This is a genomic window from uncultured Bradyrhizobium sp. (assembly GCF_964252615.1).
GTDB lineage: Bacteria > Pseudomonadota > Alphaproteobacteria > Rhizobiales > Xanthobacteraceae > Bradyrhizobium.
Genome location: NZ_CAXUNQ010000005.1, coordinates 127,702 through 185,372, shown reverse-complemented (window position 1 = coordinate 185,372; position 57,671 = coordinate 127,702). Strand labels below are relative to the sequence as shown.

The following is a 57,671-nucleotide window of genomic DNA, read 5'->3' as shown; positions in this document are numbered from 1 at the left end:
GTAGCGACGACACGTTGTATCTCGCGCGCACATCATCGGGCAGTTTCATCAGCCGGATAAACATGGTCGGCACCATGAAGACGGTGTCGATCTTTTCGTCCTGGACGATGCGCAAAAATTGTTCCGGATCGAACCGCGGCATCAGTACCAGCGCGCCGCCGAGCCGGCCCGAGCGCAGCCCGAACGAATTCGGCGCCGAATGATACAGCGGTCCCGGCAGCAGCGCGCGCACGCCTGGCCGCGTGCCATAGATCATCGCACGCATCCGTTCGGATGAAGCGGCCTGCTCCGGAGTCGGCGCGTGTCGCCGGACGCCCTTGGGATGGCCTGTGGTGCCCGACGTGTAAATCATGTTCATCGGCGCCGGCAGCGTCGGACCATCGTAGGGTTCTTGCCAAGCCAGCCAGTTCTCGAAATCGTGCGCGCCATCGGGCAAGGCAAGGTGATCGGGATCAATCTTGTAATTCGCCAGGATTTCCGGCGGCGTTGAAACACTGAGCAGGGTGACAGCAGGGGATATCCCGCCGCGCAATTGGTGGAGCATATCGGCATGACCGATCAACGCCCGCGTGCCGGAATCCTGAAGGACATAGAGTATTTCTTCCCGCTTGAAATGCCAGTTCACCGGTACCGCATAGGCCCCCAGCAGTGCTGCCGCATAGGCCGCCTCGATAAAGGCGATATCGTTGCGCATCAGGATGCAGACGCTGTCGCCCTGAGCGACGCCGAGTTGCTGCAAGCCACCGGCGATCCGGCGCGCGCGATCGGCGACTTCGGCGTGGGTGCGGCGTCGGTCGCCGGAGATGATGCCGAGGAAAAGAGGCTGAGAGTCGGTCATAGGGTTCTTCGTTGTTTGACGAGCAATATCCCCGTCATCACCAGGCGTGTCCTGAGGATCCACGTCTTACTTTTTTGTATTTGCAGCCAAAGACGTGGATGACCGGGACAAGCCCGGCCATGACGGAGCATGACCTTTCACACATCCGCAAACCTTGGTGCGCGCTTTTCCATGTTGGCGCGCACCGCCTCGGTTTGATTAGGCGCGCCAATCAACTGCTGTTGCTCCACCGATTCCGCCATCAGCGCGGGCCCGGGATCGACCGACAGGTTGTTCAGCATGCGTTTTGCCGCGCGGATTGCGTGCGGACTCTTGTCGGCGATCTCGCGCGCAGTCTGCATCGCCACGGCGTGCGGGTCGTCGACGATCCGGGTCGCCAAGCCATAGCTCAGCGCTTCCTGGGCCGAAAAAATCCGGCCGGTATAAGTCAGTTCGCGCAGAATATCGTCGCGGACCAGCGTGGCGAGAATAGGCGTACCCGCCATGTCCGGGATCAAGCCCCATTTGATTTCCATAATCGACATCCGCGCATCCGGGGTGAGAAAGCGCATGTCGGCGCCCAGCGCGAGTTGAAAGCCACCGCCGAACGCGACGCCCTGGATGGCGGCAATCACCGGCACCGGCAATTGGCGCCAGCCCCACACCGCCTGCTGCGGAAAGTTGGCAAGACCGTGGGTGCGCGCGGTGAGGTCGCGGCTTTCGCCGCCGGCGACCCCGTTGCCGCCGTCGGCCTTCATCGCGGCGAAACGGCCCATGTCGAGGCCGGCACAAAAGGCGCGGCCTTCGCCGGACAATACTACGGCACGCAGGCCCTTCTGGCGGGCGAGCCTATCAACGGTGGCGACCAGCGCCTCGAACATCGCGGCGTCCAATGCATTCATCTTATCCGCCCGCACCAGCCGGACGTCGGCGACACCGTCTGACATCGAAACCGAGACGCGATCATCCATGGGGTTCTCTCTGCTCTTATTCCTTGTTTGCCGGCTTTACAGAAAGGCGTTGGCCGGATTTAGTCAATCAACAATAACCGACGATGCTCAAGGGCGGAAACCTTCATGTTTACTCAGCAGCTTCTCGCGGGCCGGCGCATCCTCGTTACCGGGGGCGGCACCGGTCTCGGCAAATCCATGGCGTCGCGTTTCCTCGAACTCGGCGCCGAGGTGCATATCTGCGGGCGCCGTAAGAGCGTCTGCGACGAAACCGCGACCGAATTGATGGACGCCTATGGCGGGCGTGTCGTGAGCCATGGCGTCGACATCAGGAACGCGCTCGCGGTCGACGAAATGATCGAGGCGATCTTCACCGAAGGTCCGCTCACCGATCTGATCAACAACGCGGCGGGCAATTTCATCTCGCGCAGCGAGGACCTGACGCCGCGCGGCTTCGATGCGGTGGCCAATATCGTGATGCACGGTACCTTTTATGTGACCCACGCCGTCGGACGGCGCTGGATCGCCGCCAGGCAGCGCGGCAACGTGGTGTCGATCACCGTGACATGGGTACGCAACGGCTCGCCTTATGTCGTGCCTTCGGCGATGAGCAAGTCCGCCATTCATGCCATGACCATGTCGCTTGCCACCGAATGGGGCCATTACGGCATCCGTCTCAACACCATCGCGCCGGGTGAGATCCCGACCGAAGGCATGAGCAAGCGCATCAAGCCGGGCGACGAGGCCGGCGCACGGACCAAGGCGCAAAACCCCATGGGACGGGTCGGCCGCATGGAGGAACTGCAGAATCTCGCGGTGTTCCTGATCTCCGGCGGCTGCGACTGGATTAACGGCGAAACCATCGCCATGGACGGCGGCCAGGCGCTGGCAATGGGCGGCAACTTCTATCAACTGCGCGACTGGTCCGATGCCGACTGGATCCAGGCCCGCGATTCCATCAAGGCGCAGAACGAAAAGGACCGCGCTGCAAGGGGGTGACACGCCGTCCCCGCGAAGGCGTCGACCCATACGCCCGGGATCATCAACGAGAATGAGACGAGCCGAGCATGGTGGTTATGGGCTCCCGCCTTCGCGGGGGACGGCGTAGGATAGGCGCCGTCTTGCCATAACCGCGCAACACCGCCAAACTCCACAAAAACAAATCACTTAACGGGAGAAACATGTCCGATATCGCAGGCGCGCAAAACCTCGCCGACGTGATCCGCGCGCAGGCGCGGCTGCGCGGCTACACCACCGCCTTTGAATTCGAGGGCCGCCATACCGGCTTTGCTGGCCTCGACATTCATACCAACCGCGTCGCCAACGGGCTCAAGTCGCTAGGCGTCAGGCCAGGGGAGCGCGTCGCCTATCTCGGCAAGAACAGCGACATTTATTTCGAGCTGCTGCTTGGCGCGATGAAGGCCAATGTGGTGATGGCACCGGTCAACTGGCGGCTTGCCGGTCCCGAGATCGCTTTCATTGTCGAGGACTGCCGGGCGGCGGTCCTGTTCGTCGGTCCGGAATTTGTCGAGCAGGTGCGCGGCATCCGACAGCAGCTACCCAGCGTGCGCACCTTCATGACCACCGAAGGCGGTGCGGCGGACTGGCCAGATTTTACCGCCTGGCGCGACGCGCAGTCGAGCGGCGATCCGAAACTGCCGATCGTCGAAAAGGACATCGCGATCCAGCTTTACACCTCGGGCACCACCGGCAAGCCGAAAGGTGCGATGCTTTCGCATGCGAATTTTCTCTCGCTGGTGCGGGCCGGCGGCGGTGAGCGGCCGGATTGGAATACGTGGTCGGAGGACGACGTTTCGCTGGTGGCCATGCCGGTATTCCATATCGGCGGTTCCGGCTGGGGCATGCTCGGCCTCTATCACGGCGCCAAAGGGGTGATCGCGCGCGAATTCGACCCGACCAAAGTGCTGGATTTCTTGGAGCACTCCAAAATCACCAAACTGTTCATGGTGCCCGCGGCCATGCAGTTCGTGGTTCGGCAGCCGCGCGCACGCGAGGTGGATTTTTCGCGGTTGAAATACATGCTCTACGGTGCCTCGCCCATCCCCGCGGCGCTGCTGAAGGAGTGCATCGAGGTGTTCAAATGCGGTTTTGTGCAGATGTACGGCATGACCGAAACCACCGGCACCATCGTCGCTCTGCCGCCGGAGGACCACGTCGAGGGGCTGGACCGTATGCGGTCGGCCGGCAAGGCTTTGCCGGGCGTCGAACTGGCGATCCTCGATGCAAACGGCAACAAATTGCCGCCCGGCGAAGTCGGTGAAATCGCCACGCGCTCCGGCTCGAACATGGCCGGCTATTGGAATCTGCCGGAGGCTACCGCCAGGACGATCGATGCGGACAACTGGCTGCGCACCGGCGACGCCGGCTACCTGGACAAGGACGGCTATCTTTACATCCACGACCGCATCAAGGACATGATCATCTCCGGCGGCGAGAATATTTATCCGGCCGAAGTCGAAAGCGCGATCTGCGATCATCCGGATGTCGCGGAAGTCGCGGTGGTCGGCGTGCCCGACGACCAGTGGGGCGAAGCGGTCAAGGCGATTGTGGTGATGCGGCCGGGGAAACAGGCGACGCCTGCCGACATTATCGGCTTCACCCGGCAACGCATCGCCGGCTTCAAGACGCCGAAGTCGGTGGATTTCATCGAAGCCCTGCCGCGCAACGCCTCGGGGAAGATCCTGCGCCGCCATCTGCGCGACCCGTATTGGGCCGGCAAGGATAGACAGGTGAATTGAACTCCTTGCTGTCCCCGGCGCGATGCAGTGCGTAGCGCTGCTTTGCAGAACCGGGACCCCGGTTGGCAAGCAACTGGGCCGCGCCCTGCGTTGCGTCCGGGGAACGAGCGAGACGTCTTGCCGCGTTCGGGGGATATTCCGCTTATCGCCTCCCCGCCCCCATATAGCCGAACAGAAACCCCGCCACCTTGCGCTTCTGGATTTCCTCGCTGCCTTCGGTGATGCGATAGCGGCGGTGGTGGCGGTAGATGTGTTCGAACGGCTTGTGGCGCGAATAGCCCATGCCGCCATGCACCTGCATGGCGCGGTCGGCGGCTTCGCAGCACAGCCGGTTGGCCCAGAAATTACACATTGATACCTTGTCGGACAGCGTGTGCTCGACCTCGACCTGCGTCAGCCGGTCCATTTCCCACGCGGTCTTGCGGATCAACAGCCGCAGCATTTCCGTCTGCGTTGCAAGCTCCACCAGCGGCCACTGGATCGCCTGGTTTTCCGCCAGCGCCTTGCCGAACGGCTTTCGCTCCCGCGCATATTTTACGCTTTCTTCGATGCAGTACACGGCAGCACCGAGCGAACTCGCAGCCTGCCGTATCCGGTTCTCATGCACAAAGCACTGCGCCAGCGACAATCCGCGGCCGACCTCGCCGAACAGCGCATTGTCGGGCACGAAAACATCGGCAAAGGACACGCGGGGATGGTCGGTCGGCATATTGAAGGTCCACATATATTCTTCGACCTTCACGCCTGGGCTTTTCGCCGGCACCAGGAAACAGGTGATGCCGCGTGCGTCGCCGTCATTGCCCGAGGTGCGCGCGAACAGCGCGCAATGCGTCGCGGCATGCATGCCCGTGGTCCACATTTTCTGGCCGTTGATCGCCCAGCCCTTGACGTTGTCCCGCGTCGCGGGCACCGCGCGCGTCTCCATATGCGTCGCGTCCGAACCGTGCTCGGGTTCGGTCAAGCCGAAGGTGATGCGGTACTTGCCGGTGATCGAGCCTTCGATCATCGTCTTCTGATCGTCGGTTCCGTAACGATCCAGCATGGTTACCAACGGCAGATTGCCGACGATGGAATGCTCGTTCTGCAGATCGTTGTGCAGGCCGAGCCCCTTTGCGGCAAAATGCTCGCGGATCACCGACATCCACAGATTGGAGCCATCCTTGCCGCCGTAACGTTTCGGAATCGCGAAACGCAGATGCCCGGCGCCGTCGGCGAGATTCTTCGCGCGGCGCAGCAACGCTTCCCACTCGTGCCGCGGCAGTCCGCCATTGTCGAAATCGGTGCGCGCCCATTCGCGGCGATGGTCGAAAAAGCGGATGTTGTCGTCGTCCTGCTCGATCGGCTTGATTTCCTTGGCGATGAAATGGTCGAGCTCGGCGAGATAGCCGACGAGATCGGCGGGCAGCGAAAAATCCAAGGCGGTTCTCCCGGAGGTCGCGTTCTTGTCATTGCGAGGCAATCGATTAAGGTGACAAGCACAAATCGAGTCAAGCGTTGCCTGAACAACGCCACACGGGAGCGAACATGGATCTGAAATTTTCGACGGTGACGCACAAGGGTCCGATCACCATCGTGACGCTGTCGCGGCCGGAAGTGTACAACGCGCTGCATACCGACGCGCATTTCGAACTCAACAAGGTGTTCGACGAATTCTGCGCCGATCCGGAGCAATGGGTCGCGATCGTCACCGGCGCCGGCGACAAGGCGTTCTGCGCCGGCAACGACCTGAAATGGCAGGCGGCGGGAGGAAAACGCGGCTGGGACAAAGGCGGTTTCGCGGGCCTCACCTCGCGGTTCGATTGCGACAAGCCGATCATCGCCGCGGTCAACGGCGTCGCCATGGGCGGCGGGTTCGAGATCGCTCTGGCCTGCGACCTCATCATCGCCTCGGAGAACGCGCGGTTCGCGCTGCCGGAGCCGCATGTCGGCCTCGCGGCACTCGCCGGCGGATTGCAGCGATTGCCGCGCCAGATCGGGTTGAAGCGCGCGATGGGCATGATTCTCACCGCGCGCCATGTCAGCGCGGCGGAAGGCAAGGAACTCGGCTTTGTCAACGAAGTGGTGCCGCAGGGCGAGGCGCTGGCGGCGGCGGAGCGCTGGGCGGAGGCCATCTGCAAGAACTCGCCGATGTCGATCCGCGCCTCCAAGCAGGCGATCCAGATGGGCATGGCGGTATCGCTCGAACAGGCTATCACCGGGCAGCGAGAATATCCCGCGGTTAAGGCGATGGCGGCGTCGCAGGATTACATCGAGGGGCCGAAGGCGTTTTCGGAGAAGCGCCCGCCGAAATGGGTGGGGAGGTAGGTTCCGCAGGATGGGTCGAGCGAAACGAAACCCATCGGCACCGCGTGACGGATTTCGTTTCGCTCAACCCATCCTGCGATCTTTCTCTCGCCGATACGCCGCATAATTCGGCTGATCGATCGCGAGCTTGGCAAGCGTGGTCTGCCACAGATGCTCGGCCAAGCCCGGCGTCTGCAAGTCCGCCTCGCCGTTGCCGATCCGATCCGCAAGCTCGCGGTTGAGTTCGCCCAAGGATCCCTGCAGGCCCAGCAATTGCGTCAATCGCGTTAACTCCGTCGCATCGCTGCACCTCTCCAGCGTCAGTTGCCGCGTCACGAGGTCAAGCGCGTTGATCGCTACCCGCAGCTTGAACGCGCTATGCCCGCCGATAAGCGGCGTGAGTTCGTTCCGCAGAAAATCCGCAGCTGCCTTGATCAGTTCGGTGGGGGTTGGCTCGTCCTGCATCTTACTTGCCTCCTGGCGCCAGCAGCCGCAACAGATCAATCTCGGTTTCGGAGGAGCGGCGGCCGATCATCGCGCGCTCGATGGAGTGTTCGGGGCCTGAGCGAAACCGCTGCATCATGCCGCAGCACATCACGCCCCAGCGCAGCGTGCCCATCACTTCCCAGAACGTTACGCGCGATGCATCGACGCGGTGGCCCGCCGCTTCGTAACCGGCAAACAGCTCCTCGCGTGAGCCAAATCCGCCGACCGGTTTGTCGATTTCGCCAAACCGCCAGGAGTTGACGCAGATCCAGCCGAGATCCTCCATCGGATCGCCGGTGTGCGCGAGTTCCCAATCCAGCACCGCACGCAGGCCATCAGGACCGATGATGAGGTTGCCGTGGCGGAAATCGCCGTGCACCAGCGTCACGTCTTCGGACGGGCCGGGATCATGTTTGCGCAGCCAGCGCAGCGCCAGTTCGAACACCGGGCGCGGCCCGGCGAAACTGCGATAGTCGCGCTCAATCTCGGAAATTTCCGTTGCGGCAGTCATGCGGCGAAGTTCAGGCAATTGTGGCAGCGGCAATCCGTGGATGGCTGCAAGAATCCCGCCGAGCCGGCGCGCCAGTTTTGGCCGCGCGGCCGCGAATGTGTCGTCGCGGAGAATTTTTCGCGGGATGGTTTCGCCGGCGACACGCTCCATGATGAAGCCGGTTCCCAGTCGGTCGTTGGGTTGAAGCACATAGAGCATCTTCGGCGACGGCACGCCGGCGGCGTGCGCAAGCTGCATCAAGGCGGCCTCGGCGTTCAACCCCGCTGCCCGGGCGGGCGCCGCGCCATAGCCCTGCGGCGCCCGGCGCAGGATGGCGCCGATGTCGCCACCGGGATGCAGGATATCGAACGACCAGGTCTCCTGGCTGGCGCCGCCGGAGAGCCGCGTTGCCCCGGCAACGCCGGTCGCGCCGGGGCACCACGCCGCGACGCAACGCGCTAGCTGCGCCTCCATCATTTGCCCTTGAATTTGGCCGGGCGCTTTTCGAGAAATGCGGTAACCCCCTCCTTGAAATCCTCCGCCGAACCTGCAACCCGCTGCAACTGCTGTTCGAGGTCGAGCTGTTCTTCGAAGGAATTGTCCGGGCTTTCCCAATACAGCCGCCGGATCAGTGACAGCGCGACGGTCGGGCCATTCGCCAGTTCGTGCGCGAGCTTCATGGTCTCGTCCATCAGCACGGCGTCGTCGCAGACGCGATTGACGAGGCCCCATTCCAGCGCCTTTTCGGCGGGAAGTCTTTCACCCATCAGCGACAATTCGACCGAACGCGCCTTGCCGATCAGCCGCGGCAGCAGCCAGGTCGACCCGCAGTCCGGCACCAGGCCGATGCGGCGGAACGCCTGAAGAAAATAGGCCGATCGTGCGCAAAGAATCATGTCACCCATCAGCGCGATGCTCATGCCGGCGCCGGCCGCGGGTCCATTGACCGACGTCACGATCGGGCAATGCAGGTTTCGCAAACGGCGCAGAAAGGGATGATATGCCGTTTCCAGCGCGGCGCCGGCGTTGCTTCGGCCTCCCGGTTTCGGATTGCCGCGCCCCTGCAGGTTGGCGCCGGTGCAGAACGCGCGACCCGCACCGGTGATGACAAGGCATCGCACTTCGCCTTTGCGATCATCGAGGGCGTCCAGCGCTTCGCCGAGGCCGCCGAGCATGTCCATCGACACCGCGTTCATCACCTCCGGATGGTCGAGCTTGAGGATGGCGGCCGGCCCGTCGAAATCGAGCGTGACGTGTTTGAATTGCATTGGTTTCCTCGGGTTTGATCCCGCGGTTGTTCCGCGGCAGTAAATGAGATGTCGAGCCATATTTGATTTTTAAGATGCACTTGTCCATGGTTGGAATTCTCTCGACCGGGATGGAAGCGCCTCATGGAAACGCATACCAGCATTTTCGATCTGAGCGGCCGCGTCGCCGTCATCACCGGCGGCAATGGCGGCATCGGCCTCGGCATCGCGCAGGCTCTGGCCGCAGCCGGTTGCAGCGTCTCGATCTGGGGCCGAAATGCCGAGAAGAACAGGTCCGCCGCGGCGACGATGGCGGGCGCTCCGGGCGAGGTCGATGCCCGGGTCTGCGACGTCACCGATGTCGGTTCGGTGAAATCAGCAATGGCCGCAACGCTGGAAAGGTTCGGCAGGGTCGACGGCTGTTTTGCCAATGCCGGCATCGGCGGCGGCGGACGGCATGCCTTCATCGACCGCACCGAGGAACAGTGGCGCACGATGTTCGCCACCAATCTCGACGGCGTATTTCATGTATTCCAGGTCGCCGCCCGCCACATGACCGAACGCGCCGCGGCCGGCGACCCGTTTGGCCGGCTGGTCGCGACCTCCAGCCTCGCCTCGCTGTTCGGCACCGCGCGCAACGAACATTACGCCGCGACCAAGGCCGCGATCAACGCACTATGCCGCGCGCTGGCCGTGGAATTGGCACGCCAGGGCATTACTTCAAACGCGATCCTGCCGGGCTGGATCAAGAGCGACATGACCGCGGGCATCTTGGCCAACGAAAAGTTCGTCGGCAACGTCATGCCGCGAATTCCGGTGCGGCGCTTCGGCGAACCGTCGGATTTTGGCGGCATCGCCGTCTATCTGATGAGCAAGGCTTCGTCGTATCACACCGCGGATTGCTTCGTGATCGACGGGGGATATACGGCGTTTTGAATTCCGGCTCGCTTCGGCCGCTGCGCCGTCGTCATTGCAAATCCCTCATATCCCTTTGCCGCGACGTCGTTGCAGATCTGCCGGTAGGCGCCGACGCCACCGATATAAGGCATGAATATCTGCGGCTTGCCCGGGATGTTGGCGCCCATGTACCACGAATTGGCCTGCGGATAGAGCGTAGTGGCGGCGACTTCGTTGACATGCGCGACCCACTTGTCCTCGGCGTCCTTCGTGGCCTCGATGACGTCAAGCTCGCACTCGCGGAGATAGCCGATGCAGTCGGCGATCCAGTCGACGTGCTGCTCGATCGACACGATCATGTTGCTCAGCACCGACGGACTGCCGGGGCCGGTGACGATGAACAAATTGGGAAAGCCCGCGCTCATCAATCCGAGATATGTCCGCGGGCCTTCCGCCCATTTTTGATTGAGCGTCCGTCCGTTTCGGCCGCGGAGTTCGATCTTTGCCACCGACCCGGTCATGGCGTCGAAGCCGGTGGCGAGCACCAGCGTGTCAAGCTCATAGTCTTTGCCGCCTGTGCGCACGCCGTCCGGAAGGATTTCCTCGATCGGATCGGATTTGATATCGACCAGCGTCACATTCGGACGATTGAAGGCGGCGAAATAGTCGCTGTCTATGCAGATGCGTTTGGTGCCGATCGGGTGGCTGTCCGGCTGCAGCAGTCTGGCCGTCGCGGGATCCTCGACAATCTCCGCGATCTTTTCGCGGACGAAATCGGCGGCGGTATCGTTGGCGGCCTTGTCGAGCGCCAGGTTGTTATAGACCGACATGAAGGTGAGGCCGCCGCGGCTCCAGCGCTGCTCATATCTGGCGCGGCGCTCATTGTCGCCGTCGTCGAGCGCGCCGCGGTCCGGCATGTCGGTGTAGATGCCGTTGCGCGCTTCCTCCCGGGCAAAGCGCCGGATTTCCGGATAGTCCGCGCGCCAGGCTTGCCGCTCCTGCGCCGTCAGCGCGGCATTGCGGGCCGGAATGCTGAAATTTGCGGTGCGCTGAAAAACCGTGAGATGGCTTGCCTGCTCAGCGATTACGGGCACCGACTGGATTCCCGACGAGCCGGTACCGATGATGCCGACGCGCTGACCGGTGAAATCCACCGGCTCATGCGGCCAGTGGCCGGTGTGATAGACTTGGCCCTTGAAGTCGGCGAGGCCCTTGATATCGGGCATGCGTGCATTCGACAGGCAGCCGGTGGCGAGCACGACGAATTGCGCCGCCACTGTCCTGCCATCGGAGGTCGTTACCGACCACCGGCTGGCGTTTTCGTCGAACAGCGCGGAGTCGACGCGGGTGCCGAACCGGATGTCGCGCCGCAGATCGAAGCGGTCGGCGACATGGTTCGCGTAGTTGAGGATCTCGGGCTGCGGCGCATAGCGCTCGCTCCAGTCCCATTCCTGCTGCAGCTCGTCCGAGAACGAATATGAGTACTGCATGCTCTCGACGTCGCAGCGCGCGCCGGGATAGCGGTTCCAGTACCAGGTGCCGCCGACGCCGTCACCCTGCTCGTAGACCCGCGCGGACAGGCCCAATCCGCGCAGGCGATGGAGCATGTACATTCCGGCAAACCCTGCCCCGACGATGACGACATCGAACGTGTCGGCGTCGGGGCTGTTGGCTTTACTGGAATCGGGCTGCAAGGCAGGCATCCGTTCGCGCTCCCTGATTTTGATTTGTGGCGGATACCATTCTACCCGATGCGCCAAAGTGCAAGAGACAAATCCGTTTTCCCGGCCTGCATACCAGTCAAGCGGGCCGACAGGTGAAATCAGGGCATCGCCATTGGTTCGTCATGCCCGGCCTCGCGCCGGGCATCCGCGCCTTAAAGGCGCTGAAGCAACAAAGGCGTGGATGGCCGGGACGAAGCCCGGCCATGATGAAAGTGAACCATTTTTCAATCCGACGGCGAGAGCAGGAAAATACTGACTGCTTTTTCGGCCAGGCTCTCAGGATGACGGCGGAGCTTGCTGCGCTTGGCACAGGCGGCCATGATGCGCTAGCGTGCCAATAGCCGGTCCAGCAAAACGGACCGTTGCAAAGGGCCGCAGGGAGTAAACCAGAAGATGAAATCGCCGCTTTGCGACATGCTGGGAATCGAATTTCCGCTGTTCGCCTTCAGCCATTGCCGCGACGTGGTCGCGGCCGTCAGCCGCGCCGGCGGTTTCGGCGTGCTCGGCGCCACAGCCCACACGCCGGAAACCGTCGAGCAGGAGCTGAAATGGATCGACAGCCACGTCGACGGCAAGCCCTATGGCCTCGACGTGCTGATCCCCGAGAACATTTCCACCGCGGGCGAAAAGGATGTCACCTGGAAAAGCCTCGAAGCGCGGGTGACGCCGGAGCATCGAACCTTCACCCGCAACCTCCTGAAAAAATACGGCATCGAACTGACCACGACGAACGTTGCCGACAACCAGCCGCAGCCGTTCGATGCGCAATGCGCGATGGAAGTGCTCGATGTCGCGTTTCGGCATCCGATCCGGCTGATTGCCAATGCGCTGGGCGTGCCGCCGAAGGCGATGATCGAGATGGGCAAGAAACATGGCGTGCCCGTGGCGGCGCTGGTCGGCGCCAAGGAACACGCGATTCGCCAGGTCGCCGCCGGGGTCGACATCCTGGTGGCGCAGGGCACCGAGGCCGGAGGCCACTGCGGCGAGGTGTCGACCATGGTACTGGTGCCGGAGGTGATCAAGGCGGTCAAACCTGTCCGCGACGTGCCGGTGCTGGCCGCAGGCGGCATCATGACCGGGCGGCAGATGGCGGCGTGCATGGCGATGGGCGCGGCGGGAGTCTGGACCGGATCGGTATGGCTGGCCACCGTTGAATCGGAGACGTCCGAAATCTTTCGGGAAAAGATGATCGCGGCTTCCTCGCGCGATGCCATCCGGTCGAAAGGGCGCACCGGCAAACCGGCGCGGCAATTGCGCTCGGTCTGGACCGACGCCTGGGATCGCGGTCCCGACAGCCCCGGCGCGCTGCCAATGCCGCTGCAGAGCATCATCAGCCGCAACGCGTTCAACTCGATCGACCGCTCAGCGGCCGCCGGCAACGCGCAGGCGCGCAACCTCGTCAGCTATTTCGTCGGCCAGGGCGTCGGATTAATCGACAGCGTGAAATCGGCCACCGCCGTGGTGCAGGAATTCAAGGAGGGTTTTGCCGAAGCGATCGAGCATATGAACGCACTGGTGGCGGAATGAAAAGCGCCGCGTCGGTCATTGCGAGGAACGCAGCGGCGGAACAATCCGGTCTTCCCTTGCAGCACGGGATTGCTTCGCCTCGCTCGCAAACGACGTCAAACTGCTGACCGGGGAAAACATGAACAGTGCAATATCGCCGGACCGCATCCCCGTCATCGTCGGCGTCGGCGAAATCGCCGATCACCCGCTCGAATTGACCGCGGGCCTTGAGCCGCTGGTGCTGCTTGAAGCGGCTGTGAAACGTGCAGGCGATGACGCAGGCGCACCGTTGCTCGGTGAGATCGACTCGCTCGACGTCGTGAACTTCCTGAGCTGGCGCTATCGCGATCCCGAACGGCAACTCGCAGCAAGACTCGGCATCAAGCCATCGCATTGCTATTACGGTCCGGTCGGCGGCGAGAGCCCGATCCGTTATCTGCACGAAGCCGCGCAACGCATCGCGCTCGGCGAAACCAAAGTTGCCATGGTCTGCGGCGCGGAAGCGCAGTCGACCGCGACCAAGGCGGAGCGGGCCAAAGTCACGTTGCCGTGGACGCCGTTCGCCCATGACGTGCCCGAACCGAAGCGGGGCGCGGCGTTTCAGAAGCCGATGGCGGTGGCGCTCGGCGTGTTCAGGCCGATCACGGTCTACCCGCTTTACGAGGCGGCAACGACCGCGCACTGGGGTCAGACGCCGCGCGAGGCGTTGGCCGAATCCGGCGAGCTATGGTCGCGTTTTTCGGCGGTCGCCGCCGACAATCCGCAATCGTGGATGAAGCGCGCGGTTTCGGCCGACACCATCCTGACGGCCTCACCCGACAACCGGCTGATCGCCTGGCCCTACACCAAGCTCATGGTCGCAAATCCGGCCGTCAACATGGGTGGCGCCGTACTGATGACGTCGCTGGCCCGCGCGCGTGCCGCTGGCATTGCCGAAGACCGGTTGGTATACGTCCATGGCGGCGCTTGCGCAGAAGAGCCGCGGGATTATCTGATCCGCGACCAGTTCTACGAAAGCCACGCGCAAAATGCGGTGCTCGGCGCGGTGCTCGGCATGGTCGGCGGCGATGGCCGGGCGTTCGACGCCGTCGAACTCTACAGTTGCTTTCCGGTCGTGCCAAAGATGGCGCGGCGGACGCTCGGTCTCGGCGCCGATGTGCAGCCGACGGTCACCGGCGGCCTGACCTTCCATGGCGCGCCGCTCAACACCTACATGACGCATGCGGCCTGCGCGATGGTGCGCAAGTTGCGCGGCGGCGCGAAACTCGGCCTGCTGTATGGACAAGGCGGCTTCGTCACAAAACATCACGCGCTGGTGCTGTCGCGGCAGGCGCCGCAGCAGATACTGGCGCAGGATACCAGCGTGCAGGCCGAGGCGGATCGCCGCCGCGGCGAAGTGCCTGAGTTTGTGACCGAAGCCGACGGCAAAGGCACCGTCGAAAGCTTTACCGTGATCTACGGCCGACACGGCGACGTCGAGCACGGCGTAGTGATGCTGCGCACCGCGGACAACGCGCGCGCCCTGGCACGGGTGCCCGCGCGCGACGCCGCGACGCTGGCGCATTTGACGAATATGGACCGCACGCCGGTAGGATCGTCAGGCGATATCATCAGCGCGGATGACGAGATACTGGAGTGGCGGATCGGCTAACGGTCCTGGACGCAGTGCGGCATTCTTCATGCTGCTTCCGCAGAGCCCGAGACCGTATCAAACACCACCGTCATTGCCGGGCTTGACCCTACTGGATGCACACATCTCGCCGTCATGCCCGGTACAAGGCCGGGCAGCGGTTCTACGTCATGGCCGGGCTCGTCCCGGCCATCCACGTCTTTGCCCCACATCAGAAAGAAAGACGTGGATGCCCGGCACAAGGCCGGGCATGACGGCGAGATGTGTGCATCCAGTAGGGCTTGACCCGGCAATCCATCCCCTTCGAAAGCTTCTTGCGAAGATGATGGATGCGCGGGTCAAGTCCGCGCATGACGAAGGGAAGGCGTTCGTTATGGCCCCGGCTCTGCAGCGCACCGCTTAGCGAGAGCTACTTCTCCGATACTTTCTTCGGCTCGCTGCCCTTGCCGGCGACCCGCACCTGGTCGCCATCGGCGATGCCGTCAGGCGGGGCGACGATGACGCGGTCGTCGGGGGAGACGCCCGAGGCAAGCTCGATGTCGCGGCCAAGATCGCGGGCGATGGTCACCGTCTTGAACAGCACCTTCTCGTCCGGGCCGACGGTCGCGACGCGCAGACCGTTCTGGTTGAAGATCAGCGCGCTGGCCGGAATATGCAGCGGCACCGCATCGCGCTGCAGGCTCATTTTGACGTTGGCATAGCCCCCCGGCATCAATTCGCCTTTTGAATTATCCAGGCCAAGCTGCATCCGCGTGGTACCGGAGGCGACATCGACCGATTGCGACGAAGCCTCGACGGTCGCGGCAAACATCCGTCCCGGATATTCCGGCATCGAGATGACGGCCTTGGCGCCGATCCTGATCGCGGGCACATAGCTTTGCGGGACATTGACATAGACCCGCAGCTTGCTGATATCGGAGATCACGAACATCGCAGGACCCGTGCCGCCGCCGGCATTGATCAGGGCGCCGACGTCGGTATCGCGCGCCGTGACGACGCCATCGAACGGCACCGTGATCTTCTTGTAGCCCGCCAGCGCTTCCAGCCGCTCCACATTGGCCTGGCCGGAATTGACCGCGGCCCTCTTGTTGGAAAGATCGGCGGTGCGCTCGTCGATTTCCTGCATCGAGACGAAATTGGAAGCGATCAGCGAGCGGCGGCGGGTCAGCGTTGCTTCCGATAGTTTGGCGCTGGCCTGCTGACTGGTGAGATCGGCCCTCGCCTGCAGCAATTGCTGGTCGAGGTCGGGCGCTTCGATTTCGGCGATCACCTGCCCCGCCTTCACCTGCGTGCCGATGTCGGCGCTCCAGGCCTTCAGGTAGCCGCTGACGCGCGCGTAGATCGGCGCTCGCTGATAGGCCTCGAGCCGGCCCGGCAGGTCGAGCGTCGCATTAAGCACTTTTGCATCCGGTAAAATCACCGCAACGGTCGGAACAGCCTGGGCGCCGGTCCACTCGCGCAGTTTTGTGCTGGAATCCTCGCGCGCACGGATTCCCGTAATCACCACCAGCACGGCGGCGACGCCGGCGATCACGCCGAAAATGCCCAACTTCCGGCGAGAAACCGCCGGGCCGTGTTCAGGGGGCATGCGACATCTCCGGTGAGGCGGCGGCTTTGGCGCCCTGCTTCTTATGTACCATACTAAACACCACGGGGACGAACATCAGTGTCGCAATCGTGGCAAAAATCAATCCGCCGATCACGGCCCGGCCAAGCGGCGCGTTCTGCTCGCCGCCCTCCCCGAGACCCAACGCCATCGGCGTCATGCCGATGATCATCGCCAGCGCCGTCATCAGCACCGGCCGGAACCTGACGAAGCCGGCTTCCAGAGCGGCTGCGACCGGGTCGCCCAGTTCTTCATAGCGCTCGCGGGCAAAGCTGATGACCAACACGCTGTTTGCAGTGGCGACGCCCATGCACATGATTGCGCCGGTCAGCGCGGGCACCGACAACGTGGTCTGGGTTGTGAACAGCATCCAGACGATGCCGGCGAGCGCCGCCGGCAGCGCCGAGATGATCACAAACGGATCGGACCACGACTGGAAGTTCACTACGATCAGCAGATAGATCAGGACGACGGCGGCAAGCAGCCCGAACAGCAGGCCGGAAAACGCGCTGTTCATGGTCTGCACCTGACCGAGCAGAACGACCGTGGAGCCCTTTGGTACGTCTTTCGCGGTGTCTTCGATGGCCTTCCTGACGTCCACGGCGACCGCGCCGAGGTCGCGGCCTTGTGGCGTCGCGTAAATCTGCACCATGGACTGGATGTCGTACTGCGACACGACCGCGCTGGATGTCGATCGCCTGATGTCGGCTATGCCGCCCAGAATCGGCGACTGCGGAACGCCGGCGGCGGTGACCGGCAAGGTTTGCAGCGCGCCGAGCGAATCAACCTGATATTGCGGCGTCTGCATCACGATCGAATAAGACACGCCGTTGTCGGGGTTTAAGTAATAGGTAGGCGCGACCTGCGAACTGCCGGCCAGGTTGACAACCAGGCTGTTGGTGACGTCGCGTTCCGTCAGTCCGACATATTGCGCGCGGGTGCGATCGACATCGATGTTGAACGTCGGATTGTTGGGCGATTGCTGGATACGCGCGTCAGCAATGCCGGGAATCCGGCGGATCCGGTTCAGTAACTTGTTGGCGTAGGTGAAATTCGCGGCAAGGTCCGCACCGCGGATCTGCAGGTCGATCGGCGCCGGCGCGCCGAAATTCAGGATCTGGCTGACGATGTCGGCAGGCAGGAACGCGAACTGCATGCCCGGAAACAGCCGCGGCAGTTGTTCGCGCAGCGCCCGGACATGTTCGTCCGTCGGCCGGTGGCCTTCTTTCAGCTTGATCTGGATGTCGCCGTCCTGCGGGCCGATCACGCCGGTATTGTTGTAGGTCATGTTGATGCCGCTGATCGGCATGCCGATATTGTCAGCCAGCGTCTCGATCTCGTTCGGAGGAATGATGTTGCGGATCGCCTTCTGGATGTCGGCGAACTGGTTGGCGGTTTCCTCGACCCGGGTGCCGACCTGGGTACGCACATGCATCAGGATGCCGCCGGCGTCGACCGATGGAAAGAAGTTGCGGCCGAGATAAGGCACCAGCAGGAACGACACGCCGACGAGACTCAGGAATCCGATCACGAAGACCGGCCGCCGGGTCAGCGCGAGGCCGAGGAGATCGCGATAGCCGGCGCGGAAGCGCTCAAAGCGCGCCTCAAAACCGCGCTGGAAGCGGACCAGCGGATTGCGCGACGGCGGCGGTCCCTCGCCTTCGGCATGATGGACGTGCGGCTGCAGCAGGTATTTGGCCATGGTCGGCACCAGCGTGCGCGACAGGATGAACGACCAGATCATCGCGAACATCACCGCTTCCGCCATCGGCACGAACAAAAAGCGCGCGACGCCCTGCAGGAAGAACATCGGCACGAACACGATGCAGATGCAGAGCAGCGAAACGAAGGCCGGCGTCACGATCTGCCGCGCTCCGTCCATGATCGCGGGCTCGACCGCCTTGCCCTGTTCCAGATGGTAATTGATGTTCTCGATCGTCACCGTGGCATCGTCGACCAGGATGCCGACCGCGAGCGCCAGGCCGCCCAGCGTCATGATGTTGAGCGTCTCGCCGATCGCCGAAAGCATCACGATGGCGCCGAGCACGGAAAGCGGGATCGAGACTGCGATGATCACGGTCGAACGCCAGCTTCCGAGAAACAGCAGGATCATCACGCTGGTGAGCAGCGCCGCGATGACGCCTTCGTTGGCGACGCCCTCGATCGCGCCGCGCACGAACAGCGACTGGTCGGCAATAAATCCGATCTTCAGCGCATCCGGCAGCGAGTCCTTGACGTCGATCACCTTCTGCTTGATGCCGGCGATGATATCCAGCGTCGAGGTCGACCCCGCCTTCAGCACCATCATCAGCACCGAACGGTTGCCGTCGACGTGGACGATATTGGTCTGCGGCGGGTTGCCGTCGCGCACGCTGGCGACGTCGCGCACATATACCATGGCGCCATTGACGGTCTTGATCGGCAGGTTGCCTAGCTCCTCCATCTTGAGCGGCGAGTTGTTCAGTTGAATGACGTATTCAAAGCCGCCGATCTTCTGCGTCCCCACCGGCGTGATCAGGTTCTGGGCGGCAAGCGCGTTGGCGACGTCCTGGCCCGACAGCCCGCGCGCCTGAAGTGCTACCGAATTGAGATCGATCTGTACCTGGCGCTGCTTGCCGCCGAACGGATACGGAATCGCGGCGCCTGGCACCGTGACCAGCGGCGTGCGCAACTGGTTGATGCCGATGTCGGCGAGGTTCTGCTCGGTGAGGCCTTCGCCGGACAGCGCTACCTGGATGATCGGCACCGTGGAGGCGCTGTAGTTGAGGATCAGCGGCGGCGTCGCGCCCGGCGGCATCTGCTTGAGCAGCGTCTGCGAAATCGCGGTGACCTGGGCGTTGGCGGTCTGGATATTGACATTGGGCTGGAAGAAAATCTTGATGATGCCGATGCCGTTGTACGAATTGGCGACGATATGCTCGATGTCGTTCACCGTCGTCGTCAGCGCGCGCTGGAACGGCGCGGTGATGCGCCCGGACATCTGGTCCGGCGGCAGGCCGGTATAGTTCCAGACCACGCCGATCACCGGAATCCGGATGTCGGGAAAGATGTCGGTCGGCGTTCGCAGCGCGGCCAGCGGCCCTATGATCAGGAGCAGCAGCGCCAGCACGACAAAGGTATACGGCCGGCTCAGGGCGATGCGGACCAGCGCGATCATGAAACGGGCATTCCTAAGGGCTCGGGCGAACGGCTATCCGGACTCGCGGGCGTCTGCCACTTCGCCCGCGCTGATGTACCCGAACTCGGTGGAAAATACCAATATCTGGCATTTATGAGTCCATGCAATCGGACGGTATCTTTAACGCCAGGAGCCTTTCAGGGGAACTCTCACGACAGTTTGATGCAGTTGCGTGTCCCGGGCGCGATGCAGCGCGTAGCTTTTGCGAAGCGCCGCTTCGCAGAACCGGGACCACGGTTTCTTCTTAAGTAACCAGGGCCCCGGCTCTGCAGCGCACCACGCCGTGAAGAACGGCGCGCTGCGCTGCGTCCGGGGCACGTCCCTAAACTTCCAGCTTGTCGCCGCCTTTCAGGTCCAGAATCTCGCGCGCTTCGTCGGAGGTGGCGACCTCAAGGCCGAGGCCCTCGATGATCTTGCGCGCCAGCGTCACCTGCTCGGCGTTGGAGGCGGCCATCCGTCCCGGCGCCGCCCACAGCGAATCCTCCAGGCCGACGCGAATGTTGCCGCCCATCGCTGCCGCCATCGCCGCGATCGGCAGCTGGTTTCGCCCGGCGCCGAGCACCGACCAGACGAACTTGTCGCCGAACAGTCGGTCCGCGGTGCGCTTCATGTGCAGCACGTCTTCGGGATGCGCGCCGGTGCCGCCCTGCAGGCCGAACACCGTCTGCACGAACAGCGGCGGCTTCACCATGCCCTGCTCGAGAAAGTAGTTCAGGTTATAGAGATGCGCGGTGTCGTAGCATTCGAACTCGAAGCGGGTGCCGGTCTCCGACAGCGTCTTCAACACGTATTCGATGTCCTGAAAGGTGTTGCGGAACACGATGTCCTTGTTTTGCAGATGCTTGAGTTCCCAATCGTGCTCGAATTTCTTGAAGCGGTTGAGCATGCCGAAGAACGCGAAATTCATCGAGCCCATGTTGAGCGAGGCGACTTCGGGCTTGTAGACCGCGGCCGGACGCACCCGCTCGTCCACCGTCATGGTCGGCGCCCCGCCGGTGGTGAGATTGACCACGCAGTTGGAGCGCTGCTTGATGATTTTCAGAAACGGCGCGAACGCCTCGGGACTTTGGTCGGGCTGACCTGTTTTCGGATTGCGGGCATGCAGATGCACGATGGCCGCACCTGCCTCGGCGGCGTCGACCGCGGCATCGGCGATTTCCTGCGGCGTTACCGGCAGCGCTTTCGACATTGACGGCGTGTGAATCGCGCCGGTCACGGCACAGGTGATGATGACTTTGCGGGCCATGGTCGCTCCCTTTCTCGTTTCCATCTCAGGACTTGTCGGGTTGGGCAGCCTTATGCGCGGCCAGCGCCGCGAGGCGCTCGTTGCGTCGCTGCGTCAACGCGGCGATCCGTTCGGGCGAAGGCTGCTCGGGCCAGGCGGCGATCACCCGGTCCACGTTCGGGCTTTGATAAACCTCGGGCCCGGCGGACGCCGACGCCAGCTCTTTATAGAAACCCGTATACCGCGCGCAATAATCCGGGATGCCGCCGGGGGCGTTGAGCTCGATCGTCTCGAACGGGCCGAGGAACGACCAGCGCAGGCCCAGGCCGTCCTTTACGGTATGGTCGAGGTCTTCCGCCGAAATATACCCCTCGCCAACCAGCCGGAAGGCTTCGGCCAGCAGCGCGCCCTGCAGCCGATTGAGGACAAATCCGTTGATCTCGCGGTTGACCGTGACCGGCACCTGTCCGATCTCGCGATAGATTTTCCGCGCGCGCGCGACACTTTCCGGCGCCGTCCATGGCGCCCCGCACAATTCGACCAGCGGCACCAGATGCGGCGGATTGACGGGATGACCGACCAGGCATCGGGCCCGGCCCGGCAGCATTTCGGTGAAGCGGGATGCTATGATCGCGGAGGTCGATGAGACCAGCAGCGCATCCGGCGGCGCCAGCCGGTCGAGCTCGGCAAATATCCTGATCTTCTGATCGACGTTTTCGGGCCCGTTTTCCTGGACGAATTCGACGCCCCTAACGGCATCCGCGACACTGGCGGCAATCGAAACCCGCGCCGCCGCGCCATCCGGATCGGCAGCGAGACCATGCCGCGCCAGCGCGTGCAGTTCGTCGCGGATCAGGCTGGGTGCCGCGGCGAGCGTCGGCTCATGTGTTTCGGTGAGCCGCACGTTCCAGCCGGCGCGGGCGAAGATCGCGGCCCAGGCGCGGCCGATCAGGCCGACCCCGACGATGGCGACATGCCGTTCCATTTCTTCATTCCCTTTGTTCACAGCCAGAGCACCTTGCGGCGCAAATCGAGATCGTCGCGCAGGGCCTTGGAAGGCCCTTGATGAATTACCTTACCCCGCTCCAGCGCGACCGTGGCGTCGGACAATGCCAACGCCAGGTCGAGATTGTGGTCGACGATGATAATGGCGATTTCCTTGCGCAGGCGATCGAAAGTCTCAAACAGCTGCTCGACCACGGTCGGCGCAAGGCCTTCGAACGGTTCGTCCAGCAATAGTACCCGCACGTCGCCGGAGAGCGCGCGCGCCACCGCGACCATCTGCTGTTCGCCGCCCGAGAGATAATCCGCCGGACTGTCGAGCCGCTCGCGAATCCGCGGGAAGTACTCGTAGATGCGCTCCCGCGTCCAGTGCACCCCATGGCCGGTCTGCCGCTTCAGGCCGCCGAGTTCGAGATTCTGCTCGACGCTCATGCCCGCGAACAGCCCGCGGCCCTGCGGCACATAGCCGATGCCAAGCCGCGCATTCTGTGCCGACGAGAGCCCGATCAACTCATTGCCCGCAAGCTTGATCGAACCGTTCGATGCCGGCGCGATGCCGATCAGAGTTTTCAGCAGCGTCGACTTGCCGGCGCCATTGCGTCCCAGCAGCGCGATGATCTCGTTGTCATGCAGCGTGAAATTCACGTCGTTGAGGATGTGGCTCTTGCCGTAGAAAGTATCGACATTGGCCACCGTCAGCAGGGCATTGACCCGGGCGGCGGTCTCGCGCGGACGCGCGGCGACTGCGCTCGCGCCCGAACCGATATAGACCTCCTGCACCTTGGGGCTGGCGCGGGCGTCCTCGACGGAACCGTCGAGCAGCACCCGGCCTTCATTCATGACCGTGACATGATCGGCCAACTGAAATACCCGGTCGATGTCGTGCTCTACCAGCAGTACCGGCAGATCGGCCGAGATGCGCTTGATGACGGCGCCGATACGCTCGCGCTCGGCGGCGGCAAGGCCGGCGAGCGGCTCGTCGAGCAGCAATATGCGCGGCGCGGTTGCCAGCGCCACACCCATGTCGAGCAGCCGCTGGCCGCCATAGGACAGCGTCCCAGCCTCGGCCTTTTCGATGCCGGCAAGCCCGAGATAGCGGATGGTGGCGTCGGTTTCCGCATTGACGACGTCGATCGACAGCGCGTTGACGACCGGATCGAAGCGGCGCGGATGCCGCGCCTGCGCCGCAAGGCGGATGTTTTCGCCGACGCTGAGCGCGGGAAACAGGTTGGTGATCTGGAACGAGCGGCCGATGCCGGCGGTTGCGATCTCTTCCGGCGTTTCGCCTGCAATCGGCTGGCCCATCAGCGAAACCGCGCCTTCGTCCGGCGGATACATGCCGGACAACAGATTGAAGGCGGTGGTCTTGCCGGCGCCGTTGGGACCGATCAGCGCGTGCAGCGTGCGGTCGGCGATGGAGATGTCGATGCCTTGCACCGCCTTGATGCCGCCAAAGCTCTTGACGATATGGCGGGCGGAAAGCACCGGGCCGTCGACGTGCGATTTCGGCCTAAGGAATTCGGGCAGCGGCAAGACCTCGATCCTGCGCGCCGACATCGCGGCGTCCTCGACCACCTTCTTGCGGAACGGCGCAAGCAGGCGCTCGGCCACGCCGACGAGGCCGGTCGGCGAAAACACAATAAAACCGACGAAGATCAGGCCGAACCAGAACAGCCAGTTCTCAGTGTAGATGCTGAGGAACTCGCGAAACAGGATGAAAAACAGCGCACCCAGCGCCGGACCCAAAAAGCTGCGCATGCCGCCGATCACGACCATGGCGAGGAGATCGCCGGAGAACGCCACCGAAATCGGATCGGCCGAGGTCATGCGGTTCTGGAACAGCAGCAGGATGCCGGCAAGGCCGGTGATGGAAGCGGACAGCACGAACGCTAGGAGCTTGTAGCGGTTGGTCGGATAGCCGAGGAAACGCGCACGCTGCTCGTTCTCCCGGACTGCAACGAGCACGCTGCCGACCGGCGAATTGTGAAACTGCCACAACAGGATCAGCACAAGATAAGCGATCAGCGCCACGAACCAGTAATAATAGGTCGAGGATTCCAGATTGAACCCGAGCAGCGTCGGCCGCGTGATGCCGCCGAGACCGTTCTCGCCGCCGGTGACCTCGGTCCAGCGGAACGAGATCGAATAAAGCATTGCCGCCAGTGCCAGTGTCAGCAGCGAGAAATACACGCCACGCCGGCGCAAGATCAAAAAGCCGAACGCGGTGGCGACGATTGCCACGATCAAAACGCCGGCGATGGTCGGGCCAAAAAACGAGTCGGGCGTCAGATTGCGCTGGATCAGCGCGGCGGCATAGGCGGCAAGCCCGAACCAGGCCCCATGGCCGAACGAGACGAGCCCGGTATGTCCAACCAGGATATTGAGCGCCATGCAGGCCAGCGCGAACACCACGACCTCGGTCGCCGAGGTCATGGTGAGGCCGAGCGCCAGCAGTATCGGCGGCAGCACCAGAAGGGCGAGGGCGGCGACGAACAGCGGAATCGGCAGGCGCTTCGTCATCGCGCTTACTCGAATCGCGTGATGCGCTCGCCGAACAGGCCGCGCGGCCGGAACAGCAGCACCAGAAGCATCAGCAGGTAGATCGCGGCCGTGGACGCCGCGGAATAGCCGATGCCGACCATCACGCCTTTGACAAGGCCGACCAGCAACGCGGCGGCGACCACGCCCCAGAACGAGCCGAGGCCGCCGATCACCACCACGACGAAGGCCGGGGTGATGATCTCCTGCCCCATCGCGGGGTGTACCGCATAGATCGGCGCCAACAGCACGCCGGCCAATCCGGCAAGGCCGATCCCGAGGGCTGCGACCGCCGACATGTAAGGCTGCAGCGAAATGCCGAGCGCGCCCACCATGTCCGGATTTTGCACGCCGGCCCGCACCACACGGCCGAACGAGGTCTTTTGCAGCAGCAGCCACAGCCCGGCGATGCAGGCTGCGGCGACGCCGAGCAGCACCATGCGATAGAATGAATAGATGAAACTGCCGAGGGCGACCTGGCCGCGCAACGCCGGCGGAATCGAATAAGACAGCGGCGGCGCGCCAAAGATCATTCGCAACGCCTGCTCGGCCACCATTGCCAATCCGAACGTCATCAATAGCGACAGGATCGGATCGGATCGATAGAACCTGCGGAATAGTAGCCGCTCGATCGCTACGCCGAGCAGCGCCACCGTGACGGGCGCCACGACAAACGCGCCGCCGAAGCCGAGATAGGGCGACACCACCAGCGTCAGGTAAGCGCCGATCGCAAAGAACGCGCCGTGGGCAAGGTTGACGATGCCGCCGAGCGAAAAGATCAGCGACAGCCCAAGCGCGATCAACAGGTAGTAGACCCCGTCAAGCAGCCCGTTGAGGATTTGCTGCGCCAGCAACATGGCGGACATGGTTTGGCCCCGCTGGATCGAGCGAATAACCCACACCGTCATTCCGGGATGCGCCCTCGGGCGCAGGCCCGGAATCCATACTCACGACGGTGGTTATGGATTCCGGGCTCGCGACTTCGTCACGCCCCGGAATGACGGTTGGTATTTCTCAGCTCGGGAACGTGCAGCTGTTCTCTTCCTTGGTCGCGGCAATCACTTCGAGATCCTCGTCCGGGCCGGGCACCGCCGGGCTCGAGGCGAAGATGTCCCACTGATTCTTGATCTTGTCGGCCGGCAGCGCGGTCACCGCGTACATTTCATGCATGAGCTGGTGATCCGAGCCGCGGAAATAGCCTTGCCGGGTCTTCAGCACGTCGAACTTGGCGCCCTTCTCGAAATGTTCGATGATCTTCGGCGATTCCGCGGATTTCAGTTCGTTGACGGTCTGCGCCACGATCTTGGTCGCGATATAATCGCCCCAGGCCTGGTTCTCCGGCGGCTTGCTGTATTTCTTGGTGAAGGCGGCGACAAACGACTTGGTGCCCGGCGTGTCGATGAGGTGATGCCAGACTACCGGCCAGGTACCGACGAAGTTGCCCTTGCCGGCCGCCCAGGCCAGCGCGGTATCGAAACCAAAACCGCCGACCGGGAAGGTCAGGCCGAACTCGGCATATTGCTTGAGGAAGTTGGTGATCTGGTTGCCGGCGAGATTGATGACGACCAGGTCGGGTTTTGCTTCCCGGATTTTCAGCAAGTAGGCCGAAAAATCGGTGGCGTCGGTCGGCACCAGATCGTCGCCGGCAAAATTGCCGCCATTGGCTTCCATGAAGCGTTTTGAGACTTTGAGCAGATCGTGGCCGAAAGCGTAGTCCGCGGTCAGGGAATACCACTTCTTGCCCTTGACCAGTCCATCGCGCAGGAACGAGCGGCCGACGGTTTTCACATACATCGAGTTCTGCGATTCGACGTGGAACATGTAGCGCTGGCAGTCCTTGCCGCGCAGCGCGTCGGAATTACCGCCGGTGTTGATGAACAGCGTCTTGTTGCGCGAGGCGACCTGCGCGATGGTCAGGCACGAGGCGGACGAAATCTCGCCGATGATGCAGGCGACCTTGTCGCGCTCGATCATGCGCTCGGCCTTGGTCGAGGCGGTCTGCGGATTGACCGAGTCCTCCTTCAGCAGTTCGACCTTGCGTCCCATCATGCCGCCGGAAGCGTTGATCTCTTCCACCGCGAGATCAATCGCCATCACCGCGTATTCCCCTAATGGCCCGAGGAACCCCGTGCGCGGCGTCAGATGGCCGATCCTGATCACGTCTGCGGTCTGTGCGCGCAACACCGCCGGCGCGGAAATTCCAGACACCAGTGCAAGTCCGCCCGCGGTTTTCAACAAGCCACGGCGCGTGAATCGATTGTCGTTCGACATGGTTTTTTCTCTCCCTGATGCGTTCGCCCGGCGGCGCCGCTTTTTTTGTCCGGCGACGCGGCGCCTTGCGTTGTGCGCTGGTGTCGCTTGCCGTGATGCTGGATCGCAGCTAGGGTCGCAAAAGATCAGGTCTTTGTCGAGTCCGCATGGATTTAGAACTCAAGGGTTTGCGGGTGTTGGTGACGGCGGGCGCCAACGGCATCGGGCTTGCGATCGCGCGCGCCTTCGCCGGAGAAGGCGCCAAGGTCCATACCTGCGACGTCGATGAAATGGCACTGAACGCCCTCGCCCGCAGCGATCCAGGCATCACGCGAACGGCTTGTGATGTATCCGACCGCGCCGCGGTCAAGAACCTGTTCGCGGAGGCAACGGCGAAACTCGGCGGCCTCGACGTGCTGGTCAACAACGCTGGAATTGCGGGGCCGACATCGAAGGTCGAGGAGATGAATCCCGAAGACTGGGACCGCTGTCTTGAGATTTGCCTGACCGGACAGTTCAACTGCGCCCGCCTGGCGGTGCCGCTGCTGCGGCGGAGCGCGAACGCATCGATCGTCAACGTTTCGTCGGCCGCCGGCCGGCTGGGCTTTGCAATGCGCACGCCCTATGCCGCTGCGAAATGGGGCGTGATCGGTTTCACCAAATCGCTGTCGATCGAATTGGGGCCGGACAACATCCGCGTCAACGCCATCCTGCCCGGCCTCGTCGCCGGCGACCGGCAGCGCCGCGTGCTCGAAGCCAAGGCGCAGCAGCGCGGCATCTCCTTCGCCGAGATGGAACGCACCGCGTTCTCCTATACCTCGATAAAGGACTATGTGACGCCGCAACAGCTAGCCGACCAGGTCCTGTTCATGTGCAGCCCGCGCGGCAAGACCATCTCCGGCCAGGCGATCTCGATCTGCGGCGATACGCAGATGCTGGGGTGACGTCGTCCCTGCGAAAAACTCCGCCATCATTCCCGAGGCGCCCGCCTGCGGCCCATCCTCAGGATGACGGCAGCGGCTACTGCATCAGCTTCAGCGCATCTGCGAAGAAGTCCGGACCGCCGAAATTGCCGGACTTCAGCGCCAGCAGCATCTCGCCGTCCCTGGCGCCGACGGCGCGCAGCACGGGCACGCCCGCGGCGATTTCGGGGCCGACGAGAAAGCCGGGAATGCCGAGGCGATCCACCACGGCCCCGGAGGTTTCGCCGCCGGCGACAACAAGACGCCGCACGCCAGACGTCACCAGGCCTTCCGCAATATCCGCCATCGCCTGCTCGATCGCGTGACCGGCGGCGTCGCGGCCGTGCCGCGCCTGCAATGCGGCCACCTGATCGGGCGTCGAACTGCTCGCGATCAGAATCGGGCTTTCTGCAAGCCGCGTCTTCGCCCAGTCGAGTGCGCGTCGCGTTTCGGCCCTGCCTGCGACCACCTGTTCGGGGTCAATATGCAGCACCGGCATCGTCTGTTCTGCCTTGGCGATCTGCTGCAGCGTCGCCTGCGAACAACTGCCAGCGAGACACGCCGCTGGTCCGCCGACGGAGTTTCCGGAAATGTCCGTCGCTTTATTCGTCTTGACGCGGCCCGACGCCACCAGCGCGCGCGCAAGGCCGAGGCCGATACCCGACGCGCCGACCGATACACGATGATCCAGCGCGACCGTACCGATGATTTCGAGATCGCTGGCGAATACCGCGTCGGCAACTGCCGCAGCGAAGCCTTGCCTCGAAAGCTCCGCAAGATGCGCGCGAACTGCGTCCGCACCGCCGGCAACCACCGAAAGATCGACAAGTCCGATCCGAAGCTTGCTCTGCCGCGCCAGCACCCGCACCAGATTGGAATCGTGCATCGGATTGAGGGGATGATCCTTCAGGGGGCTCTCGTTGAGCGGCACGGAACCGACGAACAGATTGCCCTGATAGACGGTGCGGCCTGTTTCCGGAAAGGCCGGCGTCACCAGCACGACGGCGTTGCCGGAATCGGCGCGCAGCGCATCCATGACCGGGCCGATGTTGCCGGCATCCGTGGAATCGAAGGTGGAGCAGATCTTGAACAGCACATGCGAGGCGCCGCGCCCGCGCATCCATTTTTCGGCCGCGCGCGCCTTGGCTACCGCCTGTGACGCCTCGATGGAGCGGCTCTTCAGCGCGACCACGACGGCGTCGACGTCGGGCAGATTCAGATCACCCGGCGGCACGCCGATGGTCTGCACCGTGCGCAGGCCGCAGCGCGTCAGCGTGTTGGCGAGGTCGGACGCACCCGTATAGTCGTCAGCGATGCAGCCCAGCGCCAGCGTCACGATCTCGCTCCGGCGTAGGGTTGAAACCAGCCGAGGCCTTCGACCGTGCGGCCGCGCGGGTTGTATTCGCAGCCGACAAAACCGTTGTAGCCGAGCCGGTCCAGCTCCTCGAACAGGAACGGGTAGTTCAATTCCTCTCCGTCCGGTTCGTTGCGCGAGGGGATGCTGGCGATCTGGACGTGCCCGATGATCGGCATCATCGCGCGCATCCGCATGGTGACGTCGCCATGGATGATCTGGCAATGATAGATATCGAACTGCAGCTTCAGGTTCGGAAGATTCAATTCGGCGATCAGGTCGCGCGCGAAAATAAAATCGTTGAGGAAATAGCCGGGCACGTTGCGCGGGTTGATCGGTTCGATCACAACGTCGATGTCTTCAGGGGCGAGGAACTCGCTCGCCCATCCCACCGACTTGCGAAACGCCGCCACCACTTTCGGATCGCCGCGATCGGCGATGCCCGCCATCAGATGCAGGCGTTTGACACCGGTCGCCTTGGCATAGGGCAGCGCGGTGCGCAGGCTCTGCTGCAAATCGCCAAAACGGTCGGGCAGCGCCGCAAAGCCCTTTTCGCCGGCGTCCCAGTTGCCCGGCGGCAGGTTGAACAGCGCCTGGGTCAGGCCGTTGCGATGCAGCCGTTCGCCAACCGCTTCCGCCGGGTGATCGTAGGGGAACAGGAATTCGACCGCGGAGAAGCCCGCTTTCGCCGCCGCGTCGAAGCGGTCCAGGAACGGAACTTCGTTGAACATCATGCTGAGATTGGCGGCAAAACGGGGCATCTTTTTTCCTTTTGGTCTCCGTCCTTGCGAGGAGTGCAGCGGCAAAGCAATCCGGTTTTTCTTTGCGGTCTGCGGATCGCTTCCCTCAATGACCGAGTCAGTTCTCGCCGGGAAGCCTGGTCCCGGTTACCCGGGCATACATCCGCGCCACTGAAGCGTCGTCGTCGCGGCCCATGCCGGAAGCCGAGGTCATCAGGAACATCTGCAGCGCGGCGGCAGATACCGGCACCGGAAACTTCGCCGTGCGCGCCATGTCCTGGATGATACCGAGATCTTTGACGAAAATATCCACCGCACTGCGCGGCGTATAGTCGCCGTCGAGCACCTGCGGCATGCGGTTCTCGAACATCCAGGAATTGCCGGCCGACGCCGTGATCACCTCGTAGACCCTGCGGATGTCGAGCCCCTGCTTGGCGGCGAAAGCGATCGCCTCGGAGGCGGCGGCGATATGCACGCCGGCGAGCAGCTGATTGATCATCTTGAACGCCGCGCCCTGCCCCGCCGCGTCCCCAAGCTCGTAGAGCTTTGCCGCCATCGCGTCGAGCGCGGGCCGCGCTTTGGCGAAAGCGGCGCCACTGCCCGATGCGAGTATCGTCAATTCGCCCTGCGCCGCGCGTTGCGCGCCCCCGGAAATCGGCGCATCGAGATAATGCCGGCCGGTCGCTTCAAGTTGTTTCGCCAGCCGCCGCGCCACATCCGGATCCATCGTCGCGGACGAGACGAACACCGCGTCCTTTGCCAGCGTTTCGGCAACGCCGTCCGTGCCGAACAAGATGGTCTCGGTCTGCGCGGCGTTGACCACCACGCTGACGACGATGTCGGCATCCTTGGCGGCTGCAGCCGGCGTCTTTTCGCCCAGCCCGCCATCGGAAACAAACCGGGCGACGCTTTCGGCCGCGACGTCGCAGCCGATGACTTCGAAACCGGCGCGCCGCAGCGAGGTCGCCATGCCAAACCCCATCGAACCCAGTCCGATGACGGCGACGCGCGGTTTTTCGGATGCAGGCTTGGGCATGCGGCGCTTCCTTTTTCCTTGTTGGCCTTTGGATAACACGGCTTGGCCGCGCTGCCAAAGCGTGGGAAAAGCCTGCCATGGACGAGACGAAACTCCGCGATGATATTTGCCGCTTCGGCCGCTCGCTGTTCGAGCGCGGGCTCACTCCAGGCTCGTCGGGCAATATCAGCGTCCGCTGTGAGGACGGCGGCTGGCTGGTCACGCCGACCAACGCCTCGCTGGGCGCGCTCGAGCCGGCGCGTCTTTCGCGCCTCGGCGCCGACAACCGCCTGGTGTCCGGCGATGCGCCTACCAAGGAAATCCCGCTGCATTCTGCGCTGTACGAAACCCGAAAGGCGTCGCGGGCGATCGTCCATCTGCATTCGACGCATTCGGTGGCGCTGTCGATGCTGCCGGAGATCGATCCACGCGCCGCCTTGCCGCCGATGACGCCCTATTACCTGATGAAATGCGGCGCTACCGCCCTGGTGCCGTATTATCGGCCCGGCGATCCGGCCGTGGCCGATGCCATCAAGGGGCTTGCCGGGAAATACACGTCCGTGCTGCTGGCCAATCACGGTCCCGTCGTTGCGGGCGATTCGCTTGAAGCCGCGGTGTTTGCGATGGAGGAACTGGAGGAAACGGCAAAATTGTATCTGCTGCTGCGCGGGCTCAATCCGCGCTACCTGACGCCGGCGCAGGTCAAGGACCTGTCGAAGACGTTCGGGCTATCGCTGCCCGAGCACTCGCCCCACACACCGCCGCCATCCTGAGCGCCTGACCGAAAAAGCAGTCAATATTCGCTGCTCTCGCCGCGGGATCGAAAATGGTCCGGCGTTCGTCATGGCCGGGCTTGTCCCGGCCATCCACATATTTCCTGCTTCAGCGCCTTTAAGACGTGGATGCCCGGCACAAGGCCGGGCATGACGAACCAAAGGCGACGCCTGATGTCATGGGATACTTTTTCGGTCAGCCTCTCGAGATGACGGGGAGTATGCGGGCGATGCGGTATGACCTATAACCCCAAATAGGCTTTCCTCACATCCGGATTGCCCTTGATCTCGGCCGCCGCCCCCTGCATCAGCACCCGGCCGGTCTGCAGGATGTAGGCGCGGTCGGCGATATCGAGACACTCGGCCATGCGCTGCTCGACGATCAATACAGTCATTCCGGCGTTGCGTATCTCCTTTACCGCCGCGAAGATTTCGTCGACCAGCTTGGGCATGATGCCTTGCGACGGCTCGTCCAGCATCAACAGCCGCGGCCGGGTCATCAACGCGCGGCCGATCGCCAGCATCTGCTGCTCGCCGCCGCTGAGCGTCTCGGCGCGCTGCTCAAGGCGCTCGGACAGCCGCGGAAACAGCTTGAACACCAGCGCCAGCGGTTCATCGCGGTCGGCCTCGCCGCGATAAAGATAGCTGCCGAGCCGCAAATTGTCGCGTACCGACAACCGCGGAAACAGCCGACGATTCTCCGGCACATAGGCGATGCCGCGCGCGGTGATCAGGTGCTGCGCCATGCCGTCGATCCGCGCGCCATCGAACGTGACCGTGCCGGAGCGCGGCCGTTCGGCCCCGGCGATGGATTTCAGCAAGGTCGATTTGCCGGCGCCATTGGCCCCTGCGACGCAGACAATCTCACTCTTGGCGACTTCGATACTGACCGATGAAATCGCGACCAGCCCCCGATACGCGGTGGTGACTTCATGCGCCGACAGCATGACGATCCCCGAGATAGGCGGTGATGACTTTCGGGTCGCGAACGATATCGGCCGGCTTTCCCTGCACCAGGATCTTGCCGAGATCGAGCACGATGGCGCGGTCGACCAGCGGCATCACGATTTCCATGACGTGTTCCACCATGAGTACGGTGACGCCGGTCGCCCGCACCCGGCGCACCAGTTCGACCCCCGCCTGAGCCTCGATCGGCGTCAGCCCGGTGAGAACCTCGTCAAGCAGCAGCAGTTTCGGTTCGGTCGCCAGTGCACGGGCAACTTCGAGGCGTCGTTTCTCGGAAGGGATGAGCTCGCTGGCAAGCACGTCGGCGCGCGCGGCGAGGCCTGCGAATTCCAGTACCTCATGGGCCTTGCGGCGCGCGTCGCGCATTACCGTGGTTCGGATCAGGGCGCCGACAATGACGTTGTCGATCACCGTCATGGTTTCGAAGCTTTTCACCACCTGGAACGTCCGCGCAATGCCGCGCTGGCAGCGTTGCGCCGCAGGCAGCGCGGTGACGTCTTCGCCATCGAACAGTATCGAACCCTGGGTCGGCGGCAGTACGCCGGCAACCAGATTGAACAGCGTCGATTTTCCGGCGCCGTTCGGACCGATCAATCCGACGATCTCGCCGCGGCCGACCGAGATCGAAATATCGCTGTTGGCGATGAGGCCACCGAAGCGCTGCCATACGCCGCGGGTTTCGAGCAACGCCGTCATTGCGCCACCCTTTTGCGGCGCGGTGAGAACAATCCGACCAGGCCTTCCGGCCGCGCCAGCGAGATCAGCACGATCAGCGTGCCGTAGACGATCAGATCGACGCCGCGGCCGGAGCCGCCGATGAAGGACCGCGTCAGTTCGGTAAGCGGGATCAGGATGACCGCGCCGAGCACCGGCCCCCACAGCGTGCCGATGCCGCCGAGCACCGCGGGCAGCGCCATCAGCAGCGAGAACTGAAATCCCATGACGCTTTCGGGATCGATATAGGACACGAACTGCGCATAAAAACTGCCTCCAACGGCGGTCAGGAACGCCGAGACGGCCGCCGCGCCCATCTTGGAATTGAACACGACCACGCCGAGGCTTTCGGCGGCATCGGGATTGTCCTTCACCGCGCGCCACCAGAAACCCCATTTTGAATCCTCGAGCCACCAGGTCACCAGCCAGGCGATGCATGCCAGCACCAGCGCAAAATAAAAGTAGGGCAGCTTGCTGCGGGTGAACTGGAACTTGAGCCAGCTGTCTCCCCGCACGGGAATGTCGATGCCGAGCGCGGCACCGACCCAGTCCCAGTTCTGGAACAGCAGCAGCGCGATTTCAGCAATCACGATGGTGGCGATGACGAAGTAGTGCCCGCGCAGCCGGAAACAGGGGTAGCCCAGCGCCATCGCGATGGCCGCGGAGATGACGCCGCCGCCGAGCATGCCGAACCATGGCAGCACGCCGAATTTGGTGAACAGGATCGCGGTGGTGTAGGCGCCGAGGCCGAAATAGAGCGCATGGCCCAGCGAAATCTGTCCGCAGTAACCGCCGAGGATATTCCAGCTTTGCGACAGCGCCGCATACATCAAGGTCAAGACCATGATGTTCTGGACATAGACGTCCTTGACGAATAGCGGCGCCAGCGCGGCGACGGTCGCAAGGACTGTTGCGAGTACCAGGTCGCGGCGGCGGCGGCGGGCAAAGGCCGTGTCCATCACATCGACCCGAACAGGCCGCGCGGGCGCACGAACACCACCAGCAGATAGACCGCGTAAATGCCGACCGATTTCAGCGACGGCGGCATAATCAATGCGGTGACAGCTTCGACCAGGCCGACGATGATGCCGCCGGCGAAGGCGCCGAATACGCTGCCGAAGCCGCCGAGCGCCACCGTGACATAGGCGATCAGCGCAAACGAGGCGCCGACGTCGGGATAGATATAGAAGAACATCGCCATGATCGCGCCGGACAGCCCGACCAGCGCCGCGCCGAGCCCCCAGCCCAGCGCGAATACGCGGTTCTTGTCGATGCCGACCAGCGCCACCGCGCCGGCATCCTCGCGCGTCGCCTCAAGCGCGCGGCCGAAATCGGTCCGGTTGATGAAGAAGTACAGCGCGGCGAAAGCGGCAATCGACACCAGCGCGCCGGCCAGTTGCGGCACCGGCAGGAAGATGCCGGCAACGGAGATCGTTTTGCCGCCGAGCCAGGACTGCGGGATGCTGCGATAGTCCGGCGTGAAGAAGAACTGCGCCAGGCCGCGCATCACGATGGCCAGGCCAAAGGTGGAAAAAATCTGCACCATGCCGGCATTGGCCTTGGCCCGCACCGCAAAGCGCACGATCACGAGATACACCACCGCACCGAACACGAACAGGGCGGCGGCGACAAAGGGCGCCGACAGCAACGGATCCAGCGCGGAGAACGCGAACAGGAAAAACGTCGCATACATCGCGATCATGAGAAATTCGCCGTGCGCGAAATTCACCACGTCCATCAGGCCGAAGATCAGTGCAAGGCCGACCGCGATCAAGCCATAGAGAAGCCCCATCAGCAGGCCGCTTGCCAGGCTCTGGACGATGGTTTCGGCGGTCAAGGGCTTGTCCTCTCAACGAGGCGTCCCCGCGCAGGCGGGGGCCCATAAACACCGGCGCTGCTTGACGCGCGAGGACGCGAGGTCGTAGCCAAAATGATGGTCCCGTGGTTATGGGTCCCCGCCTTCGCGGGGACGACACCGTGTTTGCGGTAAAAGTGCCGCTTACTTCATCGGCCAGATCGCGTCGGCGACCGCCGCCTGCGATGGAAAGATGGTGACGAACTTGCCGCCGCTATATTGCAGCAGCACCGGGTCGGCGTCGTTGTTCTGGCCCATGTCGTCGAATTTTACCCGTTTCCACGGCATGATCGTGTTCTCGCCGGGCATGTCGGTCGCCACCAGCGCTTCACGAATCTTCTCGCCGTCGGTGGATTTGGCGCGATTGATGGCATCCGCCATGACGATCAGCGCCATGAACTGCCGCGACGAGTAGTCGTTGAAATCCTTGCCGGACCGTTCCTTGTACATGTCGTTGATCTTGCCGACTACCGGCCGCTTGGCGGCGAGATCGAGCGAAAAGCTGCCGCGCGAGATCACACCCTCGATCTTGTCGCCGACCGCGTCATACAGCGCCTTCTCGGAAAACCCGGCATCCTGCGCCACGATGTTCTTCGGCCTGTAGCCGAGTTCGCCCATGGTCTTGACCAGAAGGATACCATCGGTGGTGTAGCTCGAGGGCATCAGCACGTCGGCATTGGCCGCCTTCAGCTGCTGCACCTCGGCGGTCAGCGAGGGCGAGTTGGCGCGGTATTTGATGTCGGCGACGACCTTGTAGCCGCGGTCGGCGGCCAGCTTGAGCTGCGCGTTGGACGAGTCGGTGCCGTAAATGGTGTCCTCGTGGAACAGCGCCAGTGTCTCGATTTTCTGGCCTTTTTTCTTCAGAGCGTCGAAGAAGTCGAACATCGCAGTCGAGAACATCTCGTCATGCGGTGCGGCGCGGAAATAAAATTTGAGGCCGCGGCGATGCAGGCTCGGCGACGAATTATCCGCCGAAATGAACGGGATTTGATAACGCTCGCAGATCTGGCTCACCGTGACTGCAACGGCGCTCTGGTAGGTGCCGACGATGGCGCAGACTTTCTCCTGCGTGATGAGACGCTCGGCTTCGGCGCGGCCCTTTTGCGGATCGGCCTGGTGATCGGCGAATACCAGGCGCACCTTGGCGCCGCCCAGTCCGGAGAGACCCTCGCCTTTCGCCAGCGGCAGCTCAAAATCGTAGTTCTTGTTGATCACGTCCGCGGCTGTCTCGAACGCCTTCTGGGCATCGACCCCGATTTGCGCGCTTGCCCCCGATAACGGATAGATCAGGCCGATCACCACCTCGGATGTTTGCGCACGCGCCGCGATCGGCAGCAGCGCTGCGGTGGCGGAGGCTCCGAGCAGCAGGTTTCGGCGAGTGATGGTCATCAGGTCGTCCTCTGTTGGCGTCTTATCGATAAAGGGTTGAACGTGGGGGTAAAGCCTCAAAGAACGGCAAGCTGCTTGTTCTTGAGGTCGGTGACGAGCATCAGGCCCGGCGCATGTGTGATCGCGAATGACAGCTTCGCGGCTGCAATTACTGCTTGCGGGGTGACGCCGCAGGCCCAGAATACGGGAATCTCGTCGTCGTTGATGGGTACCGCGTCACCGTAATCGGGTTTTGCGATATCGGCGATACCAATCGAGTGCGCATGGCCGAGATGGACCGGCGCGCCATGCACGGAAGGAAAACGCGAGGTGATCTGCACCGCGCGGATCGCGTCCGCCGGTTTGAGCGGCCGCATCGACACCACCATCGGACCGGCGAAGGGACCCGCGGAAACGCAGGCGATGTTGGTACGGTACATCGGAACGCGCACGCCGCACTCGATGTGGCGGATCGGGATATCGTCGGCCAGCAGCGCTTCCTCGAACGAGAACGAGCAGCCGATCACAAAGGCCACCAGATCGTCGCGCCAGTGCGCCATGATATCGGTCGGCTCCTCCACCACCTCGCCGTCGCGCCAGACCCGGTAGCGCGGCAGGTCGGTGCGAATGTCAAGATCGGCGCCGAGCGATGGAATGCGGGGGTCGCCGACCTCGGACATGCCGATAATCGGACATGGTTTCGGATTGAGCTGGCAGAAGCGGTGGAACGAGGCCGCAAGCTTTTCCGGCAGGATGGCAAGATTGCCCTGAACGAAACCGTTGGCGACGCCGGCGGTGCTTGACGCCACGCCGGCGCGGCAGGCATGGCGTGCCGCCACGCTTGGGGACGACGAGTCGGCGGCTGCGGAATCCGCTTTCCGTTCCGATCTCGCCAGGCTGGTCATCGTCGCGCTGCCCATTTGTTTCGACAGCCAGAAACACACAAGCCTATCATAATGTCTAATCGTCGTATTTGATCAAGATCGATAAATACGTCTTATCGAACTTTGGGCTTCGCACGCATGACCGATTTCAAGGCGATCGAGACATTTCTTTGGGTCGTAACGTTGGGAAGCTTTCGGGGTGCGGCCCAAAAGCTGAACACTACCCAGCCTGCGATTTCGCAGCGGATCGCCCAGCTTGAACGCGAGGTCGGCGTCAAGCTGCTGCAGCGCGACCGGCGGATGGTGCTGCCGACGCCGAGCGGCCGGCAGTTGATGGTCTATGCAGAGAAACTGATCGGAATGCGCTCGGAAATGCTGGCGGCGGTGGGCGACCGCTCCGCGATGCGCGGCGTGCTGCGGCTTGGCGTCGCCGAAACCATCGTGCACACATGGCTGTCGCAACTTATCAAGAGCGTCAATCGGGCCTACCCGAACCTGTCGCTCGAAATCGAAGTCGACATCACCTCCAATCTGCGCACGCGGCTGCTGGCGCAGGAAATCGAACTGGGGTTTCTGCTCGGACCGCTGACGGCGCCGGCCGTTCGCAATCGTCTATTATGCGACTATTCAATAGGTTTTCTCGCGAGTCCGTCGCTCGGGCTCGGCGCCGGAGTGCTCACGGTGCACGACTTGGCGAAGTTCCCGATCATCACCTTTTCGCGCAAGACGCAGCCTTACGAAATCGTGCGTTCGCTGTTCAATCGTCCAGACCTGCCGCCGATGCGGCTGCATGCCAGCGCCTCGCTGGCAACCGTGATTCACATGGCTATCGAAGGCCTCGGCATTGCCGTGATCCCGACCGCGATCGTCGAGAACGAAATGGCCGACGGCCGGCTGCATTTGCTCTCGACCAGCCTGCAGATATCTCCGCTGACCTTTACGGCAAGCTGGCTGGCATCCCCCGATACGGTGGCTATCGAACGCGTGGCGGAACTTGCCGGCAAGCTGGCGCAACAGGAGCGCGTTGTTGACGCGCCGCCGCGGGCGCGTCATTGAACGTGCAACGCCTGCGATCACCCTGTCCAAGATCCGGAAAAGCGCATGACGACAATCGCGTCCAATCTGCAAATCGACTCCGCAAGGCTGTGGGATACCATCCATGAAACCGCTGCATTCGGCGCCACGCCCAAGGGCGGCGTGCGGCGGCTGACGCTGGGCCCGGAGGACAAGCAGGTGCGCGACTGGTTTCGCCGGGCATGCGAAGCAGCCGGCTGCGAAATGCATGTCGATGCGCTCGGCTCCATGTTCGCCTTGCGCAAGGGGCGTGACATGTCGAAACCACCCATCGGGCTTGGCTCGCATCTCGACACCCAGCCGACCGGCGGCAAGTTCGACGGGGTGCTCGGCACGCTGGCGGCGCTCGAGGTCGTGCGCACGTTGAACGACGCCGGCATCGAAACCGAGACTCCGATCTGCATCGTCAACTGGACCAACGAGGAAGGCTCGCGCTTTGCACCTGCGACCATGGCGTCGGCGGCCTATGCAGGCGATTACACGACGGAGAATATTCTCGCGCGTACCGACGCCGCCGGCATCAGCGTCGGCGAGGCGCTCGACGGCATCGGCTATCGCGGCGGCGAGTCGGTCGGCGCGCGCAAACTCGGCGCCTTCGTCGAACTGCATATCGAGCAAGGACCGCTGCTGGAAGCCGAGAACAAAACCATCGGCGTGGTCGAGCGCGGCCAGGGCATCGTCTGGTACGACGGCAGAATTACCGGCTTCGAAAGCCACGCCGGCACCACGCCGATGCCGCTGCGCCGCGACGCGCTGGCGACGCTGTCGGAACTCGTGCTGGCGCTCGAGCGCATTGCAAAGGCGCATGGACCGAATGCAGTCGGCACCGTCGGCGAAGCCGTGATCGCCGCGCCATCCCGCAACGTCATCCCCGGCGAAATTGCGTTCACCATGGATATCCGCAGTCCCGATTCGGAAACGCTGGACGCCATCGACAGCGATCTGCGCGCCGCCGCCGCTGAGATCGCGATCCGGCGCAAGGTGGAAATCTCGATCGATGCAATCTGGCGCAAGCCGCCGACCATATTCGATGCCAGGCTGGTCGATGCAATCGAAAACGCCACCAGGACGCTGGGGTATACCCATCGCCGTATCACTTCCGGCGCCGGCCACGACGCCTGCAATCTTGCCAACGTGGTGCCGGCCGCAATGATCTTCGTGCCCTGCAAAGACGGCGTCAGCCATAATGAACTCGAAGACGCCACCCAGGCTGATTGCGCCGCCGGCGCCAACGCCCTGATGCATACGGTGCTGGCGCTGGCCGGCGTCGCATCCTGACCAGAATGGAGGCTCCGGTGCGCGGTGTATTCGTCGATGCCAATGAGTCGCTGGCGGTGATTTTCGAGCGGCTGGCAAAGCCGGACGATCCGTCCGTTCGTATCAACCGTGATCCCGATGTGACCTCGGATCAATTACCCGGCGTGCTCGATGGCGCCGGAATCGCGATCGTCGATCACACCGCGCTGCCGACCGACGCCGCCCGTAAATGTACCGGGTTGAAACACGTCGTTTTCCTGGGCACCGGCGCCCGCAGCTATATGAATCCGGAAGAACTCGCAGACCTTGGCATCGAAGTTCACCTGATCCGGGGTTACGGCGACACCGCCGTGGCCGAATGCGCCATCGCGCTGATGTGGGCCGCCGCACGAGGCCTTGCCCAAATGGACCGCGAAATGCGCGCCGGCAGCTGGCGGCGCGACGATGGCATGCAACTCACCGGCAAGACGCTGGGCCTGATCGGCTTCGGCGGCATCGCCGCGGAAGTCGCGCGGATCGCCCTTGGCAGCGGCATGAAAGTGCTGGCCTGGAACAGGACGGCGAAAAGCTATCCCGGCGTGGAATTTGCAGGCATCGATGGGCTGCTGGCGCGGAGTCATGTGGTTTCGCTGCATCTGCTGCTGAACGACGACACCCGCGGCTTTCTTTCGCGCGAGCGCATTGCCGCAATGCGGCCCGGCGTCATTCTCGTCAACACCGCGCGCGGCGCGCTGGTTGATGAAGCCGCGATGATCGACGCCCTGACATCCGGGCATATCAGGCACGCCGGGCTCGACGTTTTCAACGTCGAGCCGCTGCCGGCCGATCACCCGCTCACCAGGCTGCCCAACGTGACGCTATCGGCGCATTCGGCATTTCGTACGCCCGAGGCAAGCGAGAATTTGATTGAGGCGGCGTGGCAGCATTGTCGTCGTATCGCGGAAACAGCTCACGACTGAGCGTTCTATATCTTCGCCAAGCGGTAAATCTTGCGAAGCTCCTTCTGTACCCGCGCAATGCGCTTTGCGCAGAGAGGATGGGACCGGCTGATGCGGGGTGCCGTCAACGCTTTCCATCCCGAACGGCCGACCGGTACAATCGCAATCGGAATGGCTTGGGGACACTCCGGATAATTCCGCATCTTCCGCCAAAAGATCGTCGTCAACACGCCATTAGAGACGATCATCTTTTTCACATTCCCCTCCACTTTCGAGAGAATTATTAAGCCCAATCCTTAGGTATCGGCTAACGCTCGTGTTAGTTTCAAACTCGGTCAAAACAACCATTACCCCTATTTTACTACCTTTCCATCCTTATCTTCGGCTTGAACCGCTATAACGGCCCCCAGGTATTACCGGCGTCACAAACGTTGGCCTGATTCGCTGGCATGCTCATCCCGCGTAGCTGCCCGGATCAGAACTGCAGTTCCATTCCTAAGGATCGGTATTGTGCGTGCCGGGACGGGATCTCCATCGGTTGTATTTGTTGATCTATTCGCCTGTTTAGATGTTTTCGCAGCGGTAATGCGACGGCCACTTTGGCGGCGCCACGGGAGTGACATGAAAAACGGCGATCTGGCGGGAAATGGAGATATCGAAGCTTTTACAACAATCCGGCTCCAAGGGACGATAAAGACAAGTACCCGCTCTGATTTCGCGGAAGCGCAATTCACTTCCGAATCTCCGGGACCGGACTGAAGAGAATCATCGACTGGGGCAGCGGCGGGTTGGACCCCTCAAGGGAGCGGTTTATCCCGCGGTCCAATAACTGTGCAGATCATCGGAATGGGTCGACCGGGCCCACAAACCGACGGCTGCGCCATGATTACAGCGGCACTCTTACTACGAGCGGCCCAACGGAGCGCTCTTGCACGCGCCTTGAAGGATGGCCGCTTGCCCGCGTGACATCGGTCGAAAGGGTGCTGCGGCTCCTCGGGATGACGCGGATGTCCTATTCGACCATCTCCGCGACCGCCTTGCCGCAGGCAGCGGTATCGGCATTGCCGCCGAGATCGCGCGTCCGCAGCGTGCGTTCCCCGAGCGTGCGCTCGATCGCAGCGACGATCGATGCCGCCGCTGCCTTTTCGCCGAGGTGGTCGAACATCATTGCGCCGGACCAGATCTGCCCGATCGGATTGGCGATGCCCTGCCCCGCTATATCCGGCGCCGAGCCGTGCACCGGCTCGAACACGGAGGGAAAATGCCGCTCCGGGTTGATGTTCGCGGCCGGCGCGATGCCGATGGTGCCGGTACAGGCCGGCCCGAGATCGGACAGGATGTCGCCGAACAAATTTGAACCGACGACCACGTCGAACCAGTCCGGATGCAGCACGAAATTCGCGGTGAGAATGTCGATATGGTACTTGTCCCATTTCACCCTGGGATAGTTCTTTGCCATCGCCTCCACACGCTCGTCCCAATACGGCATGGTGATTGAAATGCCGTTGGATTTGGTCGCCGAGGTGAGATGTTGCTTCGGGCGCGATGCCGCGAGGTCGAACGCGAATTTCAGAATGCGGTCGACGCCGATGCGCGTCATCACCGTCTGCTGTGTGACGAATTCGCGCTCGGTATCCGGAAACATGCGGCCGCCGACCGATGAATACTCACCTTCGGTATTCTCGCGCACCACCCAGAAATCGATATCTCCGGGCTTGCGGTTGGCCAACGGCGACGGCACGCCGGGCATCAGCCGGACGGGGCGCAAATTCACATACTGGTCGAATTCCCGGCGGAACTTGATCAGCGATCCCCACAACGAAATGTGATCGGGAATTTTCGCCGGCCAGCCGACCGCGCCGAAATAGATCGCGTCGTGCTTGCCGATTCTGTCCTTCCAGTCCTCCGGCATCATCTGGCCGTGCTTTTCGTAGTAATCCCAGCAGGCGAAATCGAAATGATCGAAATGCACGTCGACGCCGTGCTTTTTCGCGGCAACCTCCAGCACGCGAAGGCCTTCGGGCACGACTTCCTTGCCGATGCCGTCGCCGGGAATGACGGCCACTCGATATTTTTTTCCTTGGCTCACCGGGAGAATCCTTACATTTGCGGCGTCGGTGCCTTTGATCCGAATTATCGGATTGCAATGGACCAAAGTAAACCGCGGCGCAACGCTGCAGTGCAATGTTGACCTGTTCCAGAACGAAGGCCTAACACTGGCGACCCTGCAGCCACGACCAATCAAGAGAGCCTCTCATGGACCTTCATCTGCGCGGCAAGCGCGTCCTGATCACCGGCGCCTCCAAGGGCATTGGCGCCGCCGCCGCCGAAGCTTTCGCGGAGGAAGGCTGCGATCTAAGGCTGGCGGCCCGCAGCGGCGACCAGATGAACGCGCTGGCGGACCGCCTGCGCTCGGCACACCAGATCAGCGCCTCGGCTCACGTCACCGATCTGCGGAAGCCCGAGGATATCGCAAGACTGGTGACGGACGCCGCCGACATCGACATCCTGGTCAACAATGCCGGCGATATTCCCGGCGGGTCGATCGACAAGATCGACGAAGCCACTTGGCGCCACGCCTGGGAACTCAAAGTATTCGGCTACATCAACCTCACCCGCGCCATCTACGCGCAGATGAAGGCGCGCGGGCGCGGCGTCATCGTCAACGACATCGGCGCCGCCGGCGAGAAGTTCGACGCCAATTATATCTGCGGCAGCGCCGGCAATGCCGCGCTGATGGCATTCACCCGCGCGCTCGGCGGCAAGAGCCTCGCCGACAACATCCGCGTGGTCGGCATCAACCCCGGGCCGGTCGGCACCGACCGCCATGTTACGCTGCTGAAGACGCGGGCGAAGAACCAATTCGGCGACGAAAACCGTTACAAGGAATTTCAAAAAAGTTTTCCGCTTGGGCGTCCGGCGCACGCGCGCGAGATCGGTGACCTGATGGCGTTCCTGGCGTCGGACCGCTCCGGCTATACGTCGGGCGTGATTTACACGGTGGATGGCGGGATCAGCGCCGGATGGGGGTAACCTGCTGCGCCGCTTCCGAGACATGCGGCTAGACTCTCTCGAACAACTGCCTGATCAGCGTCGTAATTCGTCCCTCGCGCAACATCATCTCGTTCATGATGGTGAAGTGGTTTGCGTCCGAAATCTCCTCATACGTTACCGGCAGCCCGTATCTGGCGCGATGCCCTGCGAAATCTGCCGTCTGTTTGCGCAACAATGGCAGTTCGGCGCTACCGGCCACCAGCGATAACGGCTTAAGCACGCCGCCCGCCTGCATCATCGGCGAGTTACGCTGCGACGCCTCCTTGTCAAGCCCGAGCTTGATGTTGAGATAGCTGTGCCGGATCGGTTCGAGATCGTAGATGCCGCTGATCGCCATCCCCGTCTTGACGCTCGGGTGCGACAGCGCCATCGACGTCAGGTGGCCGCCCGCGGACCAGCCCGACACCCCGATTCGATCCGGATCGCCGCCGAGGTCCGGCAGTTGCGCCACCAGGAAGTCGAGGCCTGCATGAATCTCGGCGACGATTTCGTCAAGGGTCGCATCGGGGGCCAGCGTATAGCCGATCAGCGCGACGTTGATGCCATGCGCCATCGGTCCACCGGCGAAAACGGTGAACGTCTCCTTGGCACGCGCCTGCCAATAGCCGCCATGAATGAACAGCAGCGTCGGCGCGCCGTCGGCGGCTTTGAGAAAATCGATCCGGTTGCGCTCACGCGGACCGTAGCGGAGATCGAGATGGCTCGAATGCCGCGCGCGCATTTCGACGGAACGCTTGTCCCAGCCGGCTACGATGTCGGCGCTGGCGGGCACTGCGACGCCGTTATTGAGACCGAGGTCGCGATCCTGCCGGCTCATGCTGCGCCAGTCCGGCGTATCGAACGGCGTGCTCATCCCCACTCCTCATATCGTCGTAATGCGGGCACCGTGCTTGCGCATTTCCACTTTGGCGCAAAATGTCTTACAGCACACTCCGATCCGCGCCCAAAGCGGAAAGAACGGAGAGAAGCAAGTGGCTGATCAGGGGCTGGTACAGGCAACGGCGTGCGCCATCGTCGATAAACTCAATTCGGGCGAGGTTACGCCGCTCGATCTGCTCGACGTGCTGGAGGCAAGGATCGCCGGGGTGGACGGCGAGGTCAACGCCCTGCCGACGCTGTGCTTCGACCGCGCGCGGGCGCGCGCGAAAACGTTGATGAAAAAACCGCCCGGCCAGCGCGGGCTGCTTGCGGGCCTGCCGGTGCCGATCAAGGATCTGACCGCTGTGGCCGGCGTGCTCACCACCCAGGGATCGCCGATCTACAAGGATGCCGTGCCCGCGTATTCCGATCTGTCGGTCGAGCGCCTTGAAGCCAATGGCGGCCTGATCTACGCTAAGTCGAACACGCCGGAGTTCGGCGCCGGCGCCAACACCTTCAACGAGGTGTTCGGCGCGACGCGCAATCCGTGGGATTTGTCGCGCTCCGCCGCCGGCTCCTCGGGCGGCGCCGCGGCGGCGCTCGCGGCCGGCACCGCGTGGCTCGCGCATGGCTCCGACATGGGCGGCTCGCTGCGCAGCCCCGCAAGTTTCTGCGGGGTGGTCGGCATGCGGCCCAGCATCGGCCGCGTCGCGCATACGCCGGTCGCCAAGATCGACCGCAACCTGGGCGTCCAGGGCCCGATGGCGCGCAATGTGGAGGATTTGGCGTTGCTGCTCGATGCCATGAGCGGCGAGCACCCGGCCGATCCGCTGTCGCTGCCGGCGCTGCCGACTTCGTTCCTGTCGGCGGCGCGTTCGGGCGAGGGTCCGAAGCGCGTGGCCTACTCCGCTGATCTTGGCATCACACCGGTCGATCCCGAAGTCGCCGCCATCACGCAAAAGGCCGCCATGCGTTTTGCCGAGGCCGGTGCGATCGTCGACCAAGCGCATCCGGATCTGCGCGAGGCGCACGAATGTTTCCACGTCCTGCGCGCGTTCGATTTCGCCATCAGCAAGGCGGCGCTGCTGCGCGGCAAGCGCGATCTGCTCAAGCCCGAAGTGGTCTGGAATATCGAACAGGGCCTGAAGCTGACGGTCGAGGACATCGAGCGGGCCGAAGCGCAGCGCGTCGCCATGACTGCGCGCACGATCGAATTCTTCAAGCGCTATGATCTGCTGGTGACGCCGGCGACCATCGTCGCGCCCTTCCCGGTCGAGCATCGCTACGTGGCGGAATGTGCCGGCAGGGCTTTCGACACTTATGTCGAGTGGCTGGGCATCGTTTATGCGATTACGCTGGTATGCTGTCCGGCGTTGTCGTTGCCCTGCGGTTTCACCGCGACGGGTCTTCCAGTCGGCCTGCAAATCGTCGCCGCGCCGCGCGGCGAAGCGCAGCTTCTCGCAGGCGCCAGGCTGCTTGAAGACATTCTGGGGATGCGCGGGACAACCCCAATCGATCCCCGGCCGGCGAAGTAGCCTAGTACTTTATGTAGCGGAAAGCGACGATTTGGGCGCTGGCGCGTCATTTGTGCGCCATTATAATTGCCAATGAAAACGGGCGCGATCCGACCGCGCGACGACAGGGGAAGACCGGATGCCCGGAACACTCAGGATACGCGTTGATCAGGACAAGTGTCAGGGGCACGCCCGCTGTAAATCGCTGGCCCCCGAGCTTTTCGAGCTCGATCAATTCGGCAACGCGCACGAAATCGGCGACGGTACCGTGCCCAAGGGTTCTGAAGACAAGGCGTGGCTTGCGCAGACCAACTGCCCTGAAATAGCGATCGATATTACGGAGGAGTAGACCGTGGGCGATACATTGCTGCATGACGTCGCGGGTAAGGCGATCGACGAAACTGTGGGACATCGGGCGGCCCCCGTCACCGATTGGGTGCATGATTTCGACCACACCGATCCGCGCTGGACCGAAAATCCGTTTCCGATCTGGGACCAACTGCGCGCGGAATCGCCGGTGGTTCATACCAAGCGCTACCTTGGCTGCTATCTGCCTACCACCTATGACGCGGTGAAGCAGATTTCCTACGACACCGAGCATTTTTCGTCTCGCCGCATCATTGTTCGCACGATCCGGCCCGAGTCGCCGGCGGCGTCGCCGCCGATCACCTCGGATCCGCCGCAGCACAAGCCCGCCAAGCAATTGCTGCTGCCGCCGTTCACACCTGACGCGATGAAGAAGCTGGAGCCGAGGGTCCGGTCGATCTGCAACGAGTTGATCGACGGATTCATCAATGAGACGGGCTGCGACGTCGCCGCGCGCTACACCAAACACATCCCGGTGCGCGCTATCGCCCACATGCTCGGCATCCCGGAAAAGGATGGAGAACTGTTCATCAAGTGGATACATGAAATCCTCGAAGTCGGGATCAGCAATGATACTGTCCTGATGCGGGCGGTGCATGAAATGGCGGGCTACTTCGCCGCGCATATCGAGCAGCGCAGGAGGCACCCGACCGACGATCTGATCTCGACCCTGATGAAGGCCCGGGACAAGGACGGCCAGCCGCTGTCCGACGCCCATGTGCAGGGCTCGCTGCGGCTGCTGCTGATCGCCGGCATCGATACCACCTGGAGTGCGATCGGGTCTTCGCTCTGGCACCTGGCGAAAACGCCGGCAGATCGCGAGCGTCTGCTCGCCGAGCCGGAGTTACTGCCAACCGCGATCGAGGAATTCCTGCGCGCCTACTCACCAGTCACGATGGCGCGCGAGGTGGTGAAGGAAACCACGGTCAGCGGCTGTCCGGTGAAGCCCGGCAACATGGTTCTGTTGTCGTTCCCCGCCGCCAACCGCGACCCCGCGGTTTTTCCCGATGCGGACAAGGTCATCATCGACCGCAAGGAGAACCGTCACGCCGCCTTCGGTCTCGGCATTCACCGCTGTATCGGCTCCAATCTCGCGCGCATGGAAATGACCGTTGCGATCGAGCAGTGGCTCAAGCGCATTCCGGATTTCAGGCTTGACCCGGCCGGCGAGATTACCTGGTCGGAAGGCACCGTGCGCGGGCCGCGGCAGCTTCCGATGTTGTTCGGAAAGGTCCGCTGAAGCCTCTCCCAACGGGAGAGCTTGAAATTGTCATGGAGACTGCCCGTGGCGAGTGACCGTTTTCAATTTCCGGGCGGGGATGGTTCGCAACTCGCCGCGGCTCTGGAACTACCGGAGCGAGAGCCGCTCGCCTTCGCGCTGTTCGCGCATTGCTTCACCTGCGGAAAGGACGTGCTGGCCGCCAAGCGCATCGCGGTCGCGCTGGCGGTCAAGGGCATCGCGGTGCTACGTTTCGACTTCACCGGACTAGGCTCCAGCGAGGGCGATTTCGCCAACTCGACGTTTTCATCTAATGTCGCCGACCTGGTCCGCGCCGCCGACCACCTGCGCGAAACACGCAAGGCGCCGGCGATCCTGATCGGCCACAGCCTCGGCGGCGCCGCGGTGCTGGCCGCCGCCGCGCAAATTCCGGAAGCGCGGGCGGTCGTCACCATCGCGGCGCCGTCGGATCCCGCGCACGTCACTCACCTGTTCACCGACCGCATCGACGATATCCGCAAGCATGGCAGGGTCGAAGTCTCGCTCGCCGGCCGGCCGTTTCATATCCGCCGCGAGTTCCTCGACGACATCGCCGAGCATAACCTGACGGCCCACGTCGCCGCGCTTCACAAGGCGCTGCTGATCATGCATTCGCCGACCGACGACACCGTCGGCATCGACAATGCCACTCGCATCTTTGTCGCCGCGAAACATCCGAAAAGTTTTATTTCGCTGGCGGGCGCCGATCACCTGCTGAGCGACAGGCGCGACGGCATCTATGCCGCCGACGTCATCGCGGCCTGGGCGGCACGCTATCTCGACGCCGCCGGGCCGGAAGTTGCGCCCGATCGCGGCGAAGCGGCGCGTGACGTCGTCGTCCGCGAGACGCGAAAGAGCAAATTCCAGCAAATGGTTTCTATCGGCCGGCATCGGCTGCTGGCCGACGAACCGATTGCCGCCGGCGGCGAGGATACCGGCCCCGGTCCTTACGATTTTCTGCTGGCCGGGCTGGGGGCCTGCACCTCCATGACCATGCGGCTGTATGCCGACCGTAAATCGCTGCCGCTGGAGCGAGTAACGGTGACGCTGACGCACAGCAGGATATACGCGAGCGATTGCGCCGACTGCGAAACCAGGACCGGCATGCTCGATCGGATCGTTCGGACCATCGCCATGGACGGCGCCCTCGACGACGAGCAGCGCAAGAAGCTGGTGGAAATCGCCGATAAGTGTCCGGTGCACCGCACCCTCACCTCGGAGATCGATATTGTGACCCATGCCGCCGATTGACGATCAGGCGCGCACGCGGATCATCGCATAAAGGGAGCCGCCCATGCCGCATCTGCCATGCTATCGGTTGCCGGAAGCGCATCAGCGCTGGCGGAAAAAAGCCTGATCAAGCGGATAGAGGTCAGCCCCACGTCGCTGGATTTACCGCGGCGCGCGACATCAGCTCAAGGGGCCTGAGCGGGCGTCCTGCGCCGAAACCAGCGGCTGAACCCGCAGCGACCCGCGCAGACCGAGCGCCGAGCCGAGCAGGATTCCGGCGACCGCGACGAACGACGCAAGCGCAAGTGTCGACAGTCCCGTCAAACCCTGGCCGATCGAACAGCCATAGGCCATCGCGCCGCCCGCGCCCATCAGCGCCGCGCCGCCGATCGAGCGCAGCATGTGACGCGGCGAGGTGTAGCCCTCCAGATGAAAACGGCCGGTCGCCAGCGCCGTCGCAAGACTTCCTATTACAACGCCGGCAACCAGCGTGATCCCGAAATTCAACGTCAGCCCCGTCGACAGCATGACATATTGAACGCTGTCGGCGATCGGCGCGATGAACGTCAGCGACGTGACCGGCGTCGGGTTGAAATCGTCGGCGCCGAGATAGCCAGTGGCGAACCATCCTGCCGTGACCAGAAACCCGACCGCAAGGCCGGCCGCGATCTGGCCCCATGAGCGCTGGAACGGCGCATGGGCAAAAGCAAAGATAATCAGGGCGCCACTGATCGCGGATGCGGCCAACATCCGCGCGACGGGCTCGCTCAGCCCGAACTTCGACAGCAGCGCCGGCAACGATATCACGCCCGGTGCGACCTGCGTCCATTGCAGTACGGCGACGCGCGTCGGCGCGATCAGACCCTTCAGCGTCATCTGCGCGGCAATGCCGAGTACGATCACCACGACCAGCGAGCGCAGATTGCCACGGCCGAGCAAAACCAGCGCGCGCGAGCCACAGCCGTTCGACAGTACCATGCCGTAACCGAACAGGACGCCGCCCAGCAGCATCAACGGCGCTGAGAACGACGGCTGCAGGTAAATCGACTTGCCGAGATCGACCACGCCGCTCGCGGCCAAAAGCTGCGCGGCGGCAATCGCGACGCCCAGCGCCAGCGCGTAGCTGCGGATCAAGCGGCCGTCGCCACCGGCCCACCAGCCGCGCAGGCTGCTGAGCAGGCAAAAGCCGCTCAACAATCCGACCGCGCCATAGGCGAAGCCGATCAGGAGCCCGGAATAAACGATAATGTTCGCAGACGTCGGCACCGGCGGCCCTCTGACCGGGGAAGATTGTTCTACTGAAATGGGGATCAAGCCCCTGAACTGCCATCTAAATAGCGCTGCGCGGGGCTATTCGTCCACGGCTGGTGAAATTTAAGAACGAAGCCATCGCCCGGCGGCGCGCGCAGGGAATAAACCCTCCGCCACGGGTTGCGTTACGAGATTTTTGTTCTGGCCGGAAAATACCCCGATCGCGGCCATCCGGTTACGCGGCCCGCGCACTCATGGTCAGCAAATCGTAGCGCGCCACCGGTTCGTTGCTCTGGTTGAACACCTCGACGTCCCAACGTACCTCGCCATACTCCGGTTTACGGGCCGGCGATTTGTGTTTCACCGTCAGCCGGACGCGGATGACGTCGTCGGGCGACACCGGTTTGAGGAAGCGCAGGTTGTCCAGACCATAATTCGCCAGCAGCGGCCCCGGCGCCGGATCGACGAACAAGCCCGCGGCAAACGCCAGGATCAGGTAGCCGTGGGCGACGCGGCCCGGGAAGAACGGATTGGCTTTCGCAGCCACCTCGTCCATATGCGCATAGAACTTATCGCCGGTGAATTCGGCGAAATGCTCGATGTCGGCAAGCGTGATCCGCCGGCGTGCGGTCTCTACGGTGTCGCCGATTTCGAGGTGGTCGTAGTCGCGCCTGAACGGGTGCGTTGCCGCGATCGGCGCCGGTGCGCCCTTCATCCAGTTGCCCGTCAACGCCGACAGCCGCGCCGGCGAACCCTGCACTGCGGTGCGCTGCATGTAATGAAACACGCCGCGCAGGCCACCGAGTTCCTCGCCGCCGCCGGCGCGGCCCGGACCGCCATGCACCAGACCGGGCAATGGCGAACCATGTCCGGTGGATTCTTTAGCGCAATCGCGATCCGCGATCAGGACGCGGCCGTGATACGGCGCAATGCCGAGGATGACCGCCTCGGCGACTGCGGCGTCATAGGTGAACAGCGATGCAACCAGGCTGCCCTCGCCGCGCCTGACCAGTTCGATCGCCTGATCGAGATCGTCATAGGCTATGACCGTTGCGACCGGTCCGAACGCCTCGGTATCGTGAATGCGTTTGGAGGTCATCGGATCCGTTGCGCGCAACAGCACCGGCGAGAGGAAGGCGCCTTTCGCCGTATCGACGCCTTCGCCTGCGCATGTATCGGGATCGCCGAATACGATCTCCGCCTCGGACCGCAATTTTGCGATCTGCGCACGCACGGCGTCGCGCTGCGCGCGGCTGACCAGCGGGCCCATCGCCCTGTCCTCGGCGCGGGGATCGCCGAGCTTTATCTGCGCCAGGCTCGCCCCCAACGCTGCGATCACTGCGGCTTCCCGCGCCCGTGACACGAGTATTCGACGGATCGCGGTGCATTTCTGCCCGGCCTTCGCGGTCATCTCGCGCACAACCTCGCGGATGAACAGATCGAACTCCGGGTGCTCCGGCGTGGCGTCTGGACCGAGAATGGCGGCATTCAACGAGTCACGCTCCGCCACGAACCGGATCGAATGTCTAGCGATATTCGGATGGGCGCGCAGTTTTTCAGAAGTTTCGATCGATCCGGTAAACGAGATCACATCCTGCCCATCCAGATGATCCAGCAGATCGCCGGTCGCGCCGCAGATCAACTGCAGACTGCCCGCAGGCAGGAGGCGGGAGTCATGGATCAGCCGCGCCAGCGCCTCTGTCACGTAAGCCGTTGCGGTTGCGGGCTTGGCAATCACCGGAACGCCGGCAAGAAACGCCGGTGCGAACTTCTCCAGCAATCCCCAGCATGGAAAATTGAAGGCGTTGATATGGACCGCGACCCCGTGCAGTGGCGACAGGATATGCTGGCCAATGAAGCTGCCGCTCCTCGAAAGGCTTTCCACGTCGCCCTCGACCACGAATTTCGTATCGGGCAGGTCGCGGCGCCCGCGCGACGCATAGGCCGACAGCGTGCCGATCCCGCCGTCGATATCGATTGCGTTGTCGCCTCTGTTGGCGCCGGTGTCGCCAGCCAGCCTGAAAAGCGGTTCCTTGCGCTCGGCAAGATAAGCGGCGAGCGCGCGCAGCCTGTCCGCGCGCTGATGAAACGAGAGCTTGCGCAGCCCCGGTCCGCCGGTTTTGCGGGCGTGCCTGAGCATCGCCGCGAAATCGAGGCCCGCGCTCGAGGCGCGCGCAACGATACGGCCGTCGACCGCACTCGGAATGTCGACGAGACCGCTTGACGGCTCGACCCAGCAATCAAGCGCGAGGTTCTGCAGGATTGTCGGCATCGGTCCTCCCGATTATTGTTGCGGTATCCGGCGGGATTTGACGCATGGAGCAGCCGTTGACACCATGGCAGCTTGGTCTAATAATTAACTGACCGATCGTTCAATTCAAGAGGCTTATACCAGGAGCCCGTGAACGTCCGGAGGAAGCCTTGGATCCGATCCTGCGCGTCAGATCAGCAATTTCGTCCGACCGGCTCGCCCGCGCTTGCGCCGAGGCGATGTGGAAGGACGACGGCGCCAGTCAGGGCCTCGGTATGGAAATAATCGACGTCAAAACCGGCCAGGCGACGCTGGCAATGACCGTCAAGCCGCAAATGGTCAACGGCCACGGCATCGCGCATGGCGGCTTCATCTTCACGCTGGCAGATTCCGCGTTCGCGTTTGCCTGCAACTCGCATAACGAACGTGCCGTCGCCGCGCACGGCAACATCACCTTTATCAAACCGGGCAAACTCGGCGATCGTCTCATTGCGACCGCCCGGGAGATCTCGCGGTCCGGCCGTTCCGGCATTTACGACGTGCGTGTTACCGTCGATGCTACCGTGATTGCTGAACTGCGCGGCCACTCTCGCACCGTCGGCGGCCAGTGGATACCGCTTGCGGAAAAATGAACACTGACAGGATGATGTCGATGTCGTCGGCGGACACCCACTACAAGCTCCCAACCGGATACAAACCGGTGCTGGACGATGCCGAGAGCGCGTCGCGCGACGAAATCATCTCGTTGCAAACCAAGCGGATGGCATGGAGCTTGGCGCATGCTTACGGCAACGTCGCACATTACAGGAGAGCCTTCGACGCCAAGGGCGTGCATCCCTCCGACTTCCGGCGACTGTCCGACCTTGCCAAATTCCCGTTCACGGTGAAGGCCGACCTGCGCGACAACTACCCGTTCAACATGTTCGCTGTGCCGCGGGAACGACTGGTCCGTGTGCACGCTTCCTCCGGCACCACCGGCAAGCCCATCGTCGTCGGATACACGCAAACCGATATCGATACCTGGTCCGACGTGATGGCGCGCTCGATCCGCGCCGCCGGCGGCCGCACTGGCATGATCATGCACAACGCCTACGGCTATGGCCTCTTCACCGGCGGGCTCGGCGCGCATTACGGCGCGGAGCGGCTCGGCTGTACCGTGGTGCCGGTGTCCGGCGGCATGACCGAGCGGCAGGTACAGTTGATCAACGACTTCAAGCCCGACATTATCACGGTGACGCCGAGCTACATGCTGGCGATCCTGGACGAGTTCAAGCGGCAGGGACTGGACTCGCGCAAATCGTCGCTGAAATTCGGCATCTTCGGCGCCGAGCCCTGGACCAACGCGATGCGGGCCGAGATCGAGCAGGCGTTCGACATGGACGCTACCGACATCTACGGACTGTCCGAAGTGATCGGGCCCGGCGTCGCGCAGGAATGCGTCGAGACCAAGGACGGCCTGCATGTCTGGGAAGACCATTTCTACCCCGAGGTGGTCGATCCCGAAACCGGCGCGGTACTGCCCGATGGCGAAAAGGGCGAACTGGTTTTCACTTCGCTGACCAAGCAGGCGTTTCCAATCATCCGTTATCGCACCCGCGACCTGACACGGCTGCTGCCGGGCACCGCGCGGCCGGGCATGCGCCGCATGGAGAAGGTTACCGGGCGTTCCGACGACATGATCATCCTGCGCGGGGTCAATGTTTTTCCCACCCAAATCGAGGAAGCGCTGCTCGCCACCGACTGGTGCGGCGGACATTTCATCATCGAACTCACGCGCGAAGGACGCATGGACGAGATGACGGTGCTGGCCGAAGCGCGGCCGGAAAGCTGGGACGGCAGCGGCCTTGCCGTCCAGGCCGGGAAGGTCTCCGCCTTCATCAAGAATACCATCGGCATCAGCGCGCAGATCAGGGCCGTGGCACCTGAAACGCTGGAGCGTTCGCTCGGCAAGGCCAAGCGCGTCGTCGACAAGCGGCCGAAGACATGACCATCAGCCGACAACGGAGCGGACAGAAGCCATGACCGAGACGCCCTCACGCCGTGATGTCCTGATCAGTTCGATTGCCGCTGCCGCCGGCGCGACGATGCCGTCGCTTGGGCAGGTGAGGTTCGCAATGGCGCAATCGATCCCGTCCTCTGCCGCCGAGATCGTCGCAGCCATACGCGCCAGGAAAATGACGGCGACCAGCGCCGTGAAAGCCGCGATCGAACGTGCCGAGCAATTGCAGGACCTTAATGCATTCATCTTCCTCAACAAGGACGGAGCGCTGGCAGCGGCGGCGCAGATCGACGAAGGCGGTAAAACCGGCCCCCTTGCGGGTCTGCCCATCGTGATCAAGGACAATATCAATACCGCGGATATGCCGACATCCGGCGGCACGCCGGCGCTGCAGAACGCGCAGCCGGCGCGCAACGCGCCGTCGATGGAAAGGCTCTTCAAGGCCGGTGCCGTGATCATCGGCAAGACCAACATGCATGAACTGGCGTTCGGGATCACCAGCACCAACCTGTCATCGTTTGCCGGTCCGGTGAGAAATCCCTATGACAGAACCCGGATTCCAGGCGGCTCATCCGGCGGGACGGCGGCGGCGATCGCCGCCGGCATCGTCAGCTGCGGGCTGGGAAGCGATACCGGAGGCTCCACACGCATTCCCGCAGCCCTCACCGGCACCGTCGGATTGCGGCCATCGGTTGGCAACGGCGGCAGGGAGCGGCGCTACAACGATGCCGACATGGTGGTCCCGATTAGCCATACCCGCGACACCGTCGGTCCGATGGGACGCACGGTGGCCGACGTTGCGCTGCTGGATTCCGTGATCACCGGCACCCGAATGGCCGCGGCGGAGCCCTTGCGCGGCAAACGGCTGGGAATCCCGGCTTCGTTCTGGAGCGGACTCGACCGCGACGTGGAAGCCCTGACGAAAGCCGCGCGCGCAAAACTAGCAGAGGCCGGCGTCGTGCTCGTTGACGTGGATGTTGCCGGATTATTCGAACAAAACGCGAAGGTATCGTTCCCGGTTGCGCTGCATGAGCCGATCGCCGACATTCCCGCCTATCTCAGGGCGTCGCAAATCGACGGCATCACGCTTGCCGATATCGCTGCCAAAATCGCGAGCCCGGACGTCAAGGGCGCGTTCGGCGCAATCATGGCCGACGCCTTCGGCGCGGCCTATCAGGATGCGATTTCAGTGCAGCGTCCGGCGTTGCAGAAGATCTACGAAGCCTATTTCCGGGACAATAACCTGGACGGCATTTTATTTCCGACCACGATCGCACCGGCACCTCCGGTCGACACGGTAAAGGGATCGGGTGAAATGTCGGTCAATGGCGGCGCGCCGGTGCCGACCTTCGACACCCTGATCCGCAACACCGATCCCGGCAGCAACGCCGGCATTCCCGGCCTGTCGTTATTTGCCGGCATGACACCGGATGGCCTGCCGGTCGGGCTCGAGATCGACGGTCCGGTCGGCAGCGACGCAAAGCTGCTCGGACTCGGGCTTTCGATCGAAGCAATATTGGGCTCGGCGCCACCGCCGAAGATTTAGAGCCGTCATTTCCGGACGCGAGCGACGCGAGCGAGCCCGGAATCCATAACCACCGCCGTGAGTATGGATTCCGGGCCTGCGCCAAGAGGCGCACCCGGACTAACGAAAGTTAACGGTCAGATATGATCATAATCGACCACGACCTTGTCGGAAGTCGGCCGTGCCTGGCAAGTCAGAACGAAGCCGGCGACGAGCTCCCAGGGCTCCAGCGAATAGTTCAACTCCATCCGCGCGTCGCCTTCGACCAGCTTGGCGCGGCAGGTTGAACACATGCCGCCCTTGCAGGCGAACGGCAAATCCATGCCTGCGCGCAAGGCGGCATCGAGGATCGATTCGTTCTCGGCCACCGGCACGTCGCGGCGCTTGCCGTCGATGATCAATGACGCAATTGCTTTTGGCGTCGCCGTGGTCGGCACGATCGTTTTCGGGCGCGGCTTGCCGCCGAATTCCGATACGAAGCGCTCGACATGGATACGATCAGCCGGAATACCCATATCCCGGCAAATCGCCTCGATGTCCTCGCTCATACCAACCGGACCGCAGAGGAAGACATGATCGATGCTGGATGCGGGGACCAGCGAGCGCAGCAGCACCCTCACTTTTTCGCCATCGAGGCGGCCATGCAAGATCGGGATGTCCTGCTCTTCCCCCGAGATCACATGAAAGACCGACAGCCGCTGCATGAAGCGGTCCTTCAGCTCCTCCAGCGCCTCGCGAAACAGCATCCCGCCGCTGGCGCGGTTGCCGTAAAACAGAAAGAAGCGGCTGTCCGGTTCGCGCGCCAGCACGCCCTTTGCAATGGACAAAATCGGCGTGATGCCGGAACCGGCGGCGAAGCCGACATGCACCCGGGCTTCGTCCGGCGTATATGCGATGCCGAAGCGGCCGGCCGGCGTCATCACGTCAAGCTCGTCGCCTGTTTTCAGTTCTTCCGCAGCCCAGCTCGAGAATGCGCCGCCATCCACCTTTTTCACGGCAATACGCAGTTCGCCGTCGTCGGGACCGGAACAGATCGAATAGGAACGTCGTACTTCCTCCCCTTCCATCGTCGTGCGCAACGTCAGATATTGTCCGGGCGCAAAGCTGTACTCCGCCGTCAGTTCCTGGGGAACGGCAAATGTCAGCGATATGGCGTCCGGCGATTCCCGCCGCAGATCGCGCACGGCCAGGCGGTGGAAGCGCGGAACTACCGACATTTCAATGGCACTTGAAATAGTCGAACGGCTCGCGGCAGCTCCTGCAGCGCCATAGCGCCTTGCAGGAAGTCGAGCCGAATTCGGAAAGCACCTCGGTATCGCCGCAGCCGCACTGCGGACATGCCACCTCAAGCTCGCCAAACAGCGCGCGACGGCCGCTTCCGGCCTGCGGCGGCGCGATGCCGTACGCCTTGAGCTTGCGGCGGCCGTCGTCGCTCATCCAGTCGGTAGTCCAGGCCGGTGACAGCACGGTGCGAACCTTCGAATGCTTGAAGCCCTCGCGTTCCAGCGCCAGTTCGATTTCCAGCGTGATCATGTTCATTGCCGGGCAGCCCGAATAAGTCGGTGTGATCGCGACCTCGACGCAGCCATTGTTTATCGCGACGCCGCGCAACACGCCGAGGTCAGCGATGGTGAGAGCCGGAATCTCAGGATCAACGACTTCCGCCGCGGCGTCCCAGGCGCGCTGCCGCAAATCGGCGTCATTGCGAACGGCCGTCACCATGTCGCACCTGGAAACGTCCGCTGCATCGACTGCAATTCGCTGAGCAGATGACCGAGATGCTCGCTGTGACGGCCGCTGCGGCCGCCCTGCTGCATCCAACCGTTTGCGGGCAGAGCCAGCGTCGATTCGTTCAAAACGGCCGAAACGGTTTTGGA

General features: G+C 63.1%; 49 protein-coding genes (2 of these 49 only partly in view). 19 read left to right on the top strand and 30 right to left on the bottom strand.

The features are described from left to right. Positions 1-838, bottom strand: the 5' portion of a protein-coding gene (locus ACFE72_RS05420) for an acyl-CoA synthetase (protein WP_375412033.1). Its footprint begins 710 nt before the window's first position; 838 of the gene's 1,548 nt are visible here — the first part of the coding sequence; the start codon lies at positions 836-838; the stop codon falls past the left edge of the window. A gap of 137 nt (positions 839-975) precedes the next feature. Then, positions 976-1,788 (bottom strand): crotonase/enoyl-CoA hydratase family protein, encoded by an 813-nt coding sequence (locus ACFE72_RS05415; protein ID WP_375412032.1) that lies wholly within the window; start codon positions 1,786-1,788, stop codon positions 976-978. A 105-nt stretch (positions 1,789-1,893) separates the two neighbouring features. Between ACFE72_RS05415 and ACFE72_RS05410 the strand changes: the two genes are divergently transcribed. Next, positions 1,894-2,766, top strand: coding sequence for an SDR family oxidoreductase (locus ACFE72_RS05410; RefSeq protein ID WP_375412031.1), 873 nt, complete (start codon positions 1,894-1,896; stop codon positions 2,764-2,766). Positions 2,767-2,948: 182 nt separating this feature from the next. Beyond that, positions 2,949-4,526 carry a fatty acid--CoA ligase gene (locus ACFE72_RS05405; protein ID WP_375412030.1) on the top strand — a complete coding sequence of 526 codons (1,578 nt, stop codon included), beginning with the start codon at positions 2,949-2,951 and terminating at the stop codon, positions 4,524-4,526. Positions 4,527-4,668: 142 nt separating this feature from the next. Here ACFE72_RS05405 and ACFE72_RS05400 read toward each other — a convergent pair whose 3' ends face one another. Beyond that, the gene (locus ACFE72_RS05400; protein ID WP_375412029.1) at positions 4,669-5,943 is read right to left on the bottom strand and encodes an acyl-CoA dehydrogenase family protein; all 1,275 of its coding nucleotides are present in this window, start codon (positions 5,941-5,943) and stop codon (positions 4,669-4,671) included. 107 nt (positions 5,944-6,050) lie between these two features. Here ACFE72_RS05400 and ACFE72_RS05395 point away from each other — a divergent pair, with 107 nt between their 5' ends. After that, positions 6,051-6,830 carry an enoyl-CoA hydratase-related protein gene (locus ACFE72_RS05395; RefSeq protein ID WP_375412028.1) on the top strand — a complete coding sequence of 260 codons (780 nt, stop codon included), beginning with the start codon at positions 6,051-6,053 and terminating at the stop codon, positions 6,828-6,830. Positions 6,831-6,893: 63 nt separating this feature from the next. On the opposite strand, the gene ACFE72_RS05390 is transcribed toward ACFE72_RS05395, so the two are convergent. Genes ACFE72_RS05390 through ACFE72_RS05380 form a run of 3 tightly spaced genes read right to left on the bottom strand, consistent with a single transcriptional unit; the run spans position 6,894 to position 9,053 of the window. Further along, entirely contained in the window at positions 6,894-7,274 is a 381-nt protein-coding gene (locus tag ACFE72_RS05390) for a DUF6285 domain-containing protein (RefSeq protein WP_375412027.1), read from the bottom strand. Position 7,275: 1 nt separating this feature from the next. Continuing rightward, positions 7,276-8,262 carry a phosphotransferase family protein gene (locus ACFE72_RS05385; protein WP_375412026.1) on the bottom strand — a complete coding sequence of 329 codons (987 nt, stop codon included), beginning with the start codon at positions 8,260-8,262 and terminating at the stop codon, positions 7,276-7,278. Beyond that, positions 8,259-9,053: an enoyl-CoA hydratase/isomerase gene (locus ACFE72_RS05380; protein ID WP_375412025.1), complete on the bottom strand. Its 795-nt coding sequence runs from the start codon at positions 9,051-9,053 to the stop codon at positions 8,259-8,261. Before ACFE72_RS05380 ends, ACFE72_RS05385 begins: the two co-directional genes overlap by 4 nt. 123 nt (positions 9,054-9,176) lie before the next feature. On the opposite strand from ACFE72_RS05380, the gene ACFE72_RS05375 reads away from it, so the two are divergent. After that, the gene (locus ACFE72_RS05375) at positions 9,177-9,968 is read left to right on the top strand and encodes an SDR family NAD(P)-dependent oxidoreductase (protein WP_375412024.1); all 792 of its coding nucleotides are present in this window, start codon (positions 9,177-9,179) and stop codon (positions 9,966-9,968) included. On the opposite strand, the gene ACFE72_RS05370 is transcribed toward ACFE72_RS05375, so the two are convergent. Next, complete coding sequence (locus ACFE72_RS05370) at positions 9,920-11,632, bottom strand: flavin-containing monooxygenase (RefSeq protein WP_375412023.1); 1,713 nt, start codon at positions 11,630-11,632, stop codon at positions 9,920-9,922. The genes ACFE72_RS05375 and ACFE72_RS05370 overlap by 49 nt on opposite strands. A 414-nt stretch (positions 11,633-12,046) precedes the next feature. On the opposite strand from ACFE72_RS05370, the gene ACFE72_RS05365 reads away from it, so the two are divergent. Next, the gene (locus ACFE72_RS05365; protein ID WP_375412022.1) at positions 12,047-13,180 is read left to right on the top strand and encodes a nitronate monooxygenase; all 1,134 of its coding nucleotides are present in this window, start codon (positions 12,047-12,049) and stop codon (positions 13,178-13,180) included. Between the two features lie 118 nt (positions 13,181-13,298). Then, positions 13,299-14,810: an acetyl-CoA acetyltransferase gene (locus ACFE72_RS05360; protein WP_375412021.1), complete on the top strand. Its 1,512-nt coding sequence runs from the start codon at positions 13,299-13,301 to the stop codon at positions 14,808-14,810. A 388-nt stretch (positions 14,811-15,198) separates the two neighbouring features. Here ACFE72_RS05360 and ACFE72_RS05355 read toward each other — a convergent pair whose 3' ends face one another. The 7 genes from ACFE72_RS05355 to ACFE72_RS05325 form a co-directional block, all read right to left on the bottom strand. After that, complete coding sequence (locus ACFE72_RS05355; protein WP_375412020.1) at positions 15,199-16,377, bottom strand: efflux RND transporter periplasmic adaptor subunit; 1,179 nt, start codon at positions 16,375-16,377, stop codon at positions 15,199-15,201. Further along, positions 16,367-19,552, bottom strand: coding sequence for an efflux RND transporter permease subunit (locus tag ACFE72_RS05350; protein ID WP_375412019.1), 3,186 nt, complete (start codon positions 19,550-19,552; stop codon positions 16,367-16,369). The genes ACFE72_RS05355 and ACFE72_RS05350 overlap by 11 nt, the downstream gene beginning before the upstream one ends. A gap of 343 nt (positions 19,553-19,895) precedes the next feature. Continuing rightward, on the bottom strand, positions 19,896-20,819 hold the full coding sequence (locus ACFE72_RS05345) for a 3-keto-5-aminohexanoate cleavage protein (RefSeq protein ID WP_375412018.1): 924 nt from the start codon (positions 20,817-20,819) through the stop codon (positions 19,896-19,898). 25 nt (positions 20,820-20,844) lie between these two features. Next, the gene (locus tag ACFE72_RS05340) at positions 20,845-21,783 is read right to left on the bottom strand and encodes a 3-hydroxyacyl-CoA dehydrogenase (protein ID WP_375412017.1); all 939 of its coding nucleotides are present in this window, start codon (positions 21,781-21,783) and stop codon (positions 20,845-20,847) included. A 17-nt stretch (positions 21,784-21,800) separates the two neighbouring features. Then, positions 21,801-24,320 (bottom strand): ATP-binding cassette domain-containing protein, encoded by a 2,520-nt coding sequence (locus ACFE72_RS05335; protein WP_375412016.1) that lies wholly within the window; start codon positions 24,318-24,320, stop codon positions 21,801-21,803. Positions 24,321-24,325: 5 nt separating this feature from the next. Beyond that, entirely contained in the window at positions 24,326-25,204 is an 879-nt protein-coding gene (locus tag ACFE72_RS05330; protein WP_375412015.1) for a branched-chain amino acid ABC transporter permease, read from the bottom strand. Positions 25,205-25,352: 148 nt separating this feature from the next. Beyond that, positions 25,353-26,609 (bottom strand): ABC transporter substrate-binding protein, encoded by a 1,257-nt coding sequence (locus tag ACFE72_RS05325; RefSeq protein WP_375412014.1) that lies wholly within the window; start codon positions 26,607-26,609, stop codon positions 25,353-25,355. A gap of 146 nt (positions 26,610-26,755) precedes the next feature. Between ACFE72_RS05325 and ACFE72_RS05320 the strand changes: the two genes are divergently transcribed. Next, positions 26,756-27,532 carry an SDR family oxidoreductase gene (locus ACFE72_RS05320; RefSeq protein ID WP_375412013.1) on the top strand — a complete coding sequence of 259 codons (777 nt, stop codon included), beginning with the start codon at positions 26,756-26,758 and terminating at the stop codon, positions 27,530-27,532. Positions 27,533-27,608: 76 nt separating this feature from the next. Here ACFE72_RS05320 and otnK read toward each other — a convergent pair whose 3' ends face one another. From otnK to ltnD, 3 genes are all read right to left on the bottom strand, one after another. Then, positions 27,609-28,886: a 3-oxo-tetronate kinase gene (otnK, locus tag ACFE72_RS05315; RefSeq protein WP_375412012.1), complete on the bottom strand. Its 1,278-nt coding sequence runs from the start codon at positions 28,884-28,886 to the stop codon at positions 27,609-27,611. Beyond that, positions 28,883-29,665: a 2-oxo-tetronate isomerase gene (gene otnI / locus ACFE72_RS05310; RefSeq protein ID WP_375412011.1), complete on the bottom strand. Its 783-nt coding sequence runs from the start codon at positions 29,663-29,665 to the stop codon at positions 28,883-28,885. Before otnI ends, otnK begins: the two co-directional genes overlap by 4 nt. A gap of 97 nt (positions 29,666-29,762) precedes the next feature. Next, a complete protein-coding gene (gene ltnD / locus ACFE72_RS05305; RefSeq protein WP_375412010.1) occupies positions 29,763-30,719 on the bottom strand; it encodes an L-threonate dehydrogenase in 957 nt (318 codons plus the stop codon). Between the two features lie 38 nt (positions 30,720-30,757). On the opposite strand from ltnD, the gene ACFE72_RS05300 reads away from it, so the two are divergent. Then, positions 30,758-31,432, top strand: coding sequence for an aldolase (locus ACFE72_RS05300; RefSeq protein WP_375412009.1), 675 nt, complete (start codon positions 30,758-30,760; stop codon positions 31,430-31,432). Between the two features lie 242 nt (positions 31,433-31,674). Here ACFE72_RS05300 and ACFE72_RS05295 read toward each other — a convergent pair whose 3' ends face one another. The 6 genes from ACFE72_RS05295 to ACFE72_RS05270 all read right to left on the bottom strand — a co-directional run bounded on the left by ACFE72_RS05295 (position 31,675) and on the right by ACFE72_RS05270 (position 37,240). After that, the gene (locus ACFE72_RS05295) at positions 31,675-32,379 is read right to left on the bottom strand and encodes an ABC transporter ATP-binding protein (protein ID WP_375412008.1); all 705 of its coding nucleotides are present in this window, start codon (positions 32,377-32,379) and stop codon (positions 31,675-31,677) included. Next, the gene (locus ACFE72_RS05290) at positions 32,363-33,094 is read right to left on the bottom strand and encodes an ABC transporter ATP-binding protein (protein ID WP_375412007.1); all 732 of its coding nucleotides are present in this window, start codon (positions 33,092-33,094) and stop codon (positions 32,363-32,365) included. Before ACFE72_RS05290 ends, ACFE72_RS05295 begins: the two co-directional genes overlap by 17 nt. Continuing rightward, the gene (locus tag ACFE72_RS05285) at positions 33,091-34,071 is read right to left on the bottom strand and encodes a branched-chain amino acid ABC transporter permease (RefSeq protein WP_375412006.1); all 981 of its coding nucleotides are present in this window, start codon (positions 34,069-34,071) and stop codon (positions 33,091-33,093) included. Before ACFE72_RS05285 ends, ACFE72_RS05290 begins: the two co-directional genes overlap by 4 nt. Continuing rightward, entirely contained in the window at positions 34,071-34,949 is an 879-nt protein-coding gene (locus ACFE72_RS05280) for a branched-chain amino acid ABC transporter permease (RefSeq protein WP_375412005.1), read from the bottom strand. The genes ACFE72_RS05285 and ACFE72_RS05280 overlap by 1 nt, the downstream gene beginning before the upstream one ends. Positions 34,950-35,111: 162 nt before the next feature. Next, entirely contained in the window at positions 35,112-36,356 is a 1,245-nt protein-coding gene (locus ACFE72_RS05275; protein ID WP_375412004.1) for an ABC transporter substrate-binding protein, read from the bottom strand. A 56-nt stretch (positions 36,357-36,412) separates the two neighbouring features. Next, positions 36,413-37,240: a putative hydro-lyase gene (locus ACFE72_RS05270; RefSeq protein ID WP_375412003.1), complete on the bottom strand. Its 828-nt coding sequence runs from the start codon at positions 37,238-37,240 to the stop codon at positions 36,413-36,415. Between the two features lie 117 nt (positions 37,241-37,357). Here ACFE72_RS05270 and ACFE72_RS05265 point away from each other — a divergent pair, with 117 nt between their 5' ends. The 3 genes from ACFE72_RS05265 to ACFE72_RS05255 are packed head-to-tail and all read left to right on the top strand — an operon-like array spanning position 37,358 to position 40,509. Then, complete coding sequence (locus ACFE72_RS05265; RefSeq protein ID WP_375412002.1) at positions 37,358-38,275, top strand: LysR family transcriptional regulator; 918 nt, start codon at positions 37,358-37,360, stop codon at positions 38,273-38,275. Between the two features lie 45 nt (positions 38,276-38,320). After that, the gene (locus ACFE72_RS05260; protein ID WP_375412001.1) at positions 38,321-39,571 is read left to right on the top strand and encodes a Zn-dependent hydrolase; all 1,251 of its coding nucleotides are present in this window, start codon (positions 38,321-38,323) and stop codon (positions 39,569-39,571) included. Between the two features lie 17 nt (positions 39,572-39,588). Further along, positions 39,589-40,509 (top strand): NAD(P)-dependent oxidoreductase, encoded by a 921-nt coding sequence (locus tag ACFE72_RS05255; RefSeq protein ID WP_375412000.1) that lies wholly within the window; start codon positions 39,589-39,591, stop codon positions 40,507-40,509. A 991-nt stretch (positions 40,510-41,500) separates the two neighbouring features. Here the strand turns inward: ACFE72_RS05255 and ACFE72_RS05250 are convergent. Next, entirely contained in the window at positions 41,501-42,577 is a 1,077-nt protein-coding gene (locus ACFE72_RS05250) for a tartrate dehydrogenase (protein WP_375411999.1), read from the bottom strand. A 167-nt stretch (positions 42,578-42,744) separates the two neighbouring features. Between ACFE72_RS05250 and ACFE72_RS05245 the strand changes: the two genes are divergently transcribed. After that, complete coding sequence (locus tag ACFE72_RS05245) at positions 42,745-43,521, top strand: SDR family oxidoreductase (RefSeq protein WP_375411998.1); 777 nt, start codon at positions 42,745-42,747, stop codon at positions 43,519-43,521. Positions 43,522-43,549: 28 nt separating this feature from the next. On the opposite strand, the gene ACFE72_RS05240 is transcribed toward ACFE72_RS05245, so the two are convergent. After that, entirely contained in the window at positions 43,550-44,395 is an 846-nt protein-coding gene (locus tag ACFE72_RS05240; RefSeq protein WP_375411997.1) for an alpha/beta hydrolase, read from the bottom strand. Between the two features lie 118 nt (positions 44,396-44,513). Here ACFE72_RS05240 and ACFE72_RS05235 point away from each other — a divergent pair, with 118 nt between their 5' ends. From ACFE72_RS05235 to ACFE72_RS05220, 4 genes are all read left to right on the top strand, one after another. Continuing rightward, positions 44,514-45,935, top strand: coding sequence for an amidase (locus tag ACFE72_RS05235; protein WP_375411996.1), 1,422 nt, complete (start codon positions 44,514-44,516; stop codon positions 45,933-45,935). Between the two features lie 118 nt (positions 45,936-46,053). Then, positions 46,054-46,263 (top strand): ferredoxin, encoded by a 210-nt coding sequence (locus tag ACFE72_RS05230; protein WP_375411995.1) that lies wholly within the window; start codon positions 46,054-46,056, stop codon positions 46,261-46,263. Positions 46,264-46,305: 42 nt separating this feature from the next. Then, on the top strand, positions 46,306-47,520 hold the full coding sequence (locus tag ACFE72_RS05225; protein ID WP_375412051.1) for a cytochrome P450: 1,215 nt from the start codon (positions 46,306-46,308) through the stop codon (positions 47,518-47,520). A 45-nt stretch (positions 47,521-47,565) separates the two neighbouring features. Continuing rightward, complete coding sequence (locus tag ACFE72_RS05220) at positions 47,566-48,789, top strand: alpha/beta fold hydrolase (protein ID WP_375411994.1); 1,224 nt, start codon at positions 47,566-47,568, stop codon at positions 48,787-48,789. A gap of 159 nt (positions 48,790-48,948) precedes the next feature. Here ACFE72_RS05220 and ACFE72_RS05215 read toward each other — a convergent pair whose 3' ends face one another. Then, positions 48,949-50,034, bottom strand: a complete 1,086-nt coding sequence (locus tag ACFE72_RS05215; protein ID WP_375411993.1) for a YeeE/YedE family protein — start codon at positions 50,032-50,034, stop codon at positions 48,949-48,951. Positions 50,035-50,254: 220 nt separating this feature from the next. Then, positions 50,255-52,291: a phenylacetic acid degradation bifunctional protein PaaZ gene (gene paaZ / locus ACFE72_RS05210; protein WP_375411992.1), complete on the bottom strand. Its 2,037-nt coding sequence runs from the start codon at positions 52,289-52,291 to the stop codon at positions 50,255-50,257. Between the two features lie 161 nt (positions 52,292-52,452). Here paaZ and paaI point away from each other — a divergent pair, with 161 nt between their 5' ends. The 3 genes from paaI to iaaH are packed head-to-tail and all read left to right on the top strand — an operon-like array spanning position 52,453 to position 55,815. After that, positions 52,453-52,902, top strand: a complete 450-nt coding sequence (gene paaI / locus ACFE72_RS05205) for a hydroxyphenylacetyl-CoA thioesterase PaaI (protein WP_375412050.1) — start codon at positions 52,453-52,455, stop codon at positions 52,900-52,902. Between the two features lie 20 nt (positions 52,903-52,922). Beyond that, the gene (paaK, locus tag ACFE72_RS05200; protein ID WP_375411991.1) at positions 52,923-54,257 is read left to right on the top strand and encodes a phenylacetate--CoA ligase PaaK; all 1,335 of its coding nucleotides are present in this window, start codon (positions 52,923-52,925) and stop codon (positions 54,255-54,257) included. A gap of 31 nt (positions 54,258-54,288) precedes the next feature. Next, the gene (gene iaaH, locus ACFE72_RS05195) at positions 54,289-55,815 is read left to right on the top strand and encodes an indoleacetamide hydrolase (RefSeq protein ID WP_375411990.1); all 1,527 of its coding nucleotides are present in this window, start codon (positions 54,289-54,291) and stop codon (positions 55,813-55,815) included. A gap of 116 nt (positions 55,816-55,931) precedes the next feature. Here iaaH and paaE read toward each other — a convergent pair whose 3' ends face one another. The 3 genes in view from paaE to paaC are tightly spaced (at most 1 nt apart) and all read right to left on the bottom strand, a layout consistent with a single transcriptional unit that may run on beyond the window. Further along, positions 55,932-57,011, bottom strand: a complete 1,080-nt coding sequence (gene paaE / locus ACFE72_RS05190; RefSeq protein WP_375411989.1) for a 1,2-phenylacetyl-CoA epoxidase subunit PaaE — start codon at positions 57,009-57,011, stop codon at positions 55,932-55,934. Between the two features lies 1 nt (position 57,012). Further along, on the bottom strand, positions 57,013-57,516 hold the full coding sequence (gene paaD / locus ACFE72_RS05185; RefSeq protein ID WP_375411988.1) for a 1,2-phenylacetyl-CoA epoxidase subunit PaaD: 504 nt from the start codon (positions 57,514-57,516) through the stop codon (positions 57,013-57,015). Then, positions 57,510-57,671, bottom strand: partial view of a 1,2-phenylacetyl-CoA epoxidase subunit PaaC gene (gene paaC / locus ACFE72_RS05180; RefSeq protein WP_375411987.1) — the 3' end only. 615 nt of this gene lie beyond the right edge of the window; only the last 162 of its 777 coding nucleotides appear in the window; the start codon falls outside the window, past its right edge; it ends in the stop codon at positions 57,510-57,512. Before paaC ends, paaD begins: the two co-directional genes overlap by 7 nt.

What these genes read in the sequence shown, in the direction of transcription:
- ACFE72_RS05290 (WP_375412007.1), bottom strand. Translation starts at nt 33,094, where the DNA reads ATGACGGCGTTGCTCGAAACCCGCGGCGTATGGCAGCGCTTCGGTGGC.
- ACFE72_RS05270 (WP_375412003.1), bottom strand. Translation starts at nt 37,240, where the DNA reads ATGACCAGCCTGGCGAGATCGGAACGGAAAGCGGATTCCGCAGCCGCC.
- ACFE72_RS05395 (WP_375412028.1), top strand. Translation starts at nt 6,051, where the DNA reads ATGGATCTGAAATTTTCGACGGTGACGCACAAGGGTCCGATCACCATC.
- ACFE72_RS05360 (WP_375412021.1), top strand. Translation starts at nt 13,299, where the DNA reads ATGAACAGTGCAATATCGCCGGACCGCATCCCCGTCATCGTCGGCGTC.
- paaZ (WP_375411992.1), bottom strand. Translation starts at nt 52,291, where the DNA reads ATGCCGACAATCCTGCAGAACCTCGCGCTTGATTGCTGGGTCGAGCCG.
- paaE (WP_375411989.1), bottom strand. Translation starts at nt 57,011, where the DNA reads ATGTCGGTAGTTCCGCGCTTCCACCGCCTGGCCGTGCGCGATCTGCGG.
- ACFE72_RS05325 (WP_375412014.1), bottom strand. Translation starts at nt 26,609, where the DNA reads ATGTCGAACGACAATCGATTCACGCGCCGTGGCTTGTTGAAAACCGCG.
- ACFE72_RS05340 (WP_375412017.1), bottom strand. Translation starts at nt 21,783, where the DNA reads ATGGAACGGCATGTCGCCATCGTCGGGGTCGGCCTGATCGGCCGCGCC.
- ACFE72_RS05230 (WP_375411995.1), top strand. Translation starts at nt 46,054, where the DNA reads ATGCCCGGAACACTCAGGATACGCGTTGATCAGGACAAGTGTCAGGGG.
- paaD (WP_375411988.1), bottom strand. Translation starts at nt 57,516, where the DNA reads ATGGTGACGGCCGTTCGCAATGACGCCGATTTGCGGCAGCGCGCCTGG.
- ACFE72_RS05405 (WP_375412030.1), top strand. Translation starts at nt 2,949, where the DNA reads ATGTCCGATATCGCAGGCGCGCAAAACCTCGCCGACGTGATCCGCGCG.
- ACFE72_RS05375 (WP_375412024.1), top strand. Translation starts at nt 9,177, where the DNA reads ATGGAAACGCATACCAGCATTTTCGATCTGAGCGGCCGCGTCGCCGTC.
- ACFE72_RS05415 (WP_375412032.1), bottom strand. Translation starts at nt 1,788, where the DNA reads ATGGATGATCGCGTCTCGGTTTCGATGTCAGACGGTGTCGCCGACGTC.
- ACFE72_RS05370 (WP_375412023.1), bottom strand. Translation starts at nt 11,632, where the DNA reads ATGCCTGCCTTGCAGCCCGATTCCAGTAAAGCCAACAGCCCCGACGCC.
- ACFE72_RS05320 (WP_375412013.1), top strand. Translation starts at nt 26,756, where the DNA reads ATGGATTTAGAACTCAAGGGTTTGCGGGTGTTGGTGACGGCGGGCGCC.
- ACFE72_RS05265 (WP_375412002.1), top strand. Translation starts at nt 37,358, where the DNA reads ATGACCGATTTCAAGGCGATCGAGACATTTCTTTGGGTCGTAACGTTG.
- iaaH (WP_375411990.1), top strand. Translation starts at nt 54,289, where the DNA reads ATGACCGAGACGCCCTCACGCCGTGATGTCCTGATCAGTTCGATTGCC.
- otnI (WP_375412011.1), bottom strand. Translation starts at nt 29,665, where the DNA reads ATGCCCCGTTTTGCCGCCAATCTCAGCATGATGTTCAACGAAGTTCCG.
- ACFE72_RS05410 (WP_375412031.1), top strand. Translation starts at nt 1,894, where the DNA reads ATGTTTACTCAGCAGCTTCTCGCGGGCCGGCGCATCCTCGTTACCGGG.
- ACFE72_RS05260 (WP_375412001.1), top strand. Translation starts at nt 38,321, where the DNA reads ATGACGACAATCGCGTCCAATCTGCAAATCGACTCCGCAAGGCTGTGG.
- ACFE72_RS05385 (WP_375412026.1), bottom strand. Translation starts at nt 8,262, where the DNA reads ATGATGGAGGCGCAGCTAGCGCGTTGCGTCGCGGCGTGGTGCCCCGGC.
- ACFE72_RS05300 (WP_375412009.1), top strand. Translation starts at nt 30,758, where the DNA reads ATGGACGAGACGAAACTCCGCGATGATATTTGCCGCTTCGGCCGCTCG.
- ACFE72_RS05335 (WP_375412016.1), bottom strand. Translation starts at nt 24,320, where the DNA reads ATGACGAAGCGCCTGCCGATTCCGCTGTTCGTCGCCGCCCTCGCCCTT.
- ACFE72_RS05365 (WP_375412022.1), top strand. Translation starts at nt 12,047, where the DNA reads ATGAAATCGCCGCTTTGCGACATGCTGGGAATCGAATTTCCGCTGTTC.
- ACFE72_RS05355 (WP_375412020.1), bottom strand. Translation starts at nt 16,377, where the DNA reads ATGCCCCCTGAACACGGCCCGGCGGTTTCTCGCCGGAAGTTGGGCATT.
- ACFE72_RS05350 (WP_375412019.1), bottom strand. Translation starts at nt 19,552, where the DNA reads ATGATCGCGCTGGTCCGCATCGCCCTGAGCCGGCCGTATACCTTTGTC.
- ACFE72_RS05330 (WP_375412015.1), bottom strand. Translation starts at nt 25,204, where the DNA reads ATGTCCGCCATGTTGCTGGCGCAGCAAATCCTCAACGGGCTGCTTGAC.
- ACFE72_RS05345 (WP_375412018.1), bottom strand. Translation starts at nt 20,819, where the DNA reads ATGGCCCGCAAAGTCATCATCACCTGTGCCGTGACCGGCGCGATTCAC.
- ACFE72_RS05380 (WP_375412025.1), bottom strand. Translation starts at nt 9,053, where the DNA reads ATGCAATTCAAACACGTCACGCTCGATTTCGACGGGCCGGCCGCCATC.
- paaK (WP_375411991.1), top strand. Translation starts at nt 52,923, where the DNA reads ATGTCGTCGGCGGACACCCACTACAAGCTCCCAACCGGATACAAACCG.
- ACFE72_RS05275 (WP_375412004.1), bottom strand. Translation starts at nt 36,356, where the DNA reads ATGACCATCACTCGCCGAAACCTGCTGCTCGGAGCCTCCGCCACCGCA.
- ACFE72_RS05245 (WP_375411998.1), top strand. Translation starts at nt 42,745, where the DNA reads ATGGACCTTCATCTGCGCGGCAAGCGCGTCCTGATCACCGGCGCCTCC.
- ACFE72_RS05240 (WP_375411997.1), bottom strand. Translation starts at nt 44,395, where the DNA reads ATGAGCACGCCGTTCGATACGCCGGACTGGCGCAGCATGAGCCGGCAG.
- ACFE72_RS05390 (WP_375412027.1), bottom strand. Translation starts at nt 7,274, where the DNA reads ATGCAGGACGAGCCAACCCCCACCGAACTGATCAAGGCAGCTGCGGAT.
- ACFE72_RS05285 (WP_375412006.1), bottom strand. Translation starts at nt 34,071, where the DNA reads ATGGACACGGCCTTTGCCCGCCGCCGCCGCCGCGACCTGGTACTCGCA.
- ACFE72_RS05295 (WP_375412008.1), bottom strand. Translation starts at nt 32,379, where the DNA reads ATGCTGTCGGCGCATGAAGTCACCACCGCGTATCGGGGGCTGGTCGCG.